Below are 57,350 nucleotides of genomic sequence, written 5' to 3' on the forward strand. Positions count from 1 at the left end.
CTTCGGCGCGGCGGAGATGGCGCCCTATGCGACGGCCAAGGCTGCGGTGGTCGGGTTGACATTCGCGTTGGCGCGGGCGTTTGGCCCCGACAACATCCGCGTCAACGCCATTGAGCCGGGCGCCGTCATCACCGACCGGCAACGGCGGCTTTGGTACAAGACACAGGGCACGGTCGACCAGGTCGTGCAGCGCCAGATGATCCGCCGGGTTCTGCTGGGCGAGGAGATCGCGCGCACGGTGCTGTTCCTCGCCGCAGACGACAGCCGCATGATCACCAAGCAGTCGATCACCGTGGATGCCGGCCTGCGATGACGGCGAAACCAGAATCCAAGGATCGCTCCATGCTCCAGGTGGGCCTGAACCCCTACGGTCTGACCTATCATCTCGGCCTGCAGGCCCGCGGCACGCCACGCGCCAATCCCAAGCCGGCGGGGCTGGAGGGTTTCATCGCGCTTGCGACCGAGCTCGGCGCCAAGGTGCTGGAGATCTGGGTGCCATGGCTGACGGAGCTTTCCGACGATGCGGTCATCGCGCTGCGCGAAAGGCTCGCCGGCCTCGGCATCACCCCGATCGTCAGCGGCGGCCTTTTGGTCGGTGAACCGCTCGATGATGCCTTTCGGGCCGCGCGCCTGCTCAAGGCCAAAATCATCCGAACGGCACTGACGCCGGTTCTGTGTGGCGACCGCAACGCTGCCGGCGAGAAATGGAGCGAGTTCGCCGGCATCATTCGCGCGAGATTGCAGGAATGGGGTCCGCGCGCGATTGCCGAAGGCCATGTCCTGGCGATCGAAAACCACCAGGACTTCACCAGCCAGGAACTCGCCGATTTCTGCGCACTCGGCGGCGAAGGCGTCGGCATCACCTTCGACACCGGCAACACATTCCCGGTCGGCGAAGCGCCGCTCGATTTTACGCGTCGGATCGCACCTTACGTCCGCCATGTCCACCTCAAGGACTACCGCGTGCAGTTCACGACCGAAGGCTACAGGCTGATCCGCTGTGCCATCGGCGATGGTGCAGTGCCGTTTGCCGAACTGTTCGCAGTTCTTGCCGAACACCACGATCGCATGACCGCCGTTCTCGAACCGGGTGCATTGGAGGCGCGGCATGTCCGCTTTCTCAGCGACGACTGGTGGTACGGCTATCCGCCGAAGACGGCGCGCGAATTTGCCGCCTGCCTGCGGGCCGCGCAGCGCAATCGGCTGCCCGATGATGCCGACTACCGCACCCCTTGGGAGCGCGAAGACGACGTTTCCCTCGTTTCCTATGAGCTCGACATGATCAGGCGCAGCGCCGCCAACATGCGCAACCTTGGTTTGATGAAAGTGGAGAAGATCTGATGACGGCACGTGAACTCGATGGATTGACCGCCTTCGTAACCGGCTCCGGCCGTGGCCTCGGTCGCGTGATGGCCGAGCGCCTGGCGGAACTCGGCGCCAATGTCGCGATCCATGACATGGACGAAACAGCGCCGGCCAAATACGGCGAGTTCGCCAATCTCGCAGAGGTGGCCGAGCGCCTGAAGCGTCATGGCACGAAGGTCACGTCGGTGACCGGCAACATTGGCGACCAGAAGGCGGTGGCCGAGATGAAGCGCAAGATCGAGGCCGATCTCGGCGACGTGCATGTGCTGGTCAATTGCGCCGGCGGCGACATCGGCGCCAAGGGCGGCAAGCCGAACCCGAACAACGCCCTCGACATCGAACTGGACGACATCCGTGTGCTCACCGAAAACAATCTGATCGGCACGATGCTGGTCTGCCAGGCCTTCGTGCCGCCCATGAAGCAGCGCGGCGGCGGCTCCGTCATCAACATCGCGTCGGCGGCAGCACATCTCGGCGTCTCACCCGAGGTCGTCTACTCGACGTTGAAGGCCGCGGTTGTGCATTACACGCGCTGCCTCGCCAAGGAGCTGATCGACGACGGCGTGCGCATCAATGCGGTCAGCCCCGGCGCCACCAAGACGGCCCGGTTCCAGGCGACCCGAGTGGTCGATCCGACGCGCATGGATTCGAGCAAGAAATCGCTAAACCGCTATGCGGAGCCGGAAGAGATCGCCGAGGCGGTGGCCTTTCTCGCCGGTCCACGCGCGCGCTTCATCAACGGCCAGATCATCCGCGTCGATGGTGGTTTCACCATCTTTCCAGGTTGAATGGGCGCCGACTACAGCGGCAGCCGCCCCTCAGGTGGAGGTCGCCACTTATGGGATAAGTAGATGGTACCGTTGGCTGGGATCGAACCAGCGACCTCCGGATCCACAATCCGGCGCTCTAACCAGCTGAGCTACAACGGCACATTTGCCTGAGCAGAATCTCTTCGGGAACTCGTCTCAAGCGATCCGCTCTGTCGTTCGGCGATGCGTCCATACGGGCTTATGGATTTTAATTCAAGGCTTTTGCGAAGCAAAGGCCACTTCCCCACAAGTCGGCGCAACAGTGGCGGTTCGCCGGGCAAAGAAAAAGGCCGGCGGGAGGAGGTGCCGGCCTTTTCCTGTTACGAGCCAGCGGGAGGAGGAGCTGGCTGGTCACCCCGGGGAGCAGAGGGAGGAGGTTCCACTCGCCGGGTATTTCGTGATGGCTACCACCATACGCCTGATCGTTTTTGAGAAAATGCGACCTTTTGTTGCATCCTCAGATCATGCGCAAATATTAGGCAGCCTTAATGTCCTTGATCGCCTTCTCGAAGGCGGTCTTGATCGGCTTGGAGACGTCTTCCGCCGCCTTGGAGGCAACGGCCTGGAAATCCTTGGCCTGCTCGACCGTCAACTCGACGCGCTTGCGCAGGAAAGCGGTCTGCAGTTCGACGACTTCCGACAGCGACTTGGCGCCGATCAGGGCTTCGAGATGCGAGAAGCCGGCTTCGGCATTGGCGCGCAGCGCCGCGATGGTCTTGAGCGACAGGTCGCTGGAAACAGTCTTGGCGGTCTCGTAGGTCGACTCCAGAGCCTTCTGGGTCTCCTCGGCGCCGGTCTTGAGCTTGGCATAGGCCTCCTTCGACTGCTCAACGCCCTTTTCGGCGAAGGCGCGCATCTGGTCGGTGGCCTTGGAAGCGTCGAAGCTCGGGAATTCAACGTTTTCGATGGTCTCGGCAGTTTTGGTCCTGGACATTTTCCATCCTTTTCAGCGGCAGCGGCTTTGACGGAAAGCCGTCTCGTTCATGTATGATGGCAATATAAAGGCAATTTTTGTGCATTGCAATATCTTTGTTGCAGTGCACCATATATTTCTTTCCGGCCGTTAACCAAAAGCCCAGAAACCAGCCTTTGCACGTTCTGGCTTGTGGACCTTCACGCCTGCGGCTTTTATTAACAAAGCGTTAACTGCAAATTTCGCCGCTCCGTGAGGGTTCGCCAAGCGCATGCCGTCCGATTATTCCTTCCTCGACGTCGCCGTGCTCGACGCGGTGCGCCAGCGCTTTGCCGCCGGCGACGCGATCGCGATCCTGTCGGTCGACCTGGAGCAGGTGATCTGGGCCAATGGGCCGGGCGCCGCGGTGTTCGGCTATCCCGACATCGAAGCGATCATCGGCGCCTCGGCACAGTTGCCGCTGATTGCCCGCCGCCAGATCATGGCGACCAGCGGCTTTCCCGAGATCGGCAGCGATCGCGGCGTCACCGTCAGGCTGGCGACCGGCATGACCAGCAGGACCGTCGGCTTCCAGGCGAGTGCCGTGACGCTGCCCGACGGCGAGAAGGCGATCATGCTGGCGGTGCCGGCCGCCCAGACAGGCTCGCGCGGGGCCGCCGAAATCGCCAGCCGGGCGATCAGCGGCTTCACCGAAGACGGCCATTTCATCGCCTTCATCGATGCCGGGGGCAATGTCGAGGCCGCGTCGGACGGCTTTTCGAAGCTCGGCATCCAGCCCGCGACGCTGGCCGCCCTGGTCGCCGATGTGGCCGCCGAGGGCGAACGCATTGTCAAGCGTCTCGTTCCGGGCGGCAACACTTCCTATCCCGCCGGGCTCGCGCGGCTGACGCCGGATCGGCATCTCCTGGTTGTGATCGATGAGGATCAGCTCGAGGACCATGCGTCTGTCTCAGAAGCTTCGGCAGAACCCGCTCCTAAAGTAACGGAAAGCGCCACTGCACAATCCGATCCTCATCAGGACAATCAGCCGACGTCGGATGCTTCGCAGGCGGAGGCCGTCGTACGGTCACCTGGCACTGCCGAGATCGAGCCCGAGCACGCCCCTTCCAAGCCGGCGCCTGAAGATATGCCGGAACGGGCCACGCAAGAGATTTCGGAGCCGACCGGACCGACTCCGGTTGCCGCCGACAACGATCAGCCGACAGCGGGCGGCACGCCGGCACAGCACGATCACTGGTACTTCAATGTCGGCGAGGATGACGCGCGACCCGCGCCTGCCGCGCCGGAAGCGAAAAATGTGGTCCAAGCGACCGGCGCCGAGGCTTCGGTGGGCAGCGCGAAGGAGAGCAAACCCGCCTCCTCGGCAACCACGCCCCCAGCTCGGACAATAGACCGCTCGGCCGCGCCGCTGCGCTTCGTCTGGCGCACCGACGCCGAAGGCAAGTTCAGCACGCTGTCGCCGGAATTCGCCGACATTGTCGGCAAGCCGGCAGCCGATGTGATCGGCCGGCGCTTCAGGGATGTCGCGGCGGCCTTCGGCCTTGACGCGTCCGGCGATATCGCTGGCCTGCTGGAGCGGCGCGATACCTGGTCCGGCCGCTCCGTGCTGTGGCCTGTCGTCGGCACCGACCTGAAGATCCCCGTCGACCTGGCGGCTTTGCCCGTCTATGGCCGCAGCCGCGCCTTCGAAGGTTTTCGCGGCTTCGGCGTTGCCAGGACCGGCGATGCGATCGTCGATCCGGAAGCGATCGGCATGGCCCTGTTGCCCAATGGCGAGCGGCCGGCGACGCCGGAACCGGAAACCGTGAAACCTCCGGCTGAGGAGCCGAAGGCCGAGGAACCAAATGCGGCGGATCCATTCAAGGGCGAGGTGCCGGCGCTGACCATCGTGCCGAAACAAGAGCGGCGCTTTGCCGACAAGGTCATCCGCCTGGCCGAACACCGGCAGCCGGCCAACGACAAAGGGCTGTCGACACTGGAACGCAGCGCCTTCCGTGAGATCGGCGAGCGGCTGAAGAAGGACAGTGCATCCACCGAGCCGCCGGAAGCCGAAAAGCCCGGCATCGAAAGCACGACGAAACCGGAGCCCAGCACACCGGCTGGGCCAGCGGCTGAAACTGCAGCGGAGGCCCCGGCGGCCAAGGCGGAAACTCCGATCGAGGCCGTCTCCAATGTTGCGTCGACGCCTGGAGCCGTCTCGGATCAAGAAGCGGCAGAGACCGGCGAAACCCTGGCGGAACCGGAGAAGGACGCGGTGCTGGCCGAACCATCCGAGACCGATGCCGAGGACGAGGCGGATCTCGCACGGCTTGATGGCGGTCACCCGGACGACGTGACCGATGCCGAACCCGCCGACAACTTGCCTGGCGTGGGCGGCTCCTTGCTCAACTACGCCGACCGGAATGATGAATCCGGTCCTATCGCGGACAATGACGAGCCCCCGGTTTCAGAAGCCGTAGCGGCGAAACCGGAGGTTACGGAACCCGTCGCGACAGGCGAAGGAGCTGATACAAAAGCCGCCAAGCATAATGCCGTCGACGATGATGACAGCATGACTTCGGCCGATTTTCGCTATGCCGAGGACAGTGAGGACTGGGGCGACGGCGCGGAAACCCATGCCGCTGACGAGCAGTCCGCGACATTTGGCGGTGAAGCCGCAAGCGGCGGCGGCGAGAGCCCGGCCGAACGGCCACGCCTGAAAGTGCCGCCGCTCAAGACCGAAGGGATCGTGCCGTCGGCCTTTTCCGTCGGCGACGAAAGCAAGGCTCCAGACACTTCGCTGCTCGGCAAGCTGCCGGTGCCGCTGCTCATCCATTCGGGCGACCAGTTGCACTATGCCAATGAGGAGTTCCTCGACCTGACCGGTTATGACACGCTCGAGGATCTCGAGGACGCCGGCGGCCTGGGTGCGCTGTTCGCCGATCCTTATGCCGATGACGGCACCTCCGACGGCAGCGACCGGGCACTGCGGCTGAAAACGCGCGATGGCCAGGAATTCCCGATCGACGCCATCCTGCGCTCCGTTCCCTGGCGCGACGGCAAGGCGCTGATGCTGGTCGTGCGCCGTTCCGGCGATGATGACGCGCCCGCAGCCCTGCACCTGGTCGGCGAAGAGCTGACACAACCTGACATTTCCGAGCTCAAGGCCCGCATCGCCGAGATGCGCACCATCATCGACACCGCTACCGACGGCGTCGTGCTGATCGGCAGCGACGGCACCATCCGCTCGATCAGCCGCCCGGCCGAAGCGCTGTTCGGTTTCGACAGCGACGAGGTGACCGGCAAGCCCTTCGCCTCGCTGTTTGCCATCGAAAGCCAGCGCGCGGCGCGCGACTATCTCACCGGGCTTTCCGAACCCGGCGTGGCGAGCGTCATGAATGACGGCCGCGAGGTGATCGGGCGCGAGGCGCAAGGGCGCTTCATCCCGCTGTTCATGACCATCGGCCGGCTGCCCAATGACAGCGGGTTCTGCGCTGTCGTGCGCGACATCACGCAGTGGAAGCGAGCCGAGGAAGATCTCACCCAGGCGCGCGCGGTGGCCGAACGGGCGTCCTCGCAGAAGACCGATTTCCTTGCCCGCATCAGCCACGAGATCCGCACGCCGCTCAATGCCATCATCGGCTTTTCCGAATTGATGGTCGACGAGAAGTTCGGGCCGGTCGCCAATGACCGCTACCGCGACTATCTGCGCGACATCAATCGCTCGGGCAACCATGTGCTCGACCTGGTCAACGACCTGCTAGACATCTCGAAGATCGAGGCCGGCCAGCAGGAAATGGCCTATGAGGCGGTCTCGCTCAACGACACGCTGGCCGAGACCGTGGCGATGATGCAGCCGCAGGCCAACCGCGAACGCGTCATCATCCGCTCCAGCTTCGCCTCGCGGCTGCCGGAAGTGGTGGCCGACCTGCGCTCCGTGCGCCAGATCGCGCTCAACATCCTGTCCAACGCCATTCGCTACACCCAGGCCGGCGGCCAGGTGATCGTCTCGACCGCCTATGAGACTTCAGGCGACGTCGTCATGCGGGTGCGCGACACGGGGATTGGCATGAGCCAGGCCGAGATCGAACAGGCGCTGAAGCCGTTCAAGCAGATCAACGCGCTGAAGCGCGGCCGCGGCGACGGCACCGGCCTTGGCCTGCCACTGACCAAGGCGATGGTGGAAGCAAACCGCGCCCGCTTCACCATCAATTCGACGCCTGGCGAAGGCACGCTGGTCGAGGTCGCGTTTCCTTCGACCCGGGTGCTAGCGGAATAGCGAGTCCAAAAGAAAAGGCGCCCTGGAGGACGCCTTAAGAGATGGGATTGCTGTCACAACGGGGGCTTGAGCGAATTCAGATCCTCCGGGGGCAGAGGAACGGGATTTCTCCCTCAAGTTACATGCGACTATCGGGGCCGGGCCTTAACAAGTCCTTACCGGCTCGCCGAAAAATTTACGAATGTGTACCACTCGTGAAATCTAGGTAAATTCCCGCGACATGGTTCGTTAACCATCCCGATCGGGATCATTCGGCAAGCTGCGGCAGGTTCCTGAACAGCTCCAGCGCTTCCGGGTTGGCGAGCGCTTCCTTGTTCTTGATGGCGCGGCCATGCACGACGTCGCGCACGGCGAGTTCGGTGATCTTGCCCGACTTGGTGCGCGGAATATCCGTGACCGCGACGATCCTGGCCGGTACGTGACGCGGGCTGGCACCACTGCGTATCTTGGCGCGGATGCGTTTTTCCAGATCCTCGTCCAGTTGGACGCCCGCGGCCAGCCGCACGAACAGCACGACACGCACGTCATTGTCGAAATCCTGGCCGATGCACAGCGCTTCCAGGATTTCCGGCATCTGTTCGACCTGGTTGTAGATCTCCGCCGTGCCGATGCGCACCCCGCCCGGGTTGAGCGTAGCATCCGAGCGGCCATGGATGATCATGCCGCCATGCACCGTCCACTCAGCGAAATCGCCATGGCACCAGACATTGTCGAAACGCTCGAAATAGGCCGCCTGGTATTTCTTGCCGTCAGGGTCGTTCCAGAAGCCGATCGGCATCGACGGAAACGCCTTGGTGCAGACCAGTTCGCCCTTTTCCTGCCGGATCGGCCTGCCGTCGTCGTCCCAGACATCGACGGCCAGGCCAAGGCCGGGTCCCTGGATCTCGCCGGTCCATACCGGCTGGGTGGGCACGCCGAGCACGAAGCAGGAGACGATGTCGGTGCCGCCGGAAACCGAGGCGAGATGCACGTCCTGCTTGATGCCGTCGTAGACGAAGCGGAAATCCTCGGGCGACAGCGGCGAACCGGTGGAGGATATCGATCGCACGGTCGACAAATCATGGCTGCGGATCGGCTTGAGGCCGGCCTTGCGCACGGAATCGATGAACTTGGCCGAGGTGCCGAAGAAGGTCATCTTCTCGGCATCGGCGAAGTCGAACAGCACATTGCCGTCGGGGTAGAAGGGCGAACCGTCATAGAGCAGCAGCGTCGCCCCCGAAGCCAGGCCCGACACCAGCCAGTTCCACATCATCCAGCCGCAGGTGGTGAAATAGAAGAAGCGGTCGCCGTCGACGAGGCCGGCATGCAGCCGGTGTTCCTTGACATGCTGGATCAGCGTCCCACCGGCCGAGTGGACAATGCATTTGGGGATGCCGGTGGTTCCTGATGAAAACAGGATGTAGAGCGGATGCGAAAACGGCAGAGGTTCGAAGCTGACTGGCCTGGCGGCGTAGGGCGACAGCGCCTCTTCCATCGCCACCGCCTTGTCGATGGTTGCCGCCACATCGGCCGAAGTGCCGAGATAGTCGACAAGCAGCACCTTGCGGACACTGCCGAGCTTGGCCGCGACCGCCGCGACCTTGTCGGCGACCTCGATCGCCTTGCCATTGTACCAATAACCGTCGGGCGCGATGAAGATGACAGGCTCGATCTGGCCGAACCGGTCGAGCACGCCCTGTTCGCCGAAATCGGGAGAGCAGGATGACCACACCGCGCCGATGGAGGCCGCAGCCAGCATGGCGGCGACGGTCTCGGGCATGTTCGGCATCATCGCCGCGATGCGGTCGCCCTTCTTGACCTTGAGCGACAGGAAGAGCTGCTGCAGGCGCGAGACCAGGCCATGCAGTTGGTTCCAGGACAGCCGCCGCTCGACCTTGTCCTCGCCGCGAAAGACGATCGCCTCGCCCGCGCCGGTCTTCTTCAACAGGTTCTCGGCGAAATTCAACGTCGCGTCGGGAAAGAAGGAGGCACCGGGCATCTTGTCGCCGTCGGCCAGCAGGCGCTCGCCCTTTTCGCCGACAATGCCGGAAAAGTCCCAGACCAGGCTCCAGAAGGTCTCGCGATCCTCGACCGACCAGCGGTGAAGGTCGCCATAGGAGGCGAATGTGGCGCCGGCTTTCGCCTCCGCGACCTTCTGGAAAGCTGTCAATGGCGAAGCGTCGATCCGGTCTTGCGTCGGGGTCCAGAGCGGTACTTCGGCAGCCATGATCGGTCCTCCCACGGTCGTCATCGCTTATGCATATCGCAGCGCGGCAGAGCAAGATTTTGTTGGGCCGAAGCGCTCAGGTGTGCGCAAATGCCATCGCCGGGCCATAAAGACTTGAAATGCCTCAGTCCTAAGTCGTAGTGACGACTGGGGTTTTGCGTCAGGCGATTAATCGGAACGGAAGCATATAGGGCGAGATGCCATCATCCTTGATCCGCCGCGGAGTATGGGCGATCGGCGCTGCCGTGATCGTCATCGCTCTGGTGGTCGCAGCCCTGCCGCTGATCGCCTCGACGCGCATCGTGCGCGATCGCATCGCCTGGGAAATGAGCGCCTGGAGCGGCTTCCGGGTCGCCATCGAAGGCTCGCCGCGCATCGAGGTCTGGCCGAAATTCCGGGCGATCCTGACCGATGTCACGCTTTCGAAATGGACGGACACCGACGCGCCGCCGGTCGTCGAAGCCGAACGCGTCGAAATCGACCTATCGGCCATGGCGGCCTTGCAGGGCGACGTGGCGTTTTCCACGGCGCGGCTGGTGCGGCCGACGATCCGGGTCCAGCGCACCGCGGACGGCCTGTTCCTGCCCACTGCGCCGACCGGTGGGCGTATCGCGCGCTCCATCGACACGGCACGCGGCGTGGTCAGTGCCGATCCAGCCAAGCCCGACCTCGACAAGCTGCCGACAGATGCCTTCGGCACGGTTGAATTCAGGGACGGCCGCATGGTGACTTCCGTCAACGGAAAGGACGTGGAGATCCTGAGCAGCCTGAGCGGTCAGGCGACCTGGGCGGCGATGAACAGCAATGCGACGCTGTCGGCAACCGGAATCTGGCGCGGCGAAAGCGTCGCCCTCGACGCTGCCTCACAGAAGCCGCTGGTGCTGTTTGCCGGCGGTGTGGCGCCGCTCACTCTGTCTTTCAAGGCAGCACCCGCCACCTTCTCCTTCGACGGCACGGCCAGCATGTCCGACAACGCCTATTTCGACGGCCAGGTGAAGTTCGCGGCACCCTCATTGCGCCGTGTGCTGGAATGGTCGCAGGCCGGTATCGCGCCAAGTGCCGCGATCGGCTCGGTCAGCATTTCGAGCAAGGTCACGGCGTCGGCCGGACGCGTCAAGTTCGAGAACACGGCGCTGACGCTAGACAACAATCCGGGCATGGGCGCGCTCGACCTGTCGCTTGGCGACGCCCAACCCGTGATCTCGGGCACGCTCGCCTTCGACACGCTCGACCTCAGATCGTTTCTGTCCGCCTTCACCCCGCTGGGACCGGCGAGCGGGGCCGGCCCAGGTGACGTTGAGGCAAGTTTCGCCGACCGGGTCAATCTCGATTTGAGGCTGTCGGCGGCGCATGCCACGGCCGGAACGATCCAGCTTGCCGATGTCGCCGCAACCGCCCAGGTCAAGGACGGACTTTCCGTCTTCGATATCTCCGACGCCTCGGCCTTTGGCGGCAATATCCAGACCAGCCTCCGGTTCGACCGCAAGCCCGAGGGCACACAGGTCGAGATCCGGCTGCTTGCGTCCGATGTCGATGGCGGCGCGTTCGGCACGGCGGCGGGCATGACCCGACTGGTGCCGGTCGGCACGGGCACTGTTTCGGTTATCCTCAAGGGACCGGGCAGGACCTGGGATTCGATCTTTGAAAACGCCGACGGTTCGGTCTCGGCGACCTTCGGCCCCGGCGCGCTCAGCAAGTTCAACCTGCCGGCCTTTCTCAAGCATACCGAACAGGGCGGCTTCTTCGCGCTCGACGACGTCTCGGACGGCACGCTGCCGATCGACGGCGCCGAAGTGAAGGCGACCATTTCGCGAGGCGTGGCGCGGCTGGACAAGGCCGAGGCCAATTCGGCGAAATACAAGATCTGGCTTACCGGCATCGCATCCTATGCGGGGCGCGGACTGGCGCTGTCCGGCGGCGTCATCCAGCCGGACCAGGCGGCAGCGCAGAAGACCGGCCAGCAAGGCCCCAACCAGTCGTCCTTCTTCGTCGGCGGAACCTGGAGCACGCCGTTCATTTCGCCGATAAGCCGTGGGGTTTCGGGCGAATAGAAGCGCGCTTACGTTTCGTTGAGCATCAAACCGGCTTCGTCCTCGGGTCAGGCCCCAGGTCATGCTTTTCGCGATCACGTTTCCGTTCAGTTGAGCATGATCTTGCCCGAAAACCGGCTTCCACTTTTCGGGATCATGCTTCCGTTCAGTTGAGCATGATCTTGCCCGAAAACCGGCTTCCACTTTTCGGGATCATGCTCAGCCGCGTTGCGCCGCCTGTTCGTCGAGCTGGCGTTGCACCTCACGACGCTTGTTGGCGATCGAAGCGATGATAACGCCGACCGCGACGACGGCGATCAGGATGGTGCAGGCGGCATTGATCTCCGGCGTCACGCCGAGACGGACCTGGCTGTAGATCTTCATCGGCAGCGTCGTGGCGCCCGGTCCAGAGGTGAAGCTGGCGATAACCAGATCGTCGAGCGACAGCGTGAAGGCCAGCATCCAGCCGGATACGATCGCCGGCAGGATCACCGGCAGCGTGATCTGGAAGAAGGTCTTGGCCGGCGTTGCGCCAAGATCCATCGCCGCCTCCTCCAACGACCGGTCGAAGGAAACCAGGCGCGACTGCACGACGACCGCCACGAAGCACATCGTCAGCGTGATGTGGGCGAGCGTCACCGTGAAGAAACCGCGGTCAAGCCCGACGGCAACGAAGAGCAGCAGCAGCGACAGGCCGGTGATGACTTCCGGCATGACGAGCGGGGCGAAGACCATGCCGGAGAACAGCACCCTGCCGTTGAACCGTGTGTAGCGCGTCAGGGTGAGTGCCGCCAGCGTGCCGAGCACGGTTGCCACAGTGGCCGAAATGACGCCGACACGCGCCGTCACCCAGGTGGCGTCCATCAGGCCCTGATTGTGGAACAGCGAGACGTACCACTTAGTCGAGAAGCCGCCCCAGACGGTGACGAGCTTGGATTCGTTGAAGGAGAAGACGATGAGCAGCACGATCGGCAGGTACAGGAAGGCAAAGCCAAGCACGATCGAGGTGACGTTGAAGCGGCTCCAGGTGGTGTTCATTTGCCCTGCTCCTGGGCACGCGCCTGTGCCTGCTGGAAAAGCATGATCGGCACGGTGAGCAGCAAAAGCAGGATGACGGCGACGGCCGACGAGACCGGCCAGTCGCGGTTGGCGAAGAACTCGTTCCACAGCGTCTTGCCGATCATCAGCGTCTGCGATCCGCCGAGCAGGTCGGGGATGACGAATTCGCCGACGGCCGGGATGAACACCAGCAGGCAGCCGGCTATGACGCCCGGCAGCGACAGCGGGAAGGTGATCTTCCAGAAAGCCGCGGTCGGCGGGCAGCCCAGATCCTTGGCCGCCTCGATCAGCGAGTAATCCATCTTTTCCAGCGACGAATAGAGCGGCAGGACCATGAAGGGCAGGTAGGAATAGACGATGCCGATGAAGATCGCCGTATAGGTGTTGAGGATGACCAGCGGCTGGTTGATGATATGCAGCGACAAGAGCAGCTGGTTGAGCAGGCCCTCGGGCTTCAGAATGCCGATCCAGGCATAGACGCGGATCAGGAACGACGTCCAGAACGGCAGGATGACCAGCATCAGCAAGGTCGGGCGGATGGTAGCCGGCGCGCGCGCCATTCCATAGGCTATCGGGTAGCCCACCAGCAGCGTCAGCACGGTCGAAATGGCGGCGATGATCAGGCTGGTGATGTAGGCCTTGAAATAGAGCGCGTCCTGCGTCAGCCAGACATAGTTGTCGAAGTTGAGGTCGCGGAACCCGGCGAAGAAGCCGGAGACGCCGTCGCTGAAGTCGAGCACCGGCGTGTAGGGCGGCATGGCGATCGCCGTCTGCGACAATGAAATCTTGAAGACGATGACGAAGGGGATGAGGAAGAAGAACAGCAGCCAGAGGTAGGGGACGATGATGACGAGCCGGTTGATGAAACCGGCACCCAGCCGCGTCAGGAACGGCTTGGCGGCGGTCGGTGGCGCGGCGGCATCGGCGACGGCGATGTTGGACATATCAGCCCCCTACCGCGCCAGCACGACGCCGGCATCGGGCCGGAAGGATACCCAGGCGCGGTCGTTCCAGGTCAGCGGATCCTCGGTCACGCGCGCCGCGTTCAAGGCGCTTGCCCGCACGATCTGCCCATCGTCGAGCCTGATGTGGTAGACGGTCATGTCACCGAGATAGGCAACGTCATAGACCTCGCCTTCCAGCGCGTTGACGGCATCGGCCGGCTTCTTCGACGAGACCTTGATCTTTTCCGGCCTGATGGCGAAGACGATATCGGCATTGGCCGCGGCCGCGGCACCGCCATTCTCGACGACGATCTGGGCACCGCTCGGTCCGGTGATGCGGGTGGTGTTGGCCGACCGCTCGGCGACCTTGCCCTCGAACATGTTCACATTGCCGACGAAATGGGCGACGAAGCGCGAGGCCGGGGCTTCATAGACTTCCGCGGGTGTCGCCACCTGCATGACCTCGCCCTTGTCCATGATGGCGATGCGATCGGCCATGGTCATCGCCTCTTCCTGGTCGTGGGTGACGACCACGAAGGTGAGACCGAGCTCCTGCTGCAAGTCCATCAGTTCGAACTGGGTTTCCTCGCGCAGCTTCTTGTCGAGCGCGCCGAGCGGCTCGTCGAGCAGCAGCACCTTCGGCCGCTTGGCGACCGAGCGGGCGAGAGCGACGCGCTGGCGCTGACCACCGGAGAGCTGGTGCGGCTTGCGCTTGGCGAACTGCTCGAGCTTGACCAGCTTCAGCATCTCGGCAACGCGCTTTTCGATATCGGGCTTGGGCATGCCTTCCTGCTTGAGGCCGAAGGCGATGTTGTTCTCCACCGTCATATGCGGGAACAGCGCATAGGACTGGAACATCATGTTGACCGGCCGGCGATAGGGCGGGATGCCGCGCAGATCCTGGCCATCGAGCAGGATGCGGCCGGCCGTCGGTTCCTCGAAACCGGCAAGCATCCGCAGCAGCGTCGACTTTCCGCAACCCGAGGCGCCGAGCAGGGCGAAGAACTCGCGCTCGAAAATGGTCAGCGACAGATTGTTGACGGCGGTGAAGTCACCGAACTTCTTGGTGACGTTGTCGAACTGGATGTATGGCTTGGCGTTCGGGTCGTTCCATGGCGCGAAATCCCTGCGGATGCTGCCAAGCGATTTCATATCCCCACTCCGTTTTGCTTCCTGCTTCGTCCCCAAGAACGCGACCCCGGCAGTTGTCTGCCGAGGTCGCTTCAGATGCTTATTGGCCGGTAACGATCTTGGTCCAGGTGCGCGTGATGACGCGCTGGGTCTTGGGATCATAAGGGGAGACCGTGTAGAGCTTCTGCAAGGTCGCGTCGTCGGGATAGACGGCCGGGTCGCTCAGCAGTGCCTTGTCGACGAACTGCTGCGAGGCCTTGTTGCCGTTCGCGTAGAGCACGGCGTTCGACGATTTGGCGATCACTTCCGGCGTCATCATGTAGTCGAGGAATTCATGCGCTTCGGCGACATGCGGCGCATCGGCGGGGATCGCCATCTGGTCGAACCACATCTGGGCGCCTTCCTTAGGCACGGAATAGCCGATCTCCACGCCCTGCTTGGCCTCGACCGCGCGGTTGCGCGCCTGGAAGACGTCACCCGACCAGCCGACCGCCAGGCAGATGTCGCCATTGGCGAGCGCATTGATGTACTCCGACGAGTGGAACTTCCTGATGAAGGGGCGGACCTTCATCAGGGCTTCCTCGGCCTTGGCGATGTCGTCGGGCGAGGTGCTGTTCGGGTCGAGGCCGACATATTTCAGCGCCGCCGGAATGATGTCGGCCGGCGAATCCAGCACATAGACACCGCAATCCTTCAGCTTGGCGAGACTTTCGGGATTGAAGAACACGTCCCAGCTGTCGATCTTGTCGGTGCCGAGCGCTGCCTGCACCTTCTTGATGTTGTAGCCGATGCCGACCGTGCCCCACATGTAGTTGATCGAATACTCATTGCCGGGGTCGTATTTGGCGGTTCTTTGCGAAACCGTATCCCACATGTTGGAGAGGTTCGGCAGCTTCGACTTGTCGAGCTTCTGGAAAACGCCGGCCTGGATCTGGCGGGCCAGGAAATTGCCGCTCGGCACGACCACATCATAGCCGCTGCCACCGGCCAGCAATTTGGTTTCCAGGATCTCGTTGGAATCGAACGTGTCGTAGACGACCTTGATGCCGGTCTTCTTGGTGAAGTCGTCGATGATCGTCGGGTCGATATAATCGGACCAGTTGAAGACGTTGACGACGCGGTCCTCGGCATGCCCGGCGGGCGTGAACAATGTCAGAAATACCGAGGTCGCCGAAAGCCAGAGCGCTTTGCGGATCATGCTATTCTCCTTTGGTGAGTGTTCCTTCGCCGGCTCGTCGCGAACCCGCGCGACCGGGCATTTGTTTCAGACTATTGAGCTTTCCAGAAAGCGACAAGCGCGAACCGCCGACACCATGCAGGCGGTTCGATGAGCGGCAGGTGATGGCTCTGTGTCTCTGCAGCGGCCCGGGTGGCGTGCCGATGCCGTCAAAGGCTTTCGCCGTGGCGCGGGCAGAGATACGACGATGTGGTCCGGTCTCAATCTGACCGGCAGGGAGACTTGGCAAGATACGCCTGTCTTGTTGTTGCCGTAGTCTCAGCCTGCCCGCGCGGCAGCGAATTTGTCAATGGCAAAGCTGCACGCCGCATCAATTAGGCGACGGCACCCCGGTGACCCCCGCGCGCTCGGGCCGTGCCTGGCGCTTGAACTCGAGCCCGATATGGACGAGCAGCGCGGTGACCACCACGGCGCCGCCGATGATGGTGCGCCCGGACGGCACCTCGGAATGGATGAGCCAGACCCATATCGGCCCAAGGATCGGCTCGAAGGTGCCGAGCAGTGCCGCGATGGCCGCCGGGATCAATCGCGCGCCGGTGGCAAAGAAGGCAAGACCAATGCCGAGATTGACCACGCCGAAGGCGAAGAGAAAGCCCATGTCGGCGGCTGACACTGTGAAGGTAGACGCCTGCGAGGCGGCAAAGCCCGCGGCCAGGATCGTGCCGAGACAGGTCGCCGGCGTCATGCGCACGCTGGCGAACCGCCTTGTGATGACGGTGGCGACCGAGAACATCAAAGCGATCAGCAGCGCCAGCCCGTCGCCTATGGGCGAGACGGCGCCATCAAGCGATTCAGACACCATGATGGCAACGCCGGCAATGACGGCGGCAATCGCCACCCAGGTCACGGCACTGACACGTTCGCGAAACAAGGCCCAGGCCAACAGCGCCGCCAGAAGCGGCACGCCGGCCTGCATCAAGAGGATGTTGGCGACGGTGGTGTAGGCGAGTGCCACGACGAAGGCGGTCGATGCGATGGCGAAACAGAACCCGACGGCAAGGCCAGGCAGTCCCATGTCGCGAAACGATTTCAGCATGCCGCGCCAGCCGTCACGCCAGGTCATGAAAGAGAGCAGGAAGGCGGCGGCCCAGACGGAGCGCCAGAAAATAACCGTCCAGCTGTCGCCGACAGTGATGAAGCGGGCGATGGTGCCGCCGAAACTCCACATCAGCGCCGACAGGAAGACCAGAATCATGCCGACACGTTCCTCGCGCGGCGAGGAAGTCGATGCAACAAGGCCCGGCGATGATGCTGCGTCTGTCATGGCCGCGACTGTCGAGCTTTTGTGGACGGGGCGATGCGCAAGGGGCGACAAAAAACTGCTCTGTTCGCGTAACGCAAAGAGCTACGCCGCGAGTGATCCAGAAACCGGCGACGATTGTGGCACCTTTACTGCTGCTGCCGCATTACTGGAAGTCGAAGGCGCTCAGGCCCGTCACCATCTCGTCGAGGCCAAGCGGACGCGTCACCGGCGGTTCGGCGCGCGCCAGACAGCCGACGCGCTCGCAAAGCCGGCAGGCGGGTCCGACCGGCGTCGCCGCGACGGCGCCTTGTCCAGCCCTTGCGCCGACCGCGGCGCCGGGCAGTGCCGCGCCATAGACGATGTCGTCGCGAAAGCCGATGTCGCAACCGAGCAGCAGTGCTGTGCGGCGCGGACGCTCCGCGAACGCGCCCTGCGGCCCCTCAAGCGTGCGGGCGATGCACAGGAACTCGGCGCCGTCAGGCATTTCCACCGCTTCGACGAAAACCTGGCCCGGCTGGGTGAAGGCGGCATGGACGGGCAGCTTGGGGCAACCGCCGCCGAAGCGGCTGTGCGGAAAGCCCTGGCTGCCGGCCCTGCGAAAGCGGTTTCCCGCATTGTCGACCTCCAGCATGAAGAACGGCACTCCGAGTGCGCCCTGCCGCTGCAGCATGGTCAGCCGGTTCGCCGCCTGCTCGAAGGAGACGCCGAAGCGCGAACGCAGGACGTCGATGTCGTAGCGGGCGCGGACGGCGGCGGCATGAAAGGTCTGGTAGGGCATCATCAGCGCATGCGCGGCATAGCGGCCGAGCTCGAAACGGGCGAGGCGGCGGGCCTCGTCCGTGGTCAGCTTGAGCGCCTGGATCTCGCCGGCGACCGCGACCGTCATGCGGATCAGGCAGGCCTCCATCGCCACCTCGCGCAGTTGGTCGAACGGTGACAGGCGCTCGGACAGGAACAGGCGCTGCGAATGGCGGTCATAGCGGCGGCGCCAGTTCGGCATGGTGGCGACCGGCAGCACCTTGACCACGATGCCGTATTCGCGCTTCAGCCATGCCTTCAACGCACCGAACAGATCGTCGCCGGGATCGAGCACCGCGGTGAACGCCTCGGCTTCTTCCTCAAGTGCCGTAAAATGGTTTGGCCGCCGCTCGAAGGTCTCATGCACCTCGTCGATCGGCAGGCGAGCGCCGGACAGCGCGGTCGCCCGCCCCTCGCGCGCCAGGAGTTCGTTGAGGTCTGACAGCCGATCGGCCTGCTCGCGATAGGCACGAAACAGTTTTATCACCGCCGCGGACGCATTGGGCGCCGCCTCGGCAAGTTCGATCAACTCCTGGTCTCCCGGCAATTCGCCGACCAGCAGCGGATCGGTGAACACCTCCTTCAAGGCCGCGACCGATCCCCTCGCCTCGCCCTGCAGCTCATGCGGGTCGACCTTGTAGACGGATGCCAGCTTGAGGATCAGCTGCACCGTCAGCGGCCGCTGGTTGCGCTCGATCAGGTTGAGGTAGGACGGCGAAATGCCGAGCCCCTCGGCCATCGCCGTCTGGGTCAGGCCCTTGGCGTTGCGGATGCGGCGGATGCGCGGCCCGGCGAAAATCTTCTGCTCAGCCATCGACTGCCCTTGACAGGAATTTACACGACGTTCGCGGCAATCCCATTGCCGGTGTGTTTTACAATTATGACAGATTTACATCACCCCCCTGTCAAACACAACACAGGTTTTCCCTAATTCTCGGCCACATAGCCTGATTTTTCTGGCTGATTTCGCGCCGCAATGTAAATTCGGTCACATCCAGATGTGCCAGAAGATCGGCGCGTGAACAAAGTCCAGCAATCCTTCGGAGTGACTCATGACCGATTTTTACAATCTCGTTCCCTCGGCGCCGGAAGGTCGCTTCGACGGTATCGAACGTCCCTATTCGCCGGAGGACGTGAAGCGGCTGCGCGGCTCGGTGCAGATCCGCCAGAGTCTCGCCGAAATGGGTGCCAACCGGCTGTGGAAGCTCATCCACGAGGAGGATTTCGTCAACGCGCTCGGCGCCATGTCCGGCAACCAGGGGATGCAGCAGGTCCGCGCCGGACTGAAGGCGATCTATTTGTCGGGCTGGCAGGTCGCCGCCGACGCCAACACCGCCTCGGCGATGTATCCCGACCAGTCGCTCTATCCGGCCAATGCCGCGCCGGAGCTGGTCAAGCGCATCAACCGCACGCTGCAGCGTGCCGACCAGATCGAGACCTCGGAGGGCAACGGGCTTTCGGTCGAGACCTGGTTCGCGCCCATTGTCGCCGACGCCGAAGCCGGCTTCGGCGGGCCGCTCAACGCCTTCGAGATCATGAAGGCGTTCATCGAGGCGGGCGCCGCCGGCGTCCACTACGAGGACCAGCTGGCGTCGGAAAAGAAGTGCGGCCATCTCGGCGGCAAGGTGCTGATCCCGACTGCCGCGCATATCCGCAACCTCAACGCCGCGCGCCTGGCCGCGGATGTGATGGGCACGCCGACCCTGGTCGTGGCACGCACCGACGCCGAAGCCGCGAAGCTTCTGACATCCGACATCGACGAGCGCGACCAGCCCTTCGTCGACTACGATGCCGGACGCACGGTGGAAGGCTTCTACCATGTCAGGAACGGTATCGAGCCCTGCATCGCGCGGGCCGTCGCCTATGCGCCTCACGCGGACCTGATCTGGTGCGAGACCTCGAAGCCGGACCTCGCACAGGCCAAAAAATTCGCCGAGGGCGTGCGCAAGCACCATCCGGGCAAGCTGCTCGCCTACAATTGCTCGCCCTCGTTCAACTGGAGGAAGAATCTCGACGACGCGACGATCGCCAAATTCCAGAGGGAACTCGGCGCCATGGGCTACAAGTTCCAGTTCATCACGCTCGCCGGCTTCCACCAGCTCAACTATGGCATGTTTGAACTGGCGCGTGGCTACAAGGAACGGCAGATGGCGGCCTATTCCGAGTTGCAGGAAGCCGAATTCGCAGCGGAAGCCAATGGCTACACCGCGACCAAGCATCAGCGCGAGGTCGGCACCGGCTATTTCGACGCCGTGTCGATGGCAATCACCGGCGGCAAATCGTCGACCACCGCCATGCATGAATCGACCGAGCACGCACAGTTCAGGCCGGCCGCCGAATAGCGGATCAGAAACACCGAGGAACGCCCAACAGGGCTTCAGACACAGGAGAAGACCAATGGCATCGATAAGCCGCGTCAAGGAACGGGCAGAAGAACAATCGACCACGATGAGCGTCGACCAGCAGGCAACGATCCGCATGCTGGCCAACGATCTGCACAGGCTCAACCAGTCGGTGATGAAGGCAGTCGAGGCCGGCGTCTCGGTGGAGCTGGTGCGCTCGGCGAGGCACCATGGCGGCGACGGCAATTGGGGCGACCTGCTGATCCCGGTGATCGTCACACAGCAGAGCCATGGCTGACCGGAAATCGTTGCAACCGGCCCCTCACCTGCGCAGTGTATGCGCAGGTAAATTATATTTTTATGCAACCGATCCGTGGACAGGGCAGTACAGTACTGTTGCTTGACTCCACTGTCGCAGGAGGCGTTTTCGGAAGCCTTTTATTTCAACTTGACATGGGGTGCGATCTCACGCCAATTGTCGACCAGATTCAACTCTGCATTGAAATAGGGGCGAGTTTCTTGGCCGACTTGGGTGCCCAGTGACTAACAAGGGCGAGACCACAAAACATCCGAATCTGGTAACCCAGGATTCAAGCACCGAGACGATCCGCGGTCCCTCGCAAGTGCTTGTTGTCGGGAAATCGCCGATCAATCGCGTGGTGGTGTCGAAGATCGTCGAGCGATCCGGGCTCAAGCCAATCTCGGAATCGCCCGACATGGCGGCGAAGACCTTGCGAACACTGGTGCCAGGCGTGATCGTTCTGGATGGCGGCGCGGACAACAAGGACTGCGACACCCTGATGTCCGGCATCGAAACGTTGCGACGGGCTTCGGGAAAATCGTTTCCTCCCGTGATCCTGCTTTCAACCAAGACCGGTACGCCGGAGAGCCTGGGCCTGTCGAATTTGATTGACGTCGTGGTCGCCAAGCCGATCACGCCTGAACGGCTGCAACCGGTGATCGATCGCCTGATAAGCCGCTAAGGGCGTCGCCTGACGCGCTTCAGGTCATTGTTCCATGCATGTCGTTCTCCCAAAACCGAGGTCACTTTTGGGCGACGTGCAAAGCGCGATCAACTCCCTCCGGTGATGGTTTGGACCAGTTCGGGCAATTGCCCGAGGTCCGATATCTGGCGAAACCGCGGCTCGGCGAGCGGCGCCTCGACATGCTCGAGCACCCAGGTGAGTTCGTGCGGCACATGAACACCCCAGCCGCCGGCCTCGATGGCCGGCACCACGTCCGACTTCAGCGAATTGCCGACCATCATGCTCTTTGCCGGACCGTCACCGTGGCGGCTGAAAAGGCGGGAATAGGTCGCGGCATTCTTGTCGCTGACGATCTCGACCGCGTCGAACAGGTCGCCGAGGCCGGACCCGGCCAGCTTGCGCTCCTGGTCGAAGAGGTCGCCCTTGGTGATCAGCACGAGGCGGTACGCGCCGGCAAGTTTCTCCACCGTCTCGCGAACATGCGGCAAGACCTCGATCGGGTGGCTCAGCATCTCGCGGCCAGCCTCGAGGATCTGCGCTATGACCGAAGCCGGTACGCGCCCGTCGGTGACCTCGATCGCCGTTTCGATCATCGACAGGGTAAACCCCTTGATGCCGAAGCCATAGACGGCAAGGTTGCGCCGCTCGGCCTCGAGCAATCGCGCCGAAATCTGGTTCTCCTCGCCATGATCGGCAAGCATGGCGGCGAAACGCTTCTCCGTCATGCGGAAGAACTGTTCGTTCTGCCAAAGCGTGTCGTCTGCGTCGAAGCCAATGGTCGTCAGTTCGTCGTTGTTTCGCATCGATGCCTTCCGGGTTGCGAGCCGTACGAACCTAGGCCGGCCGACGTGATTTTCAACCGGCACGAGGAATGCCGGCAGCACCTCCCCTTCCCTTAAACGGTGGGGCACGGCTATACTCCGAAATCCGCAACCCAATCTGGTGAATGATGCCGCCTGCAAAAAAGGAAGTCCGTCCGTCGAGCCGCGGAGGACGAGCGCGTACGCCTGCCTTCGTGAAAAACCTGCGTGGTGTGAAGAACTGGAAGGAAGTCAGCGAGTGGCTGGAATGGCGCGGCATCGAGGACATCGAATGCATCACGCCTGATCAGGCGGGCGTGGCCCGCGGCAAGATGATGCCGTCGAAGAAATTCACCTCCAACACCTCGCTGGCGCTGCCTTCGGCCGTTTTCATGACGACGATTTCCGGCGGCTATCCTGAAGACGGCAACGGCTTCCACTATCCTGAGGACGACGGCGACCTCAAGCTGATGCCGGACCTGTCGACGCTGACAGTGGTGCCCTGGGAAGAAGACCCGACGGCCGCTGTCATCTGCGACCTCGTCCACCAGGACGGCCGCTCGGTCGAATTCACGCCGCGTAATGTGCTGAAGCGCGTGCTTGCCGCCTATGACAAGCTCGGGCTGAGGCCGGTGGTGGCGCCCGAGATCGAGTTCTACCTGGTGCGCAAGAATCCGGACCCGGACTATCCGCTCACCCCGCCCGTCGGTCGCTCGGGCCGTGCGATCGGCGGCGGCGCCGGCTATTCGATCGCCGGCGTCAACGAGTTCGACGAACTGATCGACGACATCTACCACTTCTCCGAAAGCCAGGGCCTGGAAATCGACACGCTCATCCATGAAGAGGGCGCCGGCCAGCTCGAGATCAATCTGCGCCACGGCGACCCGATCGAGCTCGCCGACCAGGTGTTCATGTTCAAGCGCACCATCCGTGAAGCCGCGCTCAAGCACGAGATCTACGCCACCTTCATGGCCAAGCCGATCCAGGGCCAGCCGGGTTCGGCCATGCATATCCACCAGTCGATCATCGACAAGAAGACCGGCAAGAACATTTTTTCGGCCGAGGACGGCTCGGAGACCGAGGCGTTCTTCCATTTCATCGGCGGCATGCAGAAACACGTGCCGAACGCGCTGGTGATGTTCGCGCCCTATGTCAATTCCTACCGGCGGCTGACGCAGGCGGCCTCGGCTCCGGTCAACAACAAATGGGGCTATGACAACCGCACCACGGCGTTCCGCGTGCCGCGTTCGGATCCGGCGGCGCGGCGAGTCGAAAACCGTATCCCGTCCTCCGATGCCAATCCCTACCTGGCGCTGGCGGCTTCGCTTGCCTGCGGGCTGATCGGCATCACCAGGAAGGTCAAGGCCGAGCCGCCGGTGCTGACGACCGCCAATGCGGACGAGATCGACCTGCCGCGCAGCCTGCTCGAAGCCGTCGACCTGTTCGAGGGCGACGAGGAACTCTGCGCGCTGCTGGGCAAATCCTTCGCCGCCACCTATGCGGCGATCAAGCGGGCGGAATTCGAGACCTTCATGGAAGTGATCAGCCCGTGGGAGCGGGAGTATCTTCTGCTCAACGTATGAGCGGCGACGCTTGAATGGTGAATAGTGAATGGTGAGTAGCTTCATACTGGATGGATGAGCGCAGACGGTTGCGGTCTCTCACAGCCATTCGCTATTCACCATTCTTTGGCGTTCCCATGTCTTACCAATCCCCCATTTCTCCCGGCCGCTCCTGGTATGAGGACACGGCCGGGCCTCAGCCTGAGTATCCAGCGCTCGACGGCGACCGAAAATGCGATGTCGTCGTTGTCGGTGGCGGGTTCACAGGCCTGTCAGCGGCGGTTCACCTGGCGAAGGCCGGAGCAGATGTGGTGCTCATCGAATCGTATCGCTTCGGTGACGGCGCATCGGGCCGCAACGGCGGCCAGCTCGGCACCGGCCAGCGCGCCTGGGCAGAAGATCTGGAGGCCGAATACGGCCTGTCCCGCGCCAAGGCGCTGTTCGATCTCGCCGAAGAGGCGAAGGCGCATCTCATCGAATTCGCCGCAGCCAACCAGATCGATATCGACTACATGCCGGGCCAGCTCTCGGTGGCGCACAAGCCGCGCCATGTCGACGACTACAAGGCGCATGCCGAGATCATGGCCGGCCGTTTCTCCTATCCGTACATCTCCTTCATGGATGCGAAGGAGACGGCGGAGCGGCTCGGCTCGACCGCCTATTTCGGCGGCACGCGCGACACCGGCACCGGCCATATCCATCCGATGAAGCTGGTGATCGGCACGGCGCGGGTGGCTGCGCAGGCCGGCGCGCGGCTGTTCGAAGGGACGCCGTCGACCGGCATCGTTTCCGCTGGCGGCAAGGTCAGGGTTTCCACGCCAAGAGGTACCGTGACGGCGCAGAAATGCCTGATCGCGGTCAACGCCTATGGCGGCACGCTCGAACCGGTAAGTGCCGCGCACATCATGCCGATCGGCTCCTTCATCGGTGCGACCGTGCCTTTGGGGGCGGATTCGAAAGTGCTGCCCGGCGGTGAGTCCGTCGATGATTCGCGCTTCGTGGTGCGCTATTTCCGCAAATCGAGGGACGGCCGGTTGCTGTTCGGCGGACGCGAGGTCTATGGCGTCAACGACCCGAAGGATATCCACATCCACATTCGCCGCCAGATCGTAGAGCTCTATCCGGCGCTGAAGGATATCGAGATCACCCATGGCTGGGGCGGCTATGTCGGCATCACCGTGCCGAGGAAACCATTCGTGCGCGAAGTGATGCCCAACGTGATCTCGGCCGGCGGCTATTCCGGCCACGGTGTCATGCTGTCGAACTTCTTCGGCAAGCTCTATGCCGAGACCGTCGCCGGCAATCGCGACCGGCTGAAACTGATCGAGGATCTGAAAATTCCGCCATTTCCCGGCGGCCGCCGTTTCCGCACGCCGCTGCTTTTCCTGGCTCTCAACTGGTTCGCCCTGCGCGACCGGATCTAGGGGAATATTGGCCAAAAGCGCCCCCCCGGTTAGGGAAACCATATAGGCCTGAAGTGAGTCGCATGGACCCGGTTCGACGCGACGCGCCTCGTGCTCGGTCCAATCGCCATCACGATCTGATGTAATATTGTAATATTCATTGCCCTTGCGACACATTGCGGAAATGGCGGCAAAGGCGCAGAATCCTTTATAATGGCGTACTGATGCCACAATCGGGGGCGAAAGGTTCGCGCTTCTGGGCGACTATTCGGGGATTGCTGCGGGCTTGCCCGTGTTGATTTTTGGGACCGATGCCGATCAGACACCGGACTTGCGGCAATGATCGAAAGAACATCGGCCCGCTTATGGAGGTGGCGAGAGTGAGAGAGCCCTTCAGTTTCGGTGCTCCGGAACGTCGGCGCTTTGCCATGCAGTTTGGATACGACATGCGGCCGTCCTTCTGGCAGGGAGTCCGTTCGAACTCGCATCTGGTGATTGCCGCGGTGGGCACCGCCGCGCTGCTCGGCGTGGCCGCGGTGGCGCTCTGGCTGGCATTGCCGACGAGCGAGCGGCAGGCAGCTGCCAGCCAGGAACAGAGTATTCCGGCCATTCCGGTGAAAACGACGAAGATCGTCCCCGCCGGAACCACGGTGGCCGCGGCGACCGTGCCGCAGCCCGCCCGCAAGTCCGATCAGGTCTCGCCGACGATGGCGGCGGCGAAAGCAAACATACAAGCGCTGGCGGCCAATGATCCCCGCTGGACGGGAGCGCAGCCGAAGGCCGCTTCGGCGGCACCCGATCAGGCGGCTGCCTCCAGCCAAGCGGCCAATCAGGCTAAGCCGACGCCGGTCAAGCCGGCTGTCGCGGCGGCATTCGCGCCACCGGCGACCGATACCGATGCCGCCAGCGAACTTGCCAAGGTTGCGGCGCCCGCACCAGCGGCAAGCAGCAATCCGGATGGAGCCAAGACCGCCGCGATCCCTGAAGTGCAGCCACAGGCGCCCGAACAGCAGCCGACGGCGAGTGATGATGGCAGCAAGTCCAAGGCCAAACCACAAAAGGTGGCGGCGGCCGGCAACGGGCGAATCCTGAGACCGGTGACCATGCGCAGCGGCCCGAAGAAGAACGCAGCCGCCATCGTCACCGTGCCGGCAAGAACCTCGGTGCAGGTGATGAACTGCAAGCAATGGTGTCAGATCGTCTACAACGGCAAGACAGGCTGGGTCTACAAGAGCTACATCAAGACCGGCGGCTGATGTACCGGCGCATTTGCGGCTGAGGCCGTACGTTGCCGGTACAAGTCAAACTCGAAGTCGCGGGCACTGTCGAACCGACCGGCGCCACGATGACGATGCGCTTCAGATGCAACGGCCGCCATCGACCTCCAGCGCCACGCCGGTGATGAAGGCGGCTTCGTCCGATGCCAGCCAGAGTGCGGCATTGGCGATATCGAGTGGGGTCGAAAGCCGGCCGAGCGGGATCGAGGCGCGGAAAGTCTGGCGAATCTCGGGCGTGTCGGCGCCCATGAACTTCTCCAGCATGCCGGTTTCGCCGGCGACCGGGCAGAGGCAATTGACGCGAATGTTCTTTGGCGCGAGTTCCACCGCCATCGACTTGGTGGCGGTGATCGCCCAACCTTTCGAGGCATTGTACCAGGTGAGGCCGGGCCGTGGCCTGAGGCCAGCGGTGGAGGCCGTGGTCAGGATGACGCCGCCACCTTGCCGCTCCATGATCGGCACCACGGCAAGAGCCGCGTGATAGATCGCCTTCATGTTGACAGCGGTGATGAGGTCGAAGGTTTCCTCGTCGATCTTCAGCATGTCGCCGTTGCGGTGGGTGTAACCGGCATTGTTGACCATGATGTCGATGCGGCCGAAGGCGCTCTTGGCGGCATAGACCATCTCGTCGAATTCGGAGCGCAGCGAGACATCGGTCTGCGTCCAGATCGCCGCCTCGCCTATCTCGCCGGCGACGCGCTCCGCCCCCTTGGCGTTGAGGTCGGCGACAACGACTTTGGCGCCCTCCTGCGCGAAGCGCTTGGCCATGCCTTCGCCGAAGCCGGATGCCGCGCCGGTGATGATGGCAACCTTGTTTTCCAGACGCATGCTTTTCCCGCTCATCGATGTCTTCCCGGAACCATAAGGCGGCTGACCGGCGCGGCCCATGCCGCGACAGACAAGGCGCCATTTCTCCCTTAGCTTTCGTCACATTCACGTTCTATGCTGCAACTGCGAAAGCTTCCGGAGTCTTCGTTCACCGACAAGCCTCCGGCAAGCGCCAGTGTCAAGCGCACATGTGGACCCAATCAATATCCAGCGATTGGTCCTCGATGTGACACCATGGCACTGGAAAATTTAAATCGATTAGAATATATCAGCCGCGTACTCGCGACCGGCGTCAAAGCGGACAGACCATGACCAGCCAGATCATTCCCGTCGACCCTTTCGACTTCATCATTTTCGGCGGCACCGGCGACCTGTCGGAACGCAAGCTTCTGCCGTCGCTCTATTATCGCCAGCGCGACCATCAATTCTCCGAGCCGACACGCATCATCGGCACATCGCGCTCGAAAATGAGCGACGATGAATTCCGCGCCTTCGCCAGCCAGGCGATCTCCGACCACGTCAAGCCGGCCGATATCGACGCCAAGGAGCTGAAGACCTTCCTGGCGCGGCTTTCCTATGTCTCCGCCGATGCCACAAATGGCGCCGGCTTTGACAAGCTCAAGAAGGCGATCGGCGAGAGCGAGAGCATCCGCGCCTTCTATCTGGCCGTCGCACCGGCGCTGTTCGGCGATATCTCGCACAAGCTCAAAGAACACAAACTGATCACGCCGAATTCGCGCATCGTGCTGGAGAAGCCGATCGGCCGCGACCTTGCCTCGGCGCAGGCGCTCAACGATCTGGTCGGCGACGACTTCCACGAAAGCCAGATCTTCCGCATCGACCATTACCTCGGCAAGGAGACGGTGCAGAACCTGATGGCGCTGCGCTTTGCCAACGCGCTCTACGAGCCGCTGTGGAACTCCGCCCATATCGACCACGTGCAGATCACCGTGGCCGAGACCGTCGGCCTGGAAGACCGCGTCACCTATTACGACAAGGCCGGCGCGCTGCGCGACATGGTGCAGAACCACATGCTGCAGCTGCTCTGCCTCGTCGCCATGGAGGCGCCGTCATCGATGGACGCCGACGCCGTGCGCGACGAGAAGCTCAAGGTGCTGCGGGCGCTGAAGCGCATCAACGGCAACGAGGCGCCGAAGCACACGGTGCGCGGCCAGTACCGCGCCGGTGCATCGGCCGGCGGGCCGGTGAAAGGCTATGTCGAGGAGCTCGGCAAGGACAGCAACACCGAAACCTTCGTCGCCATCAAGGCCGAGATCGGCACCTGGCGCTGGGCTGGCGTTCCGTTCTACCTCAGGACCGGCAAGCGGCTGGCGACCCGGGTTTCGGAAATCGTCATCGAATTCAAACCGATCCCGCATTCGATCTTCGGTGACAGCGGTGCCGGACCGATCTTCGCCAACCAGCTGGTCATCCGCCTGCAGCCGGACGAAGGCGTGAAGCAGTTCATCATGATCAAGGATCCAGGCCCGGGCGGCATGCGGCTGCGCCAAATCTCGCTCGACATGAGCTTCGCGCAGTCCTTCGACGGCCGCGCGCCCGATGCCTATGAAAGGCTGATCATGGACGTCATCCGCGGCAACCAGACGCTGTTCATGCGCCGCGACGAGGTCGAGGCGGCGTGGAAATGGATCGACCCGATCCAGAATGCCTGGGAAGGCGCCAAGCAGGAAGCACAGGGCTATACGGCAGGCACATGGGGGCCGTCGGCCTCGATAGCGCTGATCGAACGTGACGGGCGGACATGGCACGAGAGCAATTGAACGGCGCCAGCTACAACTGGAACGCTTTCCCCGACCGGCCGCACCTGGCCGCGGCGCTGGCCGGCCGCGTCGCCGATCGGCTGACCAGGGCAATCGGCGAGCGCGGCACGGCCGTGCTGGCCGTCTCCGGCGGCACGACGCCGGCAAAATTCTTTGCCGCCCTTTCGGTGATGCCGATCGCCTGGGACAAGGTGATCGTGACGCTGGTCGACGAGCGTTTCGTACCGGCCTCCTCGCCGCGCTCCAATGCCGGGCTGGTGGCCGCCAATCTCTTGCAGAACGCCGCCAAGGCGGCGCGCTTCGTGCCGCTCTACCATGAGGCATCGGGCATCGAGGATGCGGCGGCGTCCGACGATGCCGCACTGCGCTCCCTGCCCTGGCCGCTCGATGTCGTGGTGCTCGGCATGGGGCCGGACGGCCACACCGCCTCGTTCTTTCCCGATGCCGACGATCTGGCCAAGCTGCTCGACCCAGCGTCGGACAGGATCATCCTGCCGGTCCACGCGGCCAGTGCGGGCGAGCCGCGGCTGACCCTGACGCTGGCGCGCATCATCGATGCCGGCTTCATCGCGCTGCACATAGAGGGCGAGGACAAGCGCACCGCCTTCGACGGCGCGGTCGCGCCCGGGCCGCGAAAGCCGATCCGCGCCGTGCTCGACGCCGCTCCCAGGCCCGTAGAGGTTTTCTGGGCGCCCTGATTTTAGATTTAGTGGTCCCGGCAACGGCGGGAGGATGTTTCCGGGACCTCGCCTGAAAGGACCGACCGCCATGACCGCAAGACGCGACATCGAAGCCATCACGGAGCGCATCCGCCAACGTTCGAAGGCGGGCCGCGAACGTTATCTCGGCCGTATCGCCGAAGCGTCGAACCAGACCGCCAACCGGTCGGTGCTGTCCTGCGGCAACCTCGCCCACGGCTTTGCGGTGTGCAGCCCCTCGGAAAAGCTGGCGCTCGGCGCCGACAAGGTGCCCAATCTCGGCATCATCACCTCCTACAACGACATGCTGTCGGCGCATCAGCCCTTCGAGACCTTCCCTGCCCTGATCAAGGAGGCCGCGCGCGAGGCCGGCGGCATCGCCCAGGTGGCCGGCGGCGTGCCGGCGATGTGCGATGGCGTCACGCAGGGCCAGCCCGGCATGGAATTGTCGCTGTTTTCGCGCGACGTGATCGCCATGTCGGCGGCGGTCGGCCTGTCGCACAACATGTTCGACGCCGCTGTCTTTCTCGGCGTCTGCGACAAGATCGTACCGGGACTGGTGATCGCGGCGCTGACGTTCGGCCATCTGCCGGCGGTGTTCATCCCGGCCGGACCGATGACGACCGGGCTGCCCAATGACGAGAAGGCCAAGGTCCGCCAGCTCTATGCCGAGGGCAAGGCAGGACGCGCCGAACTGCTGGAAGCCGAGTCCAAGTCCTACCATGGGCCGGGCACCTGCACTTTCTACGGCACGGCGAATTCCAACCAGATGCTGATGGAGATCATGGGCCTGCACACGCCCGGCGCCTCCTTCGTCAATCCCGGCACGCCGTTGCGTGATGCGCTGACCCGCGAGGCGACGAAGCGGGCGCTGGCCATCACCGCGCTCGGCAACGCCTATACGCCGGTCGGGCGGATGATCGACGAGCGGTCGATCGTCAACGGCGTCGTCGGCCTGCATGCCACCGGCGGCTCGACCAACCACACCATCCACCTGATCGCCATGGCGGCGGCGGCCGGCATCGCGCTGACCTGGCAGGATATTTCCGACCTGTCGGAAGCAGTGCCGCTTCTGGCCCGCGTCTACCCGAACGGGCTTGCCGACGTGAACCATTTCCATGCCGCCGGCGGGCTCGGCTTCCTGATCCGCGAACTGCTCGACGAAGGCGTGCTGCACGAGGATGTGCAGACGGTGTGGGGCGAAGGCCTGCGACCCTACGCGGTCGAGGCAAAGCTCGGCGCCGATGGCTCGGTGGTGCGCGAGGCCTCGCCGCAGGCCAGCGGCGACGAAAAGGTGCTGGCGCCGTTCAGCAAGGCGTTCCAGCCGACCGGCGGCCTGAAGGTGCTGGCGGGCAATCTCGGCCACGCCGTTATCAAGACCTCCGCCGTCAAGCCGGAACGGCGCATCATCGAGGCGCCGGCCAAGGTGTTCGACAGCCAGCAGGGCCTGAACGACGCGTTCAAGGCCGGCACGCTCACCGGCGATTTCATCGCCGTCATCCGCTTCCAGGGCCCGAAGGCCAACGGCATGCCGGAACTGCACAAGCTGACCACAGTGCTCGGCATCCTGCAGGATCGCGGCCAGCGCGTGGCGCTGGTCACCGACGGGCGCATGTCGGGCGCTTCCGGCAAGGTGCCGGCGGCGATCCATGTGACGCCGGAAGCCGTCGAGGACGGGCCGATCGCCCGGATCCATGAAGGCGACATCATCCGTCTCGACGCCGATGCCGGCACGCTGGAAGTGCTGGTGCCGGGGACCGAGTTCGCGTTGCGCCGCACCGCTGAAGCCGATCTCATCGGCAACGAGTTCGGCTTCGGCCGCGAGCTGTTCGCCGGCTTCCGGCAGCTGGTGGGCCGCGCCGACCATGGCGCCAGCGCTTTCGGAACGGCGTGACGTGATCCGTCTCATCCATGAAAAAGGGCGGCTCGTGGCCGCCCTTTTTACATTATCCATGCGATCCTATTGCACCGTCAACTCAGCCCGCTCGCCGGCCTTGACCGTCACAGTGCCTTCCTTCGAGCTGTTGTCCGATTTCTCCGAGACGACGGCGTAGTCACCCACCGGTATCGCCGCCTGATACTTCTGGTCGTATGCGTAGCCAAGCGACTTGCGGTTGCCGTTGATGTCCTTCTTGGTTTCGAAAATCTCAATCTTCGAGGCTCCGGGCGCGGTGATCGCCAGCACGCCGGCATTCATGGCGACCTTCACATCCTGAAATTCGCCGACCTTGACGTTGAACGGCTGCTCGACGACGGCAAGATCGACCGTCGCAATCAACACATAGTCATCAGGCGGCAGATCGAACTTGCTGTCGGGACCATAGGCATAGGTCACCTCCTCCCGGGTTCCGTCGATCTTCTTTTTCGCCTTCACGACCTTGAAGCCGATGCCCGAACCGTCGGCCTTGTCGCCGCCGGCTGTATAATAGGCGTTGGCAACGACATGTCCGACGCCGGCGATGATGTCCTTTTCGACTGTCTTGCCGGCAGCGAGCGGTATCGTCTCGGAAGCCACGCCCTGGCCGATCGTGACCGTCACTTTCTCCTCGCCGGCCGGCAACACGGTCTTGGTGGTCCCATAGTAGGTCGCGGGATTATCGGCACCTGGGTAGTCGATCACGACGGCCGCGCCATCGACAACATCCGCCCCCGCGCTTGGTCGCGGATGAATGATGAGCGTGCCGGCATTCAAGGTGAAGAGCGGCTTGGCGACCTGGCCTGCCTCGATCTTGACCTTCTGCTCCACCTTGGCCTCGCCGTCGCGCGCGACGATGACGTAATCGCCCGGTTCCAGATTGGCTTTGTAGGCGCCATATTCGGTGGTGACGTTGTCGCCACGCGTGCCGTCGGACTTTGCCTTGTAGACTTCCCAGGCATTGCCGTCGGTGACCGGATCACCGCCCTCGGCAAGCACCGCCGTCGGCATGAAATTGAATTCCGGCTTGGCAGGCTCGGGGGCAGGCGCCGGTGCGGGAGCCGGTTCAGGCGCGGGTGCCGGCGCCGGGGCAGCGACGGTTTCGACCAGGGCTTCCTGCAGCGCCTTCTCATCGGAGGCCCGGATGTACTTGCCGCCGGTGTTTTCGGCCAGGCAAGCGATCTGCTTGCCCTCGTCGGCTGTCAATCCGAAGCCGACGACATCGGCGGTGAAATCGACGCCGGATGCCTTGAGTTCCTTGCCCAGTGCACAGGGGTCACCGCCGCAGGTTTCCAACCCATCGGTGATCAGGACGACGGTTGCCTTGTCCTCGGTGTATCTCAGCGCTTCCGCCGCCTGCTTGACGGCCGCCGTCAACGGCGTCTTGCCAAGGAATTTCAAACTGTCGGCGGCATCCGTGATGGCGCTTGCCGAGCCTGCCTGAGGCGGCACGATCAACTGGATGTCGTCGCAGCTGCCTTTTTCGCGATGGCCATAGGCCATGAAGCCGATCTCGTCGTCGGCGGGAACCGATTGAAGCACGGTCCTCAGCGATTCCCTGGCGATTTCGAGCTTGGGCTTGCCGTCGATCTGTGCCCACATCGAGCCGGAAGCGTCGAGAATGATGATGACCTTGTTGGCGGCGAAGCCTACCGTCGTCATGAAAAACAGGAGGATCGCCGCAGCGATGCTCCGCGCAAATACTGCCATCGAAATCTCCTGAGTTAGCCCCCTAATCCGCACAGGGAAGCTATTTGAGGCTGCTTCAGGACACAAGCCCGGCGCGGCCGTCTCACTCAGGCCCCCGGAGCGGAGACAAAGCGTTCGTGCGGCGGGATCGCCCCGGCAGCAGGCGTCTTGAAGCCAGATCGAAGCCCGGCTCAGTAGGTGGTGCGGCGCTCTTCGGAGGGCGGCCGGCCGAACTGCAGCCGGTAGCTCTGGGCGAAATAGGAATGCGAGGTGAAGCCGGTCGCGATCGCCACGTCGAGGATCGGCATGTTGGTCTGGCGCAGCAATTCGCGCGCCCGCTCCAGCCGCAGCCGCATGTAGTAGCGGCCGGGCGTCACGTTGAGGTGGCGCAGGAACAGACGCTCGACCTGGCGCACCGAAAGGCCAGCCGATTTGGCGAGTTGCACCGCCGACAGCGGCTCATCGAGGTGGTCGGCCATCAGTTCGACGATGCGCCTCAGCTTCTCCGACTTGCCGGTCAGATCGCGCTCCGGCCCGACACGCTGGCGGTCGCCGGCCGAGCGGATGCGCTCGTGCTGGAACTGGTTGGCGACGCCATTGGCGAGGTTCGAGCCGAAATCGCCGCGCACGATCTCCAGCATCAGGTCGATCGAGGTGGTGCCGCCGGCGCAGGTGTAGCGCTTGCGATCGATCTCGAAGACATTGCCGGTGCAGTTGATGTCGGGGAAGCGCTCCATGAAGCCGGCGCGGTTTTCCCAATGGATGGTGCAGCGGTAACCGTCGAGCTGGCCGGCCTCGGCCAGCAGGTAGGACCCGACCGACAGCGCGCCGAGCGCGTTGCCGCGCCGGCCCCAGCTGCGCAACGCCGCCAGAACCTTGCTCTTGCCGGGAAATTCCGTCGTCAGGCCGACCGAAACGAAAAGGATGTCGACCGGCGGCAGGTCGGCGACGGCATAGTCGATCTTGAGCGGCAGGCCGTTGGACGCCATCACCGGATCGCCATCGGCGGACACCGTGGTCCAGCCATAGAAATCGCGGCCGAGCAGACGGTTCGCCGACCGGAAGGTGTCGATCGCCGCGGCCAGCGAGAACATGGAAAACTTGTCGACCAGCAGGAAGGCGAACTGCCGGCCACCTTGAACGGGATCAGTCATGACCGGCCGTTCCGGGGAAATGGTGGGGTTCGGCAAAACTGGCGCTTTCAGGGTCAACCCGGGCTCAGAAGGAGGGCCGCTTCAATCCGGCCGCAAGGTAGGCAGAAGCTAACGTATTGGCCATCAGCATGGCAATGGTCATCGGCCCGACACCGCCGGGCACCGGCGTGATGGCGCCGGCCTGCCCGGCCGCCTCGGCATAGGCGACATCGCCGACGAGGCGCGACTTGCCCTCGCCCTTCTCGGGCGCGGGAATGCGGTTGATGCCGACATCGATGACGGTGGCGCCCGGCTTCACCCAATCCCCCTTGATCATTTCCGGCCGGCCGACGGCGGCGACCAGGATGTCCGCGGTGCGGGCAAGCGCCGGCAGATCCTTGGTGCGGCTGTGGGCGATGGTGACGGTGCAGTTGGCGGCAAGCAGCAGATTGGCCATCGGCTTGCCGACGATGTTGGAGCGGCCGACGACGACGGCGTTGAGGCCGGACAGGTCCTTGCCGCGCACGCGCTCGATCAGAAGCATGGAGCCGGCCGGCGTGCAGGGAACGAAGGCCGTGTCGAGTTCGCCCGTGCCGAGCTTGCCGACATTGATGAAATGGAAGCCGTCGACATCCTTCTGAGGCGCAATCGCCTGGATGATCTTGCCGGCGTCGATATGGGCGGGCAGCGGCAGCTGCACCAGGATGCCGTTGATGGCCGGATCGGCGTTGAGGTCGGCGATGATCTTGAGCAGCGCCTCTTGGGAAGTCTCCGCCGGCAGCGTGTGCTGGAGCGAATGAAAGCCGCATTCCTTGGCGGTGCGCGATTTGGAAGCGACATAGACCTGGCTCGCCGGATCCTCGCCGACGATGACCACGGCCAGACCAGGCTTGGCGTTGCCTTTGGCGCCCAGCTCGGCGGTCAACGCCTTGACCGTCCGCACCACATCCTCGGCAACGCTCTTTCCGTCAATCACTTCGGCCATGAACATCCTCAACCCTGTTTCGCGCGACGCCGCTTTCGAGACGCAATGTCCCCGCGACGGCAACATGCAGCGCGGCATTGTCACGAAAATTTCGGCACGCAATCCCGTCAAAGCGCCGTCCCATGCCGTTTACGCGAAAACCGGGATGGTTTTGTTCGGCCTCGGCAACGTATCTTGTGGCTCAGAAGTAGCGGCGGCGGGCGCGGCTCTCGGTGAGTTCGCGGACCGCCTCGCGGAATTCGCGCAGGCTGGCACGAATTTCCTCGATCGGCGCCTGTTCGGCGCCTTCCTCAACCGGCGAAGGCTCCACCGATGGCTGGGGTTGATACGCCGGCGGCGCGGCCTGCGGCGGATACGGCATGTGCCCGGCATTGGGCGCCATGGCCTGGGTATAGGGGTAACCTGCAGGGGGATAGGGCGGCGGAGCCGGATAGATCGGCAATGGCGGCATCAGGGGCGACCGCGACGGCGGCCCCATCGGCTGGGAATAGGAGGCATCGAAGCCTGGCGGGAAAGGCGGCCGCGAATAGACCGACGACCGCGGCATGAAGGCGGAATCCGGGTTCGGGAAGCCTGAGGGCATGGCAGCATCCGCCGGCCGCGCATTGTCGCCAAAGGGGGCGAATTCGCTGTCATCGTCCAGTTCGGCGGATGGCTTGCGGGAGAGAACATTGCGCAATTTCGCCATGATCGCGGCGACACGCCCGGGGCGTCCGGCGGGAGCGGCTTCGGCCTGTGCCAAGGGCGGTGGCGGTGCTGGCGGCGGGGGTGGCACCGGCGGCACGGGCGCTGCCGGCATTGGCGGCGCGGGCGGCTGCGCCGCCCGGAATGCCTGGTCTTCGACAGGCGCCTTGCGGTCGCGGCGCGAGCGCGATGCGGCGGTCTCGCGCAGGCTTTCATAGGCGCCGCGCATGGCACCGAGGCCAATTCCAGAGGCAAGCCCCAGAAGCAGACCGGCAAGGGCCATCACGGCCCGCGACGGACCTTTGGCCTCGAGCGGTGCGAAGGCCTTGGAGATCACATTCATGTTGGCGGTGTTGATATCCTTCTGCTCGCCGGTCTCCTTGGCGCGCAGCAGATATTGTTCGTAGACGGAGCGCTTGGCGGCGGCCTCGCGCTCCAGTTCGCGCATCGACACCAAATCGCTGTTGACGTCGCCGCTGCGCACCTTGAGCTGGGCAAGGCGGGACGAGAGATCCTGTTCCAACTGGACGGCGCGTTTCAGATCGACCTGCAGCGAGGAAGCGATGCGGCGCAACTCGCCGGCGATGCGGTCGCGCGCCCCGGCAATCTGTGCGTTCAGCGCCTGGAGTTCAGGATGACGCGGGCCCAGCCGGATGGCGGCACGGTCCGCCTCCTGCTTGAGCGTTGCATATTGCGAACGCAGATCGCTCATCGTGTTGGAATTGATCTCTTCCGGTAAGGTGCCGGCGAGAACCGAATTCACGTCGATCGAGCGCGCCGAAGCCGCCCTTGCATTGAGCTCCAGCGTGCGGGCGCGGGCGACCGAGAGCTGCTCGTTGAGCTTCAGCATCTCATCGTCGCTGATCAGATGACCCTGTGCGTCGACGAGGTCATGCGACGCTCTGAACTCCTCGACCTTGCGTTCGGCTGCCTCGACGCCCTTGCGCAGTTCATCGAGCCTTGCCGTCAGTTCGTCGGTCGCACGGCCGGCCGTAGCGGACTGGATCTGACCGAAGGTCTGCAGGAACACATCCGTCATCGTGTTGGCGATGAGCGCCGACTTCTCGCCGTTCTGCGTGATCGCGCTGACGGTGATGACGAAAGTCTTGCCGCCACGCTCGACAGACAGGCTTTCGGCCAGATTGCCAACGGCGAGCGCACGCCGGCGGACCTCGTCGGCGCCGCTCGGGCCGTCCTGGTGCGGGAGAATCGAGCGAATGAGAGATCTGATGCCGAGGCCGCCGGCACCCTGGCCATTGAACTCCGGATCGTTGGCCAGGTTGAGCTTATCGACGACCTTGTTCAAGACCGTGCCCGAGGTCAGCACCCGGACCTGGTTTTCAACGATGGCGAGCGTGGCGTCGGAAGCGACCACATTCTGGGTAAGGTCCCGGTCGGTGAGCTTGAGGTCGCGCGGGTCAACGATCAGTTCAGCGGTGGCTTCATATTTCTTCGGTGTCGACAGCGCGATCGCGATGCCGAGCCCGGCACCGATCAGGGTGGTGGTGATGATCAGCAGTTTCGACCTGGCAATGCCACGGACGACCTGCATCGGATCGATCAGCGGCTTCCACTGTTGATCGTCCTGGCGGGATCCGGACGTGTCATGCGAGCGAGTGCTGCCGGAAGGTTCTTCAGCGGATTGCCTTGAATACGGCATGGCCGGCGGAAGATCGCCGGCGTCCTCTTGTGCGCGCCAGACGTCGTCCCCTGCAGCCGCTTCCGGCTCTGTCCGGAAGCGCTCTGTTCCGGCGGCGGCAGACGGCGCTGGGTTCGCCCGCACCTCACGCCGTGAACGGGCAAGGCGATGGCGCGTGGCGGCATCCTCGCGCCAAGCAGAATCTGCGCGATCGCCTATCGAGACCAGGGATGCGTCATCCTCACCGCGCATGGCCTGGCCGAGCGCCAGCAATGAACGCTCGCGCCTCCAGTCTTCACGGTTTTCCCTGTCGACCATTATCTTGGAGCTTCACTATTTGGCCGCTGGGGCAGCGGCGGTCGGCTACTCGTTAAGCCACGCTAAACAAGCATAGGAAACAAAAAGTTAATTTCGGCATGCCGGCATGTAAGCTTTTCATAACCTCAAGTGTCGGAATTTCAGTGCTTTCGGGCCTCAGAACGGCACGTTAAGCTTTCCCGCCTATGGCTTCCCGGCGCATGACCGAAGCTCGCGGCATACCGCAAAGGCGTAGTTTCACCCGGATCGGCACTTTCGTGGCCGAGCGACGGGGGCTGGTGCGCGATTATTTTTCGGCGATCAGCGGCGCCGGCGGGCGGCTGGTGTTTTCGCTGGCCTATTTCATCGCCCTCGCCAACACTTTGTCGATCTCCGAATTCGGCATGTTCGCCACCGCCTCGGCGGCCGGCGTGATGCTGTCGCGGATCCTGGCCTTCGGTTTCATCTCGGCGCTCTACCGCACCGCCACCATCCGCCCCAATCTGATCGGCACCTTCACAGCCGGCTTCCTGCTGCTCGGCGTCATTTCGCTGCCGTTCCTGGCGTTGGCCTCGTTCGGGGTCTACCTGATGTTCTTTGCCGGCACCGTGCCGCTGTCGGTGTTTTCGGCGATCGTGTTTGCCGAAGCGCTGTTGTGGCGGCCGGTCGAGGTGGCGCTGATCGTCAACAACGGGCTGGGCAAATTCGGGCGCGCCGCGATCCTGGCAATCCTGGCAACGGCACTGCGGGCGCTTGGCGCGGTGCTGTTCATGGTCTCGGCGCAGCACAGCATCTGGGCGTGGTCGTGGTTCTATATCGGCGCCAACGCCGCCTCGCTGCTTCTGGCTTTCGGCTGGTTCTATCCACGCCAAAGACTGCGGCTGCGCATCGAGCTTTATCTCAGGCGGCTTGCCGATTCCATTTACGTCGCCGGCGCGGAAGTGCTGTTCTACCTGCAGTCGGAATTCGACAAGCTGCTGGTGCTGGCGATCGGCGGCCCGCATCTGGCCGGCATCTATGCCATCATCATGCGGCTGGTCGACCTGACCGCGATCCCGATCCGCACCTTCTCGATGATGCTGGTGCAACGCATGATGCGCGCGCCGGACCTGTTGTCGCGGCTGGCGGTCAAGAGCGGCATCGAGGGCGGCGTGTTCGTCGTTTCGACGCTGGCGCTGCTGGCGCTCGGCATCGTGCTGCACTTCTTCCCCAACGCCCTCGGCAGGAACGTCTCCGAGGCCGCGCCGCTGGTGGCGCTGGCAATCTGCGTTCCGGGATTGCGCAATCTGGTCGAATACCAGGCGGAGCTGTTGTTCGCGCGCGGCCAGACGGCGGTGCGGGCGCTCAATCTCGGTTTGCTCGCCGCCCTGAAGGCACTGCTTTTGACCTATGTGCTGACCACCATCGCCGACACGTCGAAGCTGGTACTGTCGCTCAACATGGTCTTCCTGATGCTCTATCTCGCTTCGATGCTGCTGACTTATTCGGCGCTGCGCAGGCCGGCGAAGGCGATCTGAATTCAGGTGAGGCCGGCCTGCAAACAGCGGCTCCCTGCGCTTCCGGTGCTTACGTACTGTAGTACGCTCCGCTCCGGTTCTCGGAAGCCACTGTTTTCGGCTCGTCCTAACCTGAATTCCTGCTCAGGCTAACCCAATCCGATCAAGCGGCGGATGCGGCCGATATCGGTGCCGATGAAGGATTGCATGCCGATCGCCACCTGCTCCGGCGCCATGCCGGCAACGAAGCGGCGAAACTCGTCGTCCGATAACGCCTCTCCCGTCCAGTGGACGCGGCAGAATTCCTCCGAACCGTGGAAGTGGCCGGCGCCGTCCAGCAGATCGTCGACATAGCGGCCATAGATCATGCATTCGGAGAATCTGCGCGCCGAGCCGACCACCTCGACCCAGGCGCGACCATGGACCTTCTCGATCTGGCCGCACATGGCAAGCACGGTGTCGCGGCGCCAGGCGATCAGCGTCGAGATATAATCGTGGGTCGACGTCCGCGACGGGTCGATGCCAAGCGCGGAACCCGCATTGCGCGACCAGACGCGATGCTCGTCGTGACCGTCATCGGCAAGCACGCCGTCGCGGCGGAACAGCCGCGCCTTGCCGTCGCGCCAGAAGGCGGTGCAGTCGAAGGCCTTCAGGAAGGCGACGTCGGAATCGCAGAAGACCAGAACGTCCTCCCTGGCATGCGCCGCAATGGCGATGCGGCGCAGCTGCTGCACGTGCCAGCCGCGCAGCGGTTGCGTTTTCAGGCTGAACCAGACACGTCGGCGGAACAGGCTGAGCGGATCGTCGAAGGCGCGCAGCCAGCGCGGCAGCACGTCGCGCTCGTCGACAACAGTGCACCGGCCAGTCTCCAACTGCCGGAAAAGCGCGACGTCGCGGTGTTCGACCAGGATGTAATGGTGCGCGGCGCCGGAGACGTGCCGGTCAAGTGTCTCGCACAACAGGCGGCAGCGCTCGAAATCCGGCGCGTAGCTTGCCGTCACCACCGCCGCCGTCGGCGTCTTCGGCAACAGGCCAGGGTCGACGAGAGCGTCTGGAACGAACCTTTTGTTCAACGGAGCTCTCCGGCCGTTTCGGCGCCATGCGACCATCTCTGCTTGACGACCCGCCACAGGAACACCGGATTGCCGACGACGTAGCGGCGCCAGAGCCGGCCCGGCTCGACCGCCAGCCGGAACAGCCATTCCAGGCGCAGGCGGCGCATCCAGAGCGGCGCGCGCGGCACCGAGCCACTCAGGAAATCCAGCAGAGCGCCGACCGCGACCGGCATCGTGCAGTGGCGTTCGTCGATGTGGCGGGCGATCCACAGTTCCTGGCGGGGCACGCCCATGGCGACCAGCAGCATATCGGGCCGCAGCGTCGCGATCCGGCCGATGATCTCCGGCTCCTGCGCGGCGGAGAAATAGCCGTCATGAATGACCACGAAATTGTGCTGCACGGCAAGGGCCGCCAGCTTGACCGACGCCGCCTCGGCGTTGACACGCGTCGCGCCGAGCAGCCCGACGGTCAGCGGCCGCGTCGAGGCCTGCAAGAAGGCCGGCACGAAGTCGGTGCCGTTGAGATTGTCCGGAAAGGGCGCGCCATAGAGGAGCCGTGCGGCGAGATCGACGCCGATGCCGTCCGGCAGGATGAGGAAATCGTCGAGCGCCTCGGCGAAGGCCGGGTCTGAATGGGCGATGTTGGCATTGTGGGCGTTGAGGAAACTGACCTTGGTGAAGCGCCGCTCGGCGATCAGGCGGGTGAGCAGGGCGATGGCATCGTCCCAACGGATGGCGAGCACGGAGATGCCAAGGATCGTCTTCAAGCTGTCGAGCCCGAATGCGGCGCGGGCGGTGTGCATATTCATGCGAACACCTCCTGCCTGACGGCCCCGAGTTTTTCCAAGCCGAGCCGGATGGCGACGTCCAGCGCCTTGACCTGCTGGTGATGGAACGCGCCGCCATCGACGTCCCGGACGCCGGCGGCCGCAGCCTCCAGGGCCCTGGCGAAGCCGGCCGGATCGTCGGTGACGATGCAATTGTCGGGGCGATGGTCGATGCCGCGCAATGAGCGGCTGGTGGCGACCGAGGGCAGGCCGAGTTCGAAGGTCTCGATGGTCTTCAGCTGCACGCCGCTGCCCGCGGTGCTGATCAGCGGGATGACAGCCGCGCCGCACACGAACGCCCTGGCATCCGGGACACGGCCGACAAACTCGACGCCCGGATGCGCCGAGGTGGCGCCTGAGGGCATGTGGCCGGCGATGCGGATGCGAAAACCGGGCCGCAGATGCGGCACCACCTTGCCCAGGAACCAGTCCAGGCCGATGCGGTTCGGCTGCCAGGTCCAGGTGCCGATCAACGCAGCGTCGCAGTCGATCCGGCGCGGGCCGTTGCGGGTTGGCGCCTTGGCGCCGGTCACCAGCGGCAGCACCGCCGATCGGTCAGCGGCAGCGACGCCGAGTGCCGCCCGGTCTTCCTCGGCCAGCGTGAAGACAAAGCGCGCGCGGCGGCAGAGACGCTCTTCCACGACCTTGAGCAGCCTTGCCTCGCGGCGGAACAGCAGGCGCTGGAAGGGGCCGCCGGCAGCAGCCGCGTTCTCCCGCGCCGAGAGATGCTCGACATTGTGGGCGACGAAGACAGAAGGCTTGTCTTCGAAGAGCTTTTCGAAGGCGCCGGCGAACTGGACGGAATTCAGCACATAGCCATCGAACGGCCCGGCCCGCTCGAGAGCGGCCTGCACTTCGCGCTCGGACACCGCACGCAGCTTGACCGAGGCGAAGGTGAGGCCCGACAGCATGGCCTTGCCGACCCAGGCGAGCTTTTGCAGCGCTGAGGCGCTTTCCGTGCGCACGTCGATCGCACCCAGCACCACGGTGTTTTCCGGATCGGCCGCGGCCTTCCCGGGCCAGGTGAAACCGATGACCGTGACGCGCGCGCCGGCGCGCCGCAACGCAGCGATGATCGCAGCATTGGCGATCTCGTAGCCCGAGGCGAGAGCGCCGTCGGGCACGATCGATGTAACGAACAGCAGATGCATCTCACCTATCCTGTGGTGTAGCCGGTAGCAAAGCGCGGTGAACCCTTGATTAAGCGAGCACAATCAACGGCCGAACGCCCCTGCCCGACGGGCCCCTCCGTGCAAGGTGATTAACGAAACCTTATCACCGTGGTGCTACCAGAACGCGACTCACCATGTGGTTGGACACGGATGATCCCTTTGCCATCGGATGGTTCGGTATCGATCGCTGGACGGTCTCCCCGGCTTAACGTGGAGGCTGTCGAAGCGGTCGTCACCTTGCCGACCTTCAAGCGGCCCGAACAGGTGCTGGAAACGCTGGCTTCGCTGCGCGCACAGCGGACCGGCAGGCGCTTTGCCGTCATCGTCATGGAGAACGAAGCCGAGGCGCGGGAAGGCGCCAAGGCGGTGCTGCCGCTGGTCGAGCGCGGCGAGATGCCGGGCATGGTCATCATCGCGCATGAGCGCGGCAATTGCAGCGCCTACAATGCCGGCTGGCAGACGGCGATCCTGCACTTTCCGAACTTCAGGCATCTGCTGGTCATCGACGATGACGAGATCGCCGATCCGCACTGGCTGGAACGCATGTGCACGGCTGCCGAGACGCTCGGCGCCGATATTGTCGGCGGCCCGCAGGTGCCTGTCTTCGCAGACGCTGCCCATGCGAGATGGGCCGAGCATCCGGTGTTCGCGCCGCCCTACCGCGAGACGGGACGCGTGCCGGCGCTCTATTCGTCCGGCAATCTTCTGGTCGGCCGTAACGTGCTGATCGCCATGGGGCCGCCCTTCCTCGATCTCAGATTCAACTTCATGGGCGGCGGCGACTCCGACTTTCTCAGCCGGGCGGCGCAGAAGGGCTTTGTGCTCGGCTGGTGTGCCGAGGCCAAGGTTCGCGAGACCGTCCCGGCGCGGCGCGTCGAGGCCAACTGGGTCCGGGCCCGCAGCCTACGCAACGGCGTGATCTCGACGCTGGTCGAGAAGAAGAAGCGCGCCGGCACGCCGCTGGCCGGCGCCAAGGTGTTGGCGAAAAGCCTGGCGCTGCTGGCCGCTTCGCCGTTTCGCGGCCTGATCCGGCTGGCGCGCACAGGATCGCCGGCGATCGCCATCTACCCCGTCCATGTGGCGCTCGGCCGAGTTCTGGCCGAATTCGGATATGCCAATGAGCAGTATCGCCAGCCCGAGAAAAACTGAGCGCGCGCCGCTCAGCGACGCGTTCACGCGCGACGGCGTGGCGACGGCCATCGCCGCACTTCTGTTCACCGTCATCATGGTGTCCTTCCGCCCGTTCCAGCCCGCAGGCGCCGAACTCACCGGCGACGGCGGCGACATCGTCAACCAGCTCGGCTTCGGTTCGCTCGGCGCCGTTTCGATCTTCTCGCTGATGGCCTTTGCCGATCCGCGCATCGTGCGCTCGCTGTTCAGCCTGTCCTGGGTGCTGATGCTGGGTTTCTTCTTCCTGTCGGTGGTGCTGGCGACCGACCCGCTCTCGGCGATGCGCGCCGCGTCCTTCACCATGATCGGCATCCTGACCATGGCAACGATCCTGGCGCTGCCGCGTGACGCCGAGTCCTTCTCGAAAGTCATCATCTTCACCGCCGTGGTGGTGATGGGCCTTTCCTATGTCGGCCTGATCGTCTTTCCGCTCGAAGCGCTGCACACGGCCGATTCCCAGGAGCCCGAACATGCGGGCCTGTGGCGCGGCGTGTTCACCCACAAGAACATCGCCGGCCCGATCATGGCCTGCTTCAGTTTCGCCGGCCTCTACCTCTACCGGCGCGGGCAACGCTGGTGGGGCGCGGGAATCTTCTGCGCGGCGATGATCTTCATGCTGCACACCGGCTCCAAGACCACCGCCGGCCTGGTGCCGTTCTCGATCCTGATCGTCGTTCTGCCGAGCCTGATTGGCATGCGGCTCGGCACGCCGATCCTGTTTACACTGGCGATCATCGCCACCGCGGTCGGCACGCTGGGCATCGTCTTCCTGCCGCCGGTGAAGCATCTGGCGGCGATCTATTTTCCCGACATGACCTATACCGGCCGCACGACGCTGTGGGAGTTCGCCGGCTCGATGCTGGCGAAGAAACCCTGGACCGGCTACGGCTATGAGAGTTTCTGGGGCACGCCCCTGCTGCTCAACCAGGACCAACCCTTCGACCGGCCGTGGGACATCCGGACCATCGTGCACGGCCATGACGGCTATCTCGACATCGCCGTGTTGATGGGCATCCCCGCCCTTTGCGTGGCGGCCTACACCTTCCTCATCGCGCCACTGCGCGACTACATGCGCATTCCGCTGCGCAAGGAAAATATCTATCTCGGCGACTTCTTCATGATGGTGGTGCTGTTCACCGCGCTTAACGCTTTCCTCGAAAGCTTCTTCTTCCATCGCGGCGACCCGGTCTGGCTGTTCTTCGTGCTCGGCGTGCTTGGCCTGAGGCAAGTGTCGCTGCGGCCGATCCCGGTGCGTGGCTGCCGCCCGGCCTGACAGGGGCTTCCCCAGGGAACCGTGAGCGTCTATGTCAAAGCCTTCCTTCGGAGGGCTTTCGATGACGATCAGGCTTGTTCTCGCCGGCTGTGGCAATATGGGTTACGCCATGCTTTCGGGCTGGCTGAAATCCGGCAAGCTCGCGCCCTCGGCGGTTTTCGTGGTCGAGCCCAATGCGGAGTTGCGCCAGCGCGCTGCGACGCTCGGCTGCGCCACATCAGCGGATGCCAATGAGATTCCAGCCGATGCAGTGCCAGATCTCGTCGTCATCGCGGTAAAACCCCAGGTGATCCGCGACGTCACCGCCGCCTACAAGCGTTTTGGCGACGGGCGGACCACATTCGTCAGCATCGCCGCCGGCACGCCAGTCGCCACCTTCGAGGACATCCTCGGCGGCCGCGCGCCTGTCGTGCGCTGCATGCCCAATACGCCGGCTTCCATCGGCAAGGGCATGATGGTGGTGTTTTCCAACCCGCTCGTCTCCGATGATACCAAGCGCTTTGTCGCCGACCTGCTGTCGGCCAGCGGCGAAGTGACCACCATCGACGACGAGGGCCTGATGGATGCGGTGACCGCCGTGTCGGGATCGGGGCCGGCCTATATTTTCCACTTCATCGAAGCGCTGACCGTGGCCGCCGAGAAGGCGGGGCTGCCTGGTGCAACCGCCAGGCTGCTCGCCATGCAGACGGTCTATGGGGCCGCCTCGCTTGCCGCCGAAAGCCAGGAGGAACCGGGCGTGCTGCGCCAGCAGGTGACCAGCCCCAATGGCACGACGGCAGCGGCGCTTGGCGTGCTGATGGGCGAGGATCGGCTGACCAAGCTGCTGACACAGGCAGTCGAGGCGGCTCGGCTGCGGTCGATCGAACTGGGGAAATAGAGCGGATGTCCGGCTAAGCGAGATCCGTATGTGAGAAGTCGTTGCCTTTGTAGAGCAAAACTGAGCCGTAGCTCTTCGCGCAAGCATAGGACAAGCAATCGGCAAGGTTGACCTGCGCGGGGTGCCCACGTCCCTTTCCGTAGTCTGAAAACGCTTGGATGGCGAGTTTGGCATCGCCGGCGCCGATCGGCACGATTTCGATTTCGGCTTCGCGCAGAAACGCGTCTATCGCCGCTTCCGCAACCAGCGGCTCGATAGCAAGCATGGTGGAAACCCACATCGCTGCTTCAAGCACGACCAGCGCGGAAGTAACCTTGCGTGGTGCTGCGGCGATCCTGTTACTCCATTCGCCGGCATCCGCTTCTGCCGAAAGAATTGCGACGACCACGGAGGTGTCGACGAACATCAGGGATGTCCCCACATATCGTCGATCTCATCCTGGCTCACAGGCCGGCCGCCGCGGCCGGCTTTGGTCTTAAGGTCATCGGCGATCGCAGCCAGCCGCTTCGCCAGGGGAATGCGTCCGCTTTCCCGTTCCAGTTCCGACTCAAGCGCTTCGATAACCGCTTCGGTCATTGAAATCTTGCGTTTGGCAGCGAGTCGCTGTGCCAGTTCACGCGCACGGGGGTCTCTGATCTGGAGGTTCATTAGTCGATCCTCGGCGACATTTGCCACTACAAGATAGTGCACTGTCATGACGGCGACACAGCGACCTATTTTCCGTACAGCATCTCGTCCTGCAGCCGGCGCAAGGCGAACAGCTTCGTCGTCGGGTCGGGCGCGGCGTTGTCGGCGGTCAGCAGTTCGCCCTTCCTGACCGGTTTCAGCACCTTGCCGCCCTCGAGCAGGCCGACCGGTACGGCGCGTTGGGCTCGGGCTTCGCCGACGGTCATGGTCCAGGAACGGTAGCAGGTCTCGCCGATGGCGTCGAAGGTCTCGCCGGCTGCCAAGTCCCGCTTGGCGACCGCGCAGACCTCGGCGACCGGCCTTGGCAGTGGCACCATATCGGGCTTGCCGAAAAGCACGATACGGGCGGCGGTCAGCGGCACTTCCAGTGACGTCAGATGATAGGGTCGGAACAGGCTGTAATAGGGACCGTGGCCGATATGCAGATCGTCCATGCGCTCGATGATGCGCGGATGCGTCGCCTCGACGATGACGAAGACACCGGGCGCCACACCCTTGCCGATGGTGTAGTCGACGACGCCTTTTTTCAACAACAGCCCGCCATCCTCGCGCGGGATCAGCACCTTGACGAGATCGTCGCGGTCGGCCTTCGGGCCATGCATGCCGGGCACATCGGGCACGAGGCCGGTGGCGTTGGCGATGGCGCACATCTCGACCATGGTTTTCGAACCGTCGACGAACTCGACCAGCATGCGCGGGTTCATGTTGCGGCGGATCGCTTCCTCGCGATAGTCGTCGGGCATGGCGTCGTGGTTGAGCGGGTTGTTCTTGCCCTTGCCGGCCGAGACGATGGTCAGGCCGAGGGCGGAGGCGAACTCGATCAATTCCATGCAGCTCGAAGGTTCGTCGCCGGCGCCGACCGAATAGACGACGCCAAGCCGGTCGGCCTGCTGCTTCAGATAGCAGCCGATGGTGACGTCGGCCTCGACATTCATCATCACCAGATGCTTGCCATGCTCCATCGCCATCAGGTCGAAATCGGCGGCGACGCCGGGTTTTCCCGTGGCGTCGATGACGACGTCGATCAGCGGATTGGTGACCAGCATCTCGTTGGAGGTGACGGCGATCTTTCCTGCCTCGATGGCCGCGGTGACTTTCGATGCCGCGTCTGCCTCGACTGCCATCGCCTCGTCGCCATAGGCGATGCGGATGGCGTCACGCGCGGTGTGCGGGCGCCGGGTGGAGACGGCGCAGACCGAAATGCCTGGCATCAGCATGCCTTGCGTGACGAGGTCGGTGCCCATCTCGCCCGAACCGATAACACCGATGCGCACCGGACGACCCTCGGCGGCGCGGCTGGCGAGATCGCGGGCAAGCCCGCTCAAGGCGACATTGGTCATGCGTGAGATGTCCATGGTTCTTGATTTTGGATGCGGCAATAGCAGGGAACCACCCGCTTTTGCCAACGAAACCGTTCTAACCTGGCTTCAGACCACCCTGACGTAGCTCGTCATGCCCGATTTCTGGTGCTCGATGATGTGACAGTGCAGCAGCCAGTCGCCGGGATTGTCGGCGACGAAGCCGAGCTGAACCTTCTCGTTGGGCTGGATAAGATAGGTGTCCGAAATCACCGGCTGCACCGGCCGCGTCGAGGACGACAGCACCTTGAAGCTCATGCCGTGCAGATGCATCGGGTGCGATTGCGGTGTCAGGTTCTCCATGTCGATGACATAGCTTTTGCCGAGCTTCAATTCGGCCAGCGGCGCGGTCGGATCGGATGTATCGCCTGGCCACGGCACCTTGTTGATGGCCCAGAAACTGTAGCCGAGCGAACCGCAGATGCCGTCGCTCGGGACGTTTTCCGCCGTGGCGCTGAGCGCTAGCGAAATATGCTGGGCGGCGGCGAGGTCCACCTCCGCCACCGGATTGACCTCCAGCGGTGCAACATCGCGAACATCCCGCTTGAGCGACCTGCCCGTCGCGCGCACGGTCGCCAGGATTTTGGGCTTGGTGCCCCTGACATCGCGCAGGCTCACCACCGCGCCCTCCTGATCGGGCATGCGGATGGCGAGCTCCATGCGCTGCCCCGGCCCAAGCAGCAAGGCATCGGGCGAAAAACGCTCAGGTACCGGATTGCCGTCCAGCGCCATCACGATCGCCTCGGCGCCGTCGACGCGAAAGGCATAGATGCGCGTGACATCGGTGATGGCGACGCGCAGCCGCATCAGGCCTCCGGCCGGCGCGTCATAGTGGGGCTGGTCGAGCCAGTTGGCGGTGCGCACCGTGCCGTAAGTACCGGTTTTCGCGGCATCGCGCGGCCGGAACTGGTCGATGAACTGGCCGTCGTCGCCAAGACGCCAGTCGCGCAGATTGAGGACGAATTCGGCGTCGAATTTCGGATCGTTCGGGTTTTCGACAACGATCACGCCGGTCAGGCCGTGGCCCATCTGCTCCAGCGTATTGCAATGCGGGTGATACCAGAAGGTGCCGGCGTCGGGCGGCGTGAAGGCGTAGTCGAAATGATCGCCGGTGTAGACGTAAGGCTGCACCAGGAAGGGCACGCCATCCATCTTGTTGGGCAGGCGAATGCCGTGCCAGTGGATGGTCGTGGGATCATCGATGGCGTTGACCAGACGCGCCGCGAAGGGTTCGCCCTTCCTCATCCTCAGCACCGGCGGCATTCCGGCATCGCCGTAGGTCAGCACATTGTTGGTCGGGCCGATATCCATCAGCGAGGCCTGGATCTTGGCCGTCTGCAGCACCACCGGTTCCGGGCTCGCGGCGGCGAGGCTGCCAAGCCTGCCGATGGCCGAAAGCCCCACTCCGGTTGCGCCAGCGATGGCGGCCGTTTTCAAGAGCCCGCGGCGTGTCCATCCGGTCATTCAGCGCTCCAACTGCAAAGCCTGGGATTTATCGTCGCCTTGGATCACAGGCGAGCCACCAGTGCAAATGCCGATATTGGCACACCGCGTCTCGCCAATGCCATGGCGACGTGATGGCATCCGCTCGGGAGCGTTCGCCCCCTATTTGAAACTGGCGATGGGCAGGAATTTCACCGCGGAGCCGGTGAAGCGGCGGTGATCCGACGTCTGTCCCCGCGGCTGAAACCCGTCGAGATAGACCTGCTCCGGCGCCGTGCGGATGAAATTGGCTGCAATGATGGGCGCTGCTGCCGCGCCGGTTCCTCCGGGGATGCCGCGTCCCGCCACGGGCGCAATCACGGCGGTGGCCTCGGTATCGAGGCGTGGTTGGACACGATCGGCCTTGGGGCTGGTCCTGACACGATCCTCGGGTTTCGGTGCCGGGACGGCAACCTGCTGAGCGGCCGATCCATCAAGGACGGTATCGGGGTGGTGCATGGCCAGCAATGCAGCGACGGCATCGGCGGATTTGACCGCTTCCGGCTGACGCATCGCGCTTGCCTCATTCCGCGGCCGCCATGTCGGCAACGGGATGTTGAGCGCCACCATGTCCGGCGCGGCGCTCGCGGCATCCGTCTTGCCCAAGGGCATTTCGGCATTGGCCACCACCGGCTTGGGCACGGAGAGTTCGGCCCGCGCCGTGGACGCGCTGGCCATCGCCAACGTTGCGTTTTGCGGGGTCGCAATGCTGGCCGTGGCGACGGCGCGCGGGGCGAAGGCGGGCAACGGCACCGCGCTGGGCGCCATGGCCATGACGATCGCTTCCGGCGACTTGCCCTTCTGCTCGGCGAGCGGTTCTTCGGCCGCACCGGCGGAAGCCATCTGGATGTCCGCCCGCTGGGCCTCCTGCGGCGGCACGGTGGCGATGCCTTGCCCCGCGGTCTTGGGTTCAACGGACTTGGCCGGTTTGCGTGGCGCGGGCGCTGCTTCGGCGATATCCTCGGACTCGTCGGCGCCGCGCCCGCCCAGAAGCGTCGCCAGCAGGCCGCGCGACTTGCGCTGGCCGCCATCGGCGCTTGCCAGTTCGATGTTGGGCGTGCCGGCGGCCTTGCGCGATTTGTAGGCGGCAAGCGCCTGGTCATAGCCGGGCAGCGGCCTGCCGTCGCTCGGCACATGCAGTGTGTTGCCGTTCGGGAAGACCCTGGCAAGTTCCTGGCGGCTGATGCCCGGCCAATGCCGCACATTGCCGACATCCATGTGAATGAAAGGCGAACCGGAGGTCGGATAATAACCGACGCCGCCGCCCTGCATCCTGAGGCCGATGTCGCGCAGCCTTTTCAGCGGCACATCCGGCAGGAAGAAGTCCATGGCACGGCCGACCATGTGCTGGCTCTCCCGGGCCACGCCCTTAGAGCGGCTGCGCAGCATGGCGTTGGTCGCCGGCGAGCGATAGGCGCTGACGACATGGATATAGCCGGTCGAGCCGCTGGCGCGGTAGGCCTGCCAGACGAGGTCGAGCAGGCGCGGATCCATCCTGGTCGGCTCGTTGCGGCGCCAGTCGCGCAGCATGAAACTGATCTTCTTCAATCCCGCCTGATCGTAGCGCCCGTTGCGCTTGAAGACGATCTCCGCCTTCTCGCCGGTATGCAGATGCTGGATCTTCAAGGCGCGCGTCTCTGCGAACGCACCGGTGACGCACAGGCAAAGCAAGGCGACGGCAATGGCCGGCAACCATGTCCAACGATGGCAGGCGCCGGACGCGTTCTGTTCGCTTTCAGTCACGTTCATGCCTTGCACATTGTTCTTGTTTCGGGCGATTTGACGACTTCGCCGCAAGCGGAGCCTTCTTTTCAAACGCTGGACACGCAGGCTTCGCCAGCAAGGCGGGCATCCGTCCTTCGAACTCGTCCTGTCGATGAACAGCATCTTGGTTAACGAATCGTGTTCGCGCCAGGAACGAACCTTCCCCGCCCCGGAATGACTTCAATCGACCGCTTCAGCGGAACAGATATTTCGAGACTTCCGGATTGCCGCGCCGCCACATGACATTGTCCAGGAAGTAGTGGTGCACGTTGATGAAGATCCAGGCGATGAAGAGGAAGAGCGACGAGCCGAGCACGGCCTTGTCGTAGGGAACCATGGCCGTCAGCGCCATCGGCACCAGCCAGAAACCGAGCGCTCCGAGGATTGCACCGAAGACCACGAACGCCAGCACGCGCAGCCTGTACAGCGGTCCAAGAACGGACAGGGCCTTCAATGCCGGCCTCTCGACGGCATCCGCGCGGTCGCGCTCGACATTGGTCTGGTAGCGCCAGACCACGGCCAGATACTGCAACGAATGCATCGCCGGCACGACGAGCAGCCAGAGCGGGTTCAGCGTCACGAACAGGATCCAGGCATAGAGGGACACGACGTAGGCGACGACGCCGTTATAGGGCAGCGCGCCACCATGTTTGCGCCAGCGGTTGATGAACATAACGGCCGTTGCCGCCGAGGAGGCGGCGGCGATCGACATGGCGATGGTGATGAGCCATGGCGGCACCGCGAAGGTGTAATAGTCCAGACCCCAGAACTGCCTTTGGGTGATCACCACATTCGTCTGAAGCCAGGCGAACAGCCACACGGCGTAGCCGTTGAACAGCAACACCTTCTTGTCCTGATCACTGAAGAATTTGCGCTTCAGCACGGCATCCACCATCAGCATGCCGTAACCCTGCTTGACGTAATGCCAGCCGACGAAAAAGCCCATCGCGTTTGTCGCATTGCCGAGCAGGCGGGCGTTGCCCGTCAGCGCGCCATAGGCAAAGAAGGCAATCATCGCCAGCGGGACGACAATGCCCGCGAGGATATAGCGGATCTGAAGGCTCCGGCCGTAACCCTGACCGCGCACCTTGCGCGCGAAATTGCGATAGAAGATCTGGTACGAATGACCGAAATGCGGCTGGTTTATGAGGTGCGAGAGCAAGAACATCGTCAGCGTCACGCTGGCTTCATACCGCAGCGGCAGGAAATACAGGACCGGCAGGATGAAAAGCGCGCTTCCGCCAAGCATGAAGAAGTCGATGAACGGGCCAAAGAGATATTTTTGCGGGGCGACTGAAGCCGGGGTATCCGCCGAAAGGTGAAGTGCCATGATGCCTCCTCCCCCTGTGATCGGAACGTCGTCGCGAGTAGATAGGCCGTCGATCGCATCCAACCAGCGGCGGGACGTGTTTAAGAACTAAGTTCGCTTGTTAGCAGGTTTTGCAGTTCTCTGAAATTTCGAATATTGTCCGCCCACGGGGGTAGTGGATGCTGGCTTACGAAGCTCCGGGGGTACGCCGATATGCGCAAATCATCGGCCTGTCCATCTGCACGTTTGTTCTGGCCGACTTACTCTGGCTATCAGTCAGCAACATCACGATCGATTCCTATAATGGTGTCGAACTGATCATCGCTTGTTCGATCGCTGGCGCTTATTGGGGTGCCGGAAAATTTGCTGCCCTGATGGCAACCCGAAGCCAGTCTCGACTTTCCCGAGTATGGAAGGGTGCCGGCGCTACCTTCGAAAACATCGCGATCTTCATGGCGGTATTCATCCCGATGTCGATTGTCAGCTGCCTGTTCATGTATCTTGCCGCATCGACAACCAGACCTCGCCTCGACTGGCTGCTCGTCGCCGGAGACAAGACACTTGACTTCGACTGGCCCTTGGCGCTCGGCTATGCCAATTCCCACCCGAAGATTGCAGCAGTTTTGGTGTTCTGCTACGAGGCACTCACCTATCAGTTGCCGATGGTGGTGCTCTGGCATGCTGTCACAAATGCGCGGCTCCGGCTGCTTGAGTTCATTGCTATCCTGTTTGCATCGTCGGTGTTGACCGCGATCATCATGGCCGCCGTCCCGGTGGACGGCCCCTACCTCTATTTCCGCCCGGCGCCTTCCCTATTCGACCACTTCACGAATGCCGGCCTCTCCCATGCCGCCACGGTCGATGCGCTGCGTTCCGGGGCGCCTTTCAACTTCTTGATCTCAAATACAGTTGGAATCACATGCTTTCCCTCATTCCACACTACTCTCGGGATCATCATCACCTATGCTATGCGAAGGACCCCCTTGCTGATCCCGATTGCCTTGGTCAATGCGGTTATGATTGTGTCGACGGTGCCGGAAGGCGGCCATTACCTAGTCGATGTCATCGGTGGAGGTGTCGTGGCGGTCACAGCCATCGTCGGCGTCGCCATCTTGACTAGCGCAAATCAACAAGAATTGGCACGGAGGATCCTGGCCCGAAGCTGATCGATCCGACCGCCGCCGAGAAGAGCACCATGATGACGCCGGTGCACCATGTGGTCGACGCAATGTTGACGGTTGAAAACAACGCGAATGCGCCGAAATATTATTACATGAAAGAACCTCGGCAGAAGCATTGGGACGCGCCGAGCGTATTCTTCATATTCGGGGAATGTCTGTCGAAGGATGCCTTCCTCGTTCCGTGCGCGCCGGTGTTGCAGAAGAAACTGGACCGCGCCTAGCGCCACCATCAACGCTGAAAAACGCGAAAGGATCGCTCCAACAATGAATACTGCCTCGTAGCGTCGGAGCCAGTAGAGACAAAACACCGAGCTAACCATACGAACAAAAATCGACCCGAGCGCCACCATTTGCACGGCCTCGTTTTCCAATGCAGGGGTGAAAAACATCGCAACGACGATCACCTTGCACGGCGGCCGAAGTGATGGTTCATTAGCGTGGACTGAAACGCGCTCCTTGAGGCAGGTCCTGAGCAGAGCACCACCAGAGCGTCTGAGATGGGCTTTGAGAGTGGCAGCTGCCATCTTGGCTGAGCCGGTGGCGCAGGTGCTGCTGTGATCTGGTCGCTGCAGATCCTTCGCTTCGTCGCGGCGCTGCTGGTGGTCTACGTCCATTCGGCCGAGATCGCGGCGGTCGCGACAGGATCGAACGGACTGCTGCCGCAAGATGTGCAGCTTGTCGGCCGCGCCGGCGTCGACATCTTCTTTGTCATCTCGGGCGTCATCATCACGCGGATAGGAGCAGGTTTGAGCTGGCGTGAGTTCGCCTGGCGGCGCTGGCGGCGCGTCGTGCCGATCTACTTTCTGGTCTGTATCCCTACGCTGCTGATCGCGGCGAAGACGGGTTTCGGCTGGCGCAGCCTCGTTGCCACGTTCCTCTTTTGGCCGGCAACCGGCGTCATGACCGAGCCGCTTTTGCCGGTCGCGTGGACGTTGTGTTTCGAGATGCTGTTCTATGCAGCTGCAACCCTGGTCCTCTTGAATCGCCGATCGATTTACGTGCTGATCGGCCTCTATGGCGCGGCGATGCCGCTCCGCCCCTTCGGCCCGGCTTTCCAGTTCCTTGGCAACCCCATCATCCTTGAATTTCTGATGGGTGTCGTCATCGCCAATGCGCCAGCGCGGCGGGCTGGCCTCTTGGGCATCCCGCTCGGCGCCCTTGCGCTAGTGATGGCCGGCCCGTTCGGAATCGCGCCCAGCGGCGGCACTCTCGATTTTCTCATTGGGACAGATGGCTTCCGGCGCGTACTCGTCTATGGCCTACCCGCAGCGCTGATCGTCTATGGAACAATGCAGATCAAGGCGAAGCCGAGTGTCTGGACCGAGCAAGGCGACGCGTCCTATTCGCTCTACCTCACGCACACGCTGATCGCCTCGGCAATGCTGCAGTTGTGGATGGCCTACCCCATTCAGCCCGATCTCATTATCCTGGTCACCACGGCGGCCTGCGTGCTTTTCGGCTGGCGCATCCACATCAGATTTGAGAAGCCGCTCTTGGCGATGTTCAATCGCTTCGGTCAGAGATCCAGTCGTCACGGCCCGAAACTGATCGCGCCAGCCACCACCGCCCACGTAGTAGAAGTTGTGAGCCGCAAACGATAATGCCTCTGATAGGAACAGTCGCGCCCATCTCACCACCGGGCAAAGCGTAAAACTGCTTCCCGGGGTGCGTAAGTAGCCATTTGATCTATGACCGACCGGAAACCGTGGCTGCATGAAAGAGCCGCGGCAGAAGCATTGGGACGCGCCGAGCATATTCATCATATTCAGGGAATGTCTGTCGAAGGATGCCTTCCTCGTTCCGTGCACGTCGATACTGCAGAAGAAATTGGACCGCGCCTAACGCCGCCATCAACACCGACAAGTGCGAAAGGATCATTCCGAGAACGAATGTCGCCTCGCAGATGTAAAGCGGATGGCGAACAATGGAATATGGGCCAGAGGTAACCAGCTGCCGGGCCGTAGCCATGATGGAGAAAGAACGGCCGAGCCAGTAGAGGCAAAACACGGAGCCCACCATGCCGATGAAAATCAAGCACAGCGCCGCCATTTGCACTGCCTCGCTTTCCAATGCCGGGGTCACAAACATTGCAACGATGATCAGAAAAGTTCCGGCTACAGAAGTGACCCTTGGTTCGATTCCCTGCGCGGTTCCTTTTGGCGGAAGGCGACCGATCGTCAGGAAAACCTGCAGGCCGGACATAACAGTCGCCAAGACCTGATTGACGACGGCCAACGAATTTCCCGATGCGTTCTGATGGAAATAGGCGAATAGAGGAATCGCGCTGAGAACCGCCAGAACCGTCATGATACAGACGATCGCGATCCGGCCAAGAAAATCTTCATTCAACATTTTGCCCCCCCTGCAAAGCAGCACTGAAGCATTCCTCGCGTGCGCCGACAAGCAAATGGTTTCCAGAGCGTTAACGGCCAAAACGGCCGCCAATCGAGATGTGTCATCAGGTCGTCAAAGCCTCCCGGCCAGAAGGTCACGGCGCACCGGCTAACTGTTTGGAAACCATTGCCTTGTGTGAGGGGCCATGAAGTGGTTCACTCCCTCTGGTAAATGACATTGCGAGATGGAGCCGATGGACCTCTTTGGTCTGAAAACGCTGCTCATTTGCGCCCTGATCTTCGTACCGCTGGAGCACTTCCTCGCCCTGCGGACGCAACAGAAGATATTCCGCAAAGGTCTCGGCACCGATGTGATCTACGCGCTGGTCAACGGCGCTTTCCTCAAGATCTGCATTTTTCTTATGGCGGCAGGGGCAATGGGCGTCTCGGCATCTTTGGTACCTGAGAAGGTAACGATGACGGTGAGCGGTCAGGCGACATGGCTCCAGGTCATAGAGATCATCATCCTGGCCGATCTCGGTGTCTACGCTTCCCACCGAGCGTTTCATGCCATCCCGGCGCTCTGGAGATTCCACGCCATCCATCACGGCATCGAGGAGTTGGACTGGATGGTTGCTTTCCGGGCGCATCCGGTCGACCAGATCATCACCAAGGCTGTCTCGCTTCTGCCTGTATTCTTTCTGGGATTTTCGTTGGAAGCCATTGCGGTATACTTCGTCATCGCTACCGGGCATGCGTTGCTTCTACATGCCAACGTCAGGATGAACTTCGGGCCGCTCAAATGGGTGATCGCAAGCCCCCAGTTCCACCACTGGCATCATGCCGATCAACGCGACGCCTACGACAAGAACTTCGCCAGTCACTTGGCCATCATCGATGCGTTGTTCGGCACTTTCCATATTCCAGGCTCCAGAATGCCCGAGAAATATGGTGTCGATGAGCCGATCCCGACGAATTATGTCGGCCAGCACGGCTACCCGTTCGTGCGCGGGACTCAACAGGGCCGGAATACAGCGGATGCCGTCGCCAAGCCGACGCCCGAAGCGCGCGGGTAGCCCAGCGCCCGTCAATTGTTCACATCGATGGAGAGCCGGGGACGACAAAGCCGTATCCGACCTGCAAGGCGATTATGCAAATCGACGCCACAGAGATAGGTACGCCAAACGGGACAACACCTTTGCGGTCAAGGTGTTGCACGTAGACGCGGAAGGCGCCTTGTGGGAGCAAGAATGGATTCTTCACAACCATGGCCGTGGCGAGGGCGAACAACAGCAGCAAGATGGAAAACCCGACAAGATCATTTCCACCGACCAGAAACGGCACGACTGCCATC

47 protein-coding genes and 1 tRNA gene (2 of these 48 cut by a window edge) are annotated in these 57,350 nt (G+C 63.2%); 22 read left to right on the forward strand and 26 right to left on the reverse strand.

Features of this window, described 5'->3' with window-relative positions:
* The 3 genes in view from CK226_RS28670 to CK226_RS28680 are tightly spaced (at most 29 nt apart) and all read left to right on the forward strand, a layout consistent with a single transcriptional unit that may run on beyond the window.
* On the forward strand, window positions 1–313 hold the 3' end of the coding sequence (locus tag CK226_RS28670; protein WP_095793637.1) for an SDR family oxidoreductase. Its footprint begins 455 nt before the window's first position; the window shows 313 of its 768 coding nt (coding positions 456–768); its start codon lies beyond the left edge, outside the window; its stop codon occupies window positions 311–313.
* A gap of 29 nt (window positions 314–342) precedes the next feature.
* Window positions 343–1,341 (forward strand): sugar phosphate isomerase/epimerase, encoded by a 999-nt coding sequence (locus tag CK226_RS28675; protein WP_095790159.1) that lies wholly within the window; start codon window positions 343–345, stop codon window positions 1,339–1,341.
* Window positions 1,341–2,153, forward strand: coding sequence for an SDR family oxidoreductase (locus CK226_RS28680; RefSeq protein ID WP_095793638.1), 813 nt, complete (start codon window positions 1,341–1,343; stop codon window positions 2,151–2,153). Before CK226_RS28675 ends, CK226_RS28680 begins: the two co-directional genes overlap by 1 nt.
* Before the next feature lie 64 nt (window positions 2,154–2,217).
* Here CK226_RS28680 and CK226_RS28685 read toward each other — a convergent pair.
* Window positions 2,218–2,294: transfer RNA gene (locus CK226_RS28685), tRNA-His, on the reverse strand.
* Between the two features lie 355 nt (window positions 2,295–2,649).
* Window positions 2,650–3,108: a phasin gene (locus tag CK226_RS28690; protein WP_095775501.1), complete on the reverse strand. Its 459-nt coding sequence runs from the start codon at window positions 3,106–3,108 to the stop codon at window positions 2,650–2,652.
* Between the two features lie 250 nt (window positions 3,109–3,358).
* Here CK226_RS28690 and CK226_RS28695 point away from each other — a divergent pair, with 250 nt between their 5' ends.
* On the forward strand, window positions 3,359–7,345 hold the full coding sequence (locus CK226_RS28695) for a PAS domain S-box protein (RefSeq protein WP_095793639.1): 3,987 nt from the start codon (window positions 3,359–3,361) through the stop codon (window positions 7,343–7,345).
* A 247-nt stretch (window positions 7,346–7,592) separates the two neighbouring features.
* On the opposite strand, the gene CK226_RS28700 is transcribed toward CK226_RS28695, so the two are convergent.
* Window positions 7,593–9,551 carry an acetoacetate--CoA ligase gene (locus tag CK226_RS28700; protein WP_095793682.1) on the reverse strand — a complete coding sequence of 653 codons (1,959 nt, stop codon included), beginning with the start codon at window positions 9,549–9,551 and terminating at the stop codon, window positions 7,593–7,595.
* Window positions 9,552–9,748: 197 nt separating this feature from the next.
* Between CK226_RS28700 and CK226_RS28705 the strand changes: the two genes are divergently transcribed.
* Entirely contained in the window at window positions 9,749–11,602 is a 1,854-nt protein-coding gene (locus CK226_RS28705; RefSeq protein WP_095775499.1) for an AsmA family protein, read from the forward strand.
* A gap of 198 nt (window positions 11,603–11,800) precedes the next feature.
* Here CK226_RS28705 and CK226_RS28710 read toward each other — a convergent pair whose 3' ends face one another.
* From CK226_RS28710 to CK226_RS28735, 6 genes are all read right to left on the reverse strand, one after another.
* Window positions 11,801–12,619, reverse strand: a complete 819-nt coding sequence (locus CK226_RS28710; RefSeq protein ID WP_095775498.1) for an ABC transporter permease subunit — start codon at window positions 12,617–12,619, stop codon at window positions 11,801–11,803.
* Window positions 12,616–13,584, reverse strand: coding sequence for an ABC transporter permease subunit (locus CK226_RS28715; RefSeq protein WP_095775497.1), 969 nt, complete (start codon window positions 13,582–13,584; stop codon window positions 12,616–12,618). Before CK226_RS28715 ends, CK226_RS28710 begins: the two co-directional genes overlap by 4 nt.
* 9 nt (window positions 13,585–13,593) lie before the next feature.
* Window positions 13,594–14,736, reverse strand: coding sequence for an ABC transporter ATP-binding protein (locus CK226_RS28720; RefSeq protein WP_095775496.1), 1,143 nt, complete (start codon window positions 14,734–14,736; stop codon window positions 13,594–13,596).
* 79 nt (window positions 14,737–14,815) lie between these two features.
* Complete coding sequence (locus CK226_RS28725; protein WP_095775495.1) at window positions 14,816–15,913, reverse strand: polyamine ABC transporter substrate-binding protein; 1,098 nt, start codon at window positions 15,911–15,913, stop codon at window positions 14,816–14,818.
* A gap of 349 nt (window positions 15,914–16,262) precedes the next feature.
* Complete coding sequence (locus CK226_RS28730; RefSeq protein ID WP_095793640.1) at window positions 16,263–17,216, reverse strand: DMT family transporter; 954 nt, start codon at window positions 17,214–17,216, stop codon at window positions 16,263–16,265.
* 142 nt (window positions 17,217–17,358) lie between these two features.
* Window positions 17,359–18,807 carry an XRE family transcriptional regulator gene (locus CK226_RS28735; protein WP_095793641.1) on the reverse strand — a complete coding sequence of 483 codons (1,449 nt, stop codon included), beginning with the start codon at window positions 18,805–18,807 and terminating at the stop codon, window positions 17,359–17,361.
* A gap of 238 nt (window positions 18,808–19,045) precedes the next feature.
* Between CK226_RS28735 and aceA the strand changes: the two genes are divergently transcribed.
* From aceA to CK226_RS28755, 3 genes are all read left to right on the forward strand, one after another.
* Entirely contained in the window at window positions 19,046–20,335 is a 1,290-nt protein-coding gene (aceA, locus tag CK226_RS28740; RefSeq protein WP_095775492.1) for an isocitrate lyase, read from the forward strand.
* 55 nt (window positions 20,336–20,390) lie between these two features.
* Window positions 20,391–20,633: a hypothetical protein gene (locus tag CK226_RS28745; protein WP_006202762.1), complete on the forward strand. Its 243-nt coding sequence runs from the start codon at window positions 20,391–20,393 to the stop codon at window positions 20,631–20,633.
* Between the two features lie 241 nt (window positions 20,634–20,874).
* Window positions 20,875–21,318, forward strand: a complete 444-nt coding sequence (locus tag CK226_RS28755) for a response regulator (protein WP_095775490.1) — start codon at window positions 20,875–20,877, stop codon at window positions 21,316–21,318.
* A gap of 89 nt (window positions 21,319–21,407) precedes the next feature.
* Here CK226_RS28755 and CK226_RS28760 read toward each other — a convergent pair whose 3' ends face one another.
* A complete protein-coding gene (locus CK226_RS28760) occupies window positions 21,408–22,124 on the reverse strand; it encodes an HAD family hydrolase (protein ID WP_095793643.1) in 717 nt (238 codons plus the stop codon).
* Between the two features lie 143 nt (window positions 22,125–22,267).
* Between CK226_RS28760 and CK226_RS28765 the strand changes: the two genes are divergently transcribed.
* The 3 genes from CK226_RS28765 to CK226_RS28775 all read left to right on the forward strand — a co-directional run bounded on the left by CK226_RS28765 (window position 22,268) and on the right by CK226_RS28775 (window position 26,342).
* Window positions 22,268–23,704 (forward strand): glutamine synthetase family protein, encoded by a 1,437-nt coding sequence (locus CK226_RS28765; protein WP_179296552.1) that lies wholly within the window; start codon window positions 22,268–22,270, stop codon window positions 23,702–23,704.
* A 116-nt stretch (window positions 23,705–23,820) separates the two neighbouring features.
* Window positions 23,821–25,107: an FAD-binding oxidoreductase gene (locus CK226_RS28770; RefSeq protein WP_095793644.1), complete on the forward strand. Its 1,287-nt coding sequence runs from the start codon at window positions 23,821–23,823 to the stop codon at window positions 25,105–25,107.
* A gap of 359 nt (window positions 25,108–25,466) precedes the next feature.
* Entirely contained in the window at window positions 25,467–26,342 is an 876-nt protein-coding gene (locus CK226_RS28775) for an SH3 domain-containing protein (protein ID WP_179301145.1), read from the forward strand.
* 102 nt (window positions 26,343–26,444) lie between these two features.
* Here the strand turns inward: CK226_RS28775 and CK226_RS28780 are convergent, their stop codons facing one another.
* The gene (locus CK226_RS28780) at window positions 26,445–27,191 is read right to left on the reverse strand and encodes an SDR family oxidoreductase (RefSeq protein ID WP_095793683.1); all 747 of its coding nucleotides are present in this window, start codon (window positions 27,189–27,191) and stop codon (window positions 26,445–26,447) included.
* 308 nt (window positions 27,192–27,499) lie between these two features.
* On the opposite strand from CK226_RS28780, the gene zwf reads away from it, so the two are divergent.
* The 3 genes from zwf (at window position 27,500) to edd (ending at window position 31,564) form a co-directional block, all read left to right on the forward strand.
* Entirely contained in the window at window positions 27,500–28,972 is a 1,473-nt protein-coding gene (gene zwf, locus CK226_RS28785) for a glucose-6-phosphate dehydrogenase (protein WP_095790171.1), read from the forward strand.
* A complete protein-coding gene (gene pgl / locus CK226_RS28790) occupies window positions 28,954–29,670 on the forward strand; it encodes a 6-phosphogluconolactonase (RefSeq protein ID WP_095793646.1) in 717 nt (238 codons plus the stop codon). Before zwf ends, pgl begins: the two co-directional genes overlap by 19 nt.
* 70 nt (window positions 29,671–29,740) lie before the next feature.
* The gene (edd, locus tag CK226_RS28795) at window positions 29,741–31,564 is read left to right on the forward strand and encodes a phosphogluconate dehydratase (RefSeq protein WP_095793647.1); all 1,824 of its coding nucleotides are present in this window, start codon (window positions 29,741–29,743) and stop codon (window positions 31,562–31,564) included.
* A 66-nt stretch (window positions 31,565–31,630) separates the two neighbouring features.
* Here the strand turns inward: edd and CK226_RS28800 are convergent, their stop codons facing one another.
* From CK226_RS28800 to CK226_RS28815, 4 genes are all read right to left on the reverse strand, one after another.
* Window positions 31,631–33,295, reverse strand: a complete 1,665-nt coding sequence (locus CK226_RS28800; protein ID WP_095793648.1) for a VWA domain-containing protein — start codon at window positions 33,293–33,295, stop codon at window positions 31,631–31,633.
* 170 nt (window positions 33,296–33,465) lie between these two features.
* On the reverse strand, window positions 33,466–34,428 hold the full coding sequence (locus CK226_RS28805) for a GlxA family transcriptional regulator (protein ID WP_095775481.1): 963 nt from the start codon (window positions 34,426–34,428) through the stop codon (window positions 33,466–33,468).
* 64 nt (window positions 34,429–34,492) lie between these two features.
* Window positions 34,493–35,392 carry a bifunctional methylenetetrahydrofolate dehydrogenase/methenyltetrahydrofolate cyclohydrolase FolD gene (folD, locus tag CK226_RS28810; protein ID WP_095793684.1) on the reverse strand — a complete coding sequence of 300 codons (900 nt, stop codon included), beginning with the start codon at window positions 35,390–35,392 and terminating at the stop codon, window positions 34,493–34,495.
* A gap of 181 nt (window positions 35,393–35,573) precedes the next feature.
* Window positions 35,574–38,033 carry a GumC family protein gene (locus CK226_RS28815; RefSeq protein WP_095793649.1) on the reverse strand — a complete coding sequence of 820 codons (2,460 nt, stop codon included), beginning with the start codon at window positions 38,031–38,033 and terminating at the stop codon, window positions 35,574–35,576.
* 200 nt (window positions 38,034–38,233) lie between these two features.
* Here CK226_RS28815 and CK226_RS28820 point away from each other — a divergent pair, with 200 nt between their 5' ends.
* Window positions 38,234–39,529 carry a lipopolysaccharide biosynthesis protein gene (locus CK226_RS28820; protein WP_095793650.1) on the forward strand — a complete coding sequence of 432 codons (1,296 nt, stop codon included), beginning with the start codon at window positions 38,234–38,236 and terminating at the stop codon, window positions 39,527–39,529.
* 128 nt (window positions 39,530–39,657) lie between these two features.
* Here CK226_RS28820 and CK226_RS28825 read toward each other — a convergent pair whose 3' ends face one another.
* From CK226_RS28825 to CK226_RS28835, 3 genes are read right to left on the reverse strand one after another with little or no spacing between them, the layout of a single operon-like run.
* A complete protein-coding gene (locus CK226_RS28825; protein ID WP_095793651.1) occupies window positions 39,658–40,581 on the reverse strand; it encodes a DUF6492 family protein in 924 nt (307 codons plus the stop codon).
* A complete protein-coding gene (locus tag CK226_RS28830; protein ID WP_095775477.1) occupies window positions 40,578–41,372 on the reverse strand; it encodes a WecB/TagA/CpsF family glycosyltransferase in 795 nt (264 codons plus the stop codon). Before CK226_RS28830 ends, CK226_RS28825 begins: the two co-directional genes overlap by 4 nt.
* Window positions 41,369–42,541 (reverse strand): glycosyltransferase family 4 protein, encoded by a 1,173-nt coding sequence (locus tag CK226_RS28835; protein WP_095775476.1) that lies wholly within the window; start codon window positions 42,539–42,541, stop codon window positions 41,369–41,371. Before CK226_RS28835 ends, CK226_RS28830 begins: the two co-directional genes overlap by 4 nt.
* Window positions 42,542–42,712: 171 nt before the next feature.
* Here CK226_RS28835 and CK226_RS28840 point away from each other — a divergent pair, with 171 nt between their 5' ends.
* The 3 genes from CK226_RS28840 (at window position 42,713) to proC (ending at window position 45,882) form a co-directional block, all read left to right on the forward strand.
* On the forward strand, window positions 42,713–43,711 hold the full coding sequence (locus CK226_RS28840; RefSeq protein WP_095793652.1) for a glycosyltransferase: 999 nt from the start codon (window positions 42,713–42,715) through the stop codon (window positions 43,709–43,711).
* Window positions 43,680–45,005, forward strand: a complete 1,326-nt coding sequence (locus CK226_RS28845) for an O-antigen ligase (protein ID WP_095793653.1) — start codon at window positions 43,680–43,682, stop codon at window positions 45,003–45,005. Before CK226_RS28840 ends, CK226_RS28845 begins: the two co-directional genes overlap by 32 nt.
* A 61-nt stretch (window positions 45,006–45,066) precedes the next feature.
* A complete protein-coding gene (gene proC, locus CK226_RS28850) occupies window positions 45,067–45,882 on the forward strand; it encodes a pyrroline-5-carboxylate reductase (protein ID WP_095775473.1) in 816 nt (271 codons plus the stop codon).
* A gap of 13 nt (window positions 45,883–45,895) precedes the next feature.
* Here the strand turns inward: proC and CK226_RS28855 are convergent, their stop codons facing one another.
* The 6 genes from CK226_RS28855 to CK226_RS28880 all read right to left on the reverse strand — a co-directional run bounded on the left by CK226_RS28855 (window position 45,896) and on the right by CK226_RS28880 (window position 52,503).
* Entirely contained in the window at window positions 45,896–46,288 is a 393-nt protein-coding gene (locus tag CK226_RS28855; protein ID WP_095793654.1) for a type II toxin-antitoxin system VapC family toxin, read from the reverse strand.
* Entirely contained in the window at window positions 46,288–46,530 is a 243-nt protein-coding gene (locus CK226_RS28860) for a type II toxin-antitoxin system VapB family antitoxin (protein WP_095793655.1), read from the reverse strand. The genes CK226_RS28855 and CK226_RS28860 overlap by 1 nt, the downstream gene beginning before the upstream one ends.
* Window positions 46,531–46,595: 65 nt before the next feature.
* On the reverse strand, window positions 46,596–47,909 hold the full coding sequence (locus tag CK226_RS28865) for an NAD(P)H-dependent oxidoreductase (RefSeq protein ID WP_095793685.1): 1,314 nt from the start codon (window positions 47,907–47,909) through the stop codon (window positions 46,596–46,598).
* An 87-nt stretch (window positions 47,910–47,996) separates the two neighbouring features.
* Window positions 47,997–49,391, reverse strand: a complete 1,395-nt coding sequence (locus CK226_RS28870) for a multicopper oxidase family protein (RefSeq protein WP_095793656.1) — start codon at window positions 49,389–49,391, stop codon at window positions 47,997–47,999.
* Window positions 49,392–49,532: 141 nt separating this feature from the next.
* Window positions 49,533–51,158 (reverse strand): DUF882 domain-containing protein, encoded by a 1,626-nt coding sequence (locus CK226_RS28875; RefSeq protein WP_095793657.1) that lies wholly within the window; start codon window positions 51,156–51,158, stop codon window positions 49,533–49,535.
* A 208-nt stretch (window positions 51,159–51,366) separates the two neighbouring features.
* Window positions 51,367–52,503 carry a hypothetical protein gene (locus CK226_RS28880; RefSeq protein WP_095793658.1) on the reverse strand — a complete coding sequence of 379 codons (1,137 nt, stop codon included), beginning with the start codon at window positions 52,501–52,503 and terminating at the stop codon, window positions 51,367–51,369.
* A 158-nt stretch (window positions 52,504–52,661) separates the two neighbouring features.
* Here CK226_RS28880 and CK226_RS28885 point away from each other — a divergent pair, with 158 nt between their 5' ends.
* From CK226_RS28885 to CK226_RS28895, 3 genes are all read left to right on the forward strand, one after another.
* Entirely contained in the window at window positions 52,662–53,648 is a 987-nt protein-coding gene (locus tag CK226_RS28885; RefSeq protein WP_095793659.1) for a phosphatase PAP2 family protein, read from the forward strand.
* Between the two features lie 29 nt (window positions 53,649–53,677).
* The gene (locus tag CK226_RS35165; RefSeq protein WP_179301146.1) at window positions 53,678–53,884 is read left to right on the forward strand and encodes a hypothetical protein; all 207 of its coding nucleotides are present in this window, start codon (window positions 53,678–53,680) and stop codon (window positions 53,882–53,884) included.
* 333 nt (window positions 53,885–54,217) lie between these two features.
* On the forward strand, window positions 54,218–55,264 hold the full coding sequence (locus tag CK226_RS28895; RefSeq protein WP_095793660.1) for an acyltransferase: 1,047 nt from the start codon (window positions 54,218–54,220) through the stop codon (window positions 55,262–55,264).
* An 85-nt stretch (window positions 55,265–55,349) separates the two neighbouring features.
* Here CK226_RS28895 and CK226_RS28900 read toward each other — a convergent pair whose 3' ends face one another.
* Window positions 55,350–56,015 (reverse strand): isoprenylcysteine carboxylmethyltransferase family protein, encoded by a 666-nt coding sequence (locus CK226_RS28900; protein ID WP_095793661.1) that lies wholly within the window; start codon window positions 56,013–56,015, stop codon window positions 55,350–55,352.
* A 226-nt stretch (window positions 56,016–56,241) separates the two neighbouring features.
* Here CK226_RS28900 and CK226_RS28905 point away from each other — a divergent pair, with 226 nt between their 5' ends.
* Window positions 56,242–57,072 (forward strand): sterol desaturase family protein, encoded by an 831-nt coding sequence (locus tag CK226_RS28905; RefSeq protein WP_095793662.1) that lies wholly within the window; start codon window positions 56,242–56,244, stop codon window positions 57,070–57,072.
* A gap of 19 nt (window positions 57,073–57,091) precedes the next feature.
* On the opposite strand, the gene CK226_RS28910 is transcribed toward CK226_RS28905, so the two are convergent.
* On the reverse strand, window positions 57,092–57,350 hold the end of the coding sequence (locus CK226_RS28910; RefSeq protein WP_095793663.1) for a prepilin peptidase. Its footprint extends 266 nt past the window's final position; only the last 259 of its 525 coding nucleotides appear in the window; its start codon lies off the right edge, out of view; its stop codon occupies window positions 57,092–57,094.

Source organism: Mesorhizobium sp. WSM4311 (assembly GCF_002295115.1).
In the GTDB taxonomy this organism is placed as follows: Bacteria; Pseudomonadota; Alphaproteobacteria; order Rhizobiales; family Rhizobiaceae; genus Mesorhizobium.

What these genes read in the sequence shown, in the direction of transcription:
- CK226_RS28765 (WP_179296552.1), top strand. Translation starts at nt 22,268, where the DNA reads ATGATGCCGCCTGCAAAAAAGGAAGTCCGTCCGTCGAGCCGCGGAGGA.
- CK226_RS28885 (WP_095793659.1), top strand. Translation starts at nt 52,662, where the DNA reads ATGCTGGCTTACGAAGCTCCGGGGGTACGCCGATATGCGCAAATCATC.
- CK226_RS28805 (WP_095775481.1), bottom strand. Translation starts at nt 34,428, where the DNA reads ATGACTGATCCCGTTCAAGGTGGCCGGCAGTTCGCCTTCCTGCTGGTC.
- CK226_RS28815 (WP_095793649.1), bottom strand. Translation starts at nt 38,033, where the DNA reads ATGGTCGACAGGGAAAACCGTGAAGACTGGAGGCGCGAGCGTTCATTG.
- pgl (WP_095793646.1), top strand. Translation starts at nt 28,954, where the DNA reads ATGGCACGAGAGCAATTGAACGGCGCCAGCTACAACTGGAACGCTTTC.
- CK226_RS28770 (WP_095793644.1), top strand. Translation starts at nt 23,821, where the DNA reads ATGTCTTACCAATCCCCCATTTCTCCCGGCCGCTCCTGGTATGAGGAC.
- proC (WP_095775473.1), top strand. Translation starts at nt 45,067, where the DNA reads ATGACGATCAGGCTTGTTCTCGCCGGCTGTGGCAATATGGGTTACGCC.
- CK226_RS28835 (WP_095775476.1), bottom strand. Translation starts at nt 42,541, where the DNA reads ATGCATCTGCTGTTCGTTACATCGATCGTGCCCGACGGCGCTCTCGCC.
- CK226_RS28705 (WP_095775499.1), top strand. Translation starts at nt 9,749, where the DNA reads ATGCCATCATCCTTGATCCGCCGCGGAGTATGGGCGATCGGCGCTGCC.
- CK226_RS28880 (WP_095793658.1), bottom strand. Translation starts at nt 52,503, where the DNA reads ATGGCACTTCACCTTTCGGCGGATACCCCGGCTTCAGTCGCCCCGCAA.
- zwf (WP_095790171.1), top strand. Translation starts at nt 27,500, where the DNA reads ATGACCAGCCAGATCATTCCCGTCGACCCTTTCGACTTCATCATTTTC.
- CK226_RS28760 (WP_095793643.1), bottom strand. Translation starts at nt 22,124, where the DNA reads ATGCGAAACAACGACGAACTGACGACCATTGGCTTCGACGCAGACGAC.
- CK226_RS28845 (WP_095793653.1), top strand. Translation starts at nt 43,680, where the DNA reads ATGAGCAGTATCGCCAGCCCGAGAAAAACTGAGCGCGCGCCGCTCAGC.
- CK226_RS28735 (WP_095793641.1), bottom strand. Translation starts at nt 18,807, where the DNA reads ATGGCTGAGCAGAAGATTTTCGCCGGGCCGCGCATCCGCCGCATCCGC.
- CK226_RS28725 (WP_095775495.1), bottom strand. Translation starts at nt 15,913, where the DNA reads ATGATCCGCAAAGCGCTCTGGCTTTCGGCGACCTCGGTATTTCTGACA.
- CK226_RS28820 (WP_095793650.1), top strand. Translation starts at nt 38,234, where the DNA reads ATGACCGAAGCTCGCGGCATACCGCAAAGGCGTAGTTTCACCCGGATC.
- CK226_RS28700 (WP_095793682.1), bottom strand. Translation starts at nt 9,551, where the DNA reads ATGGCTGCCGAAGTACCGCTCTGGACCCCGACGCAAGACCGGATCGAC.
- CK226_RS28875 (WP_095793657.1), bottom strand. Translation starts at nt 51,158, where the DNA reads ATGAACGTGACTGAAAGCGAACAGAACGCGTCCGGCGCCTGCCATCGT.
- CK226_RS28900 (WP_095793661.1), bottom strand. Translation starts at nt 56,015, where the DNA reads ATGTTGAATGAAGATTTTCTTGGCCGGATCGCGATCGTCTGTATCATG.
- CK226_RS28860 (WP_095793655.1), bottom strand. Translation starts at nt 46,530, where the DNA reads ATGAACCTCCAGATCAGAGACCCCCGTGCGCGTGAACTGGCACAGCGA.
- CK226_RS28720 (WP_095775496.1), bottom strand. Translation starts at nt 14,736, where the DNA reads ATGAAATCGCTTGGCAGCATCCGCAGGGATTTCGCGCCATGGAACGAC.
- edd (WP_095793647.1), top strand. Translation starts at nt 29,741, where the DNA reads ATGACCGCAAGACGCGACATCGAAGCCATCACGGAGCGCATCCGCCAA.
- CK226_RS28710 (WP_095775498.1), bottom strand. Translation starts at nt 12,619, where the DNA reads ATGAACACCACCTGGAGCCGCTTCAACGTCACCTCGATCGTGCTTGGC.
- CK226_RS28695 (WP_095793639.1), top strand. Translation starts at nt 3,359, where the DNA reads ATGCCGTCCGATTATTCCTTCCTCGACGTCGCCGTGCTCGACGCGGTG.
- CK226_RS28800 (WP_095793648.1), bottom strand. Translation starts at nt 33,295, where the DNA reads ATGGCAGTATTTGCGCGGAGCATCGCTGCGGCGATCCTCCTGTTTTTC.
- CK226_RS28680 (WP_095793638.1), top strand. Translation starts at nt 1,341, where the DNA reads ATGACGGCACGTGAACTCGATGGATTGACCGCCTTCGTAACCGGCTCC.
- CK226_RS28730 (WP_095793640.1), bottom strand. Translation starts at nt 17,216, where the DNA reads ATGACAGACGCAGCATCATCGCCGGGCCTTGTTGCATCGACTTCCTCG.
- CK226_RS35165 (WP_179301146.1), top strand. Translation starts at nt 53,678, where the DNA reads ATGATGACGCCGGTGCACCATGTGGTCGACGCAATGTTGACGGTTGAA.
- CK226_RS28780 (WP_095793683.1), bottom strand. Translation starts at nt 27,191, where the DNA reads ATGCGTCTGGAAAACAAGGTTGCCATCATCACCGGCGCGGCATCCGGC.
- aceA (WP_095775492.1), top strand. Translation starts at nt 19,046, where the DNA reads ATGACCGATTTTTACAATCTCGTTCCCTCGGCGCCGGAAGGTCGCTTC.
- CK226_RS28870 (WP_095793656.1), bottom strand. Translation starts at nt 49,391, where the DNA reads ATGACCGGATGGACACGCCGCGGGCTCTTGAAAACGGCCGCCATCGCT.
- CK226_RS28840 (WP_095793652.1), top strand. Translation starts at nt 42,713, where the DNA reads ATGATCCCTTTGCCATCGGATGGTTCGGTATCGATCGCTGGACGGTCT.
- folD (WP_095793684.1), bottom strand. Translation starts at nt 35,392, where the DNA reads ATGGCCGAAGTGATTGACGGAAAGAGCGTTGCCGAGGATGTGGTGCGG.
- CK226_RS28745 (WP_006202762.1), top strand. Translation starts at nt 20,391, where the DNA reads ATGGCATCGATAAGCCGCGTCAAGGAACGGGCAGAAGAACAATCGACC.
- CK226_RS28905 (WP_095793662.1), top strand. Translation starts at nt 56,242, where the DNA reads ATGGAGCCGATGGACCTCTTTGGTCTGAAAACGCTGCTCATTTGCGCC.
- CK226_RS28715 (WP_095775497.1), bottom strand. Translation starts at nt 13,584, where the DNA reads ATGTCCAACATCGCCGTCGCCGATGCCGCCGCGCCACCGACCGCCGCC.
- CK226_RS28855 (WP_095793654.1), bottom strand. Translation starts at nt 46,288, where the DNA reads ATGTTCGTCGACACCTCCGTGGTCGTCGCAATTCTTTCGGCAGAAGCG.
- CK226_RS28675 (WP_095790159.1), top strand. Translation starts at nt 343, where the DNA reads ATGCTCCAGGTGGGCCTGAACCCCTACGGTCTGACCTATCATCTCGGC.
- CK226_RS28865 (WP_095793685.1), bottom strand. Translation starts at nt 47,909, where the DNA reads ATGACCAATGTCGCCTTGAGCGGGCTTGCCCGCGATCTCGCCAGCCGC.
- CK226_RS28830 (WP_095775477.1), bottom strand. Translation starts at nt 41,372, where the DNA reads ATGAATATGCACACCGCCCGCGCCGCATTCGGGCTCGACAGCTTGAAG.
- CK226_RS28690 (WP_095775501.1), bottom strand. Translation starts at nt 3,108, where the DNA reads ATGTCCAGGACCAAAACTGCCGAGACCATCGAAAACGTTGAATTCCCG.